The organism is Fructobacillus sp. EFB-N1 (assembly GCF_001038455.1).
In the GTDB taxonomy this organism is placed as follows: Bacteria; Bacillota; Bacilli; order Lactobacillales; family Lactobacillaceae; genus Fructobacillus; species Fructobacillus cardui.
Genome location: NZ_LDUY01000002.1, coordinates 1 through 57,671 on the forward strand (window position 1 = coordinate 1; position 57,671 = coordinate 57,671).

The 57,671-nt window shown below is 44.8% G+C and carries 50 protein-coding genes, 1 pseudogene and 1 other annotated feature (1 of these 52 running past the window's edge); of the genes and pseudogenes, 44 read left to right on the plus strand and 7 right to left on the minus strand.

Annotation, left to right across the window (positions count from 1 at the left end; translation table 11 throughout):
• Positions 1–211 precede the first annotated feature (211 nt).
• Positions 212–910 (plus strand): GntR family transcriptional regulator, encoded by a 699-nt coding sequence (locus tag FEFB_RS00315; protein WP_047974267.1) that lies wholly within the window; start codon positions 212–214, stop codon positions 908–910.
• Positions 911–977: 67 nt separating this feature from the next.
• Here the strand turns inward: FEFB_RS00315 and FEFB_RS00320 are convergent, their stop codons facing one another.
• The 5 genes from FEFB_RS00320 to FEFB_RS00340 all read right to left on the minus strand — a co-directional run bounded on the left by FEFB_RS00320 (position 978) and on the right by FEFB_RS00340 (position 5,910).
• On the minus strand, positions 978–1,673 hold the full coding sequence (locus tag FEFB_RS00320; RefSeq protein WP_047974268.1) for a methionine ABC transporter permease: 696 nt from the start codon (positions 1,671–1,673) through the stop codon (positions 978–980).
• Positions 1,670–2,752 (minus strand): methionine ABC transporter ATP-binding protein, encoded by a 1,083-nt coding sequence (locus FEFB_RS00325; protein WP_047974269.1) that lies wholly within the window; start codon positions 2,750–2,752, stop codon positions 1,670–1,672. Before FEFB_RS00325 ends, FEFB_RS00320 begins: the two co-directional genes overlap by 4 nt.
• Positions 2,753–2,794: 42 nt before the next feature.
• Entirely contained in the window at positions 2,795–4,132 is a 1,338-nt protein-coding gene (locus tag FEFB_RS00330) for a M20/M25/M40 family metallo-hydrolase (RefSeq protein WP_047974270.1), read from the minus strand.
• Positions 4,133–4,194: 62 nt separating this feature from the next.
• Entirely contained in the window at positions 4,195–5,034 is an 840-nt protein-coding gene (locus FEFB_RS00335) for a MetQ/NlpA family ABC transporter substrate-binding protein (protein ID WP_047974271.1), read from the minus strand.
• A gap of 36 nt (positions 5,035–5,070) precedes the next feature.
• On the minus strand, positions 5,071–5,910 hold the full coding sequence (locus FEFB_RS00340; RefSeq protein WP_047974272.1) for a MetQ/NlpA family ABC transporter substrate-binding protein: 840 nt from the start codon (positions 5,908–5,910) through the stop codon (positions 5,071–5,073).
• Positions 5,911–5,986: 76 nt separating this feature from the next.
• Positions 5,987–6,249: a binding site (T-box leader), on the minus strand.
• A gap of 236 nt (positions 6,250–6,485) precedes the next feature.
• Between FEFB_RS00340 and FEFB_RS00345 the strand changes: the two genes are divergently transcribed.
• From FEFB_RS00345 to FEFB_RS00355, 3 genes are all read left to right on the plus strand, one after another.
• Positions 6,486–6,911, plus strand: a complete 426-nt coding sequence (locus tag FEFB_RS00345; protein WP_082131866.1) for an adenylyl-sulfate kinase — start codon at positions 6,486–6,488, stop codon at positions 6,909–6,911.
• 152 nt (positions 6,912–7,063) lie between these two features.
• Positions 7,064–7,942 carry a LysR family transcriptional regulator gene (locus FEFB_RS00350; RefSeq protein ID WP_047974273.1) on the plus strand — a complete coding sequence of 293 codons (879 nt, stop codon included), beginning with the start codon at positions 7,064–7,066 and terminating at the stop codon, positions 7,940–7,942.
• 142 nt (positions 7,943–8,084) lie between these two features.
• Positions 8,085–9,272: an MFS transporter gene (locus FEFB_RS00355; RefSeq protein WP_047974274.1), complete on the plus strand. Its 1,188-nt coding sequence runs from the start codon at positions 8,085–8,087 to the stop codon at positions 9,270–9,272.
• Between the two features lie 70 nt (positions 9,273–9,342).
• Here FEFB_RS00355 and FEFB_RS00360 read toward each other — a convergent pair whose 3' ends face one another.
• Entirely contained in the window at positions 9,343–10,728 is a 1,386-nt protein-coding gene (locus tag FEFB_RS00360) for a deoxyribodipyrimidine photo-lyase (protein WP_235271943.1), read from the minus strand.
• A 555-nt stretch (positions 10,729–11,283) separates the two neighbouring features.
• Here FEFB_RS00360 and FEFB_RS00365 point away from each other — a divergent pair.
• From FEFB_RS00365 to FEFB_RS00380, 4 genes are all read left to right on the plus strand, one after another.
• Positions 11,284–13,962 carry a cation-translocating P-type ATPase gene (locus FEFB_RS00365; protein ID WP_047974275.1) on the plus strand — a complete coding sequence of 893 codons (2,679 nt, stop codon included), beginning with the start codon at positions 11,284–11,286 and terminating at the stop codon, positions 13,960–13,962.
• Between the two features lie 6 nt (positions 13,963–13,968).
• Positions 13,969–14,406, plus strand: a complete 438-nt coding sequence (locus FEFB_RS00370; protein WP_047974276.1) for a hypothetical protein — start codon at positions 13,969–13,971, stop codon at positions 14,404–14,406.
• 236 nt (positions 14,407–14,642) lie between these two features.
• Entirely contained in the window at positions 14,643–16,781 is a 2,139-nt protein-coding gene (locus FEFB_RS00375; protein WP_047974277.1) for a YhgE/Pip domain-containing protein, read from the plus strand.
• 35 nt (positions 16,782–16,816) lie between these two features.
• The gene (locus FEFB_RS00380; protein ID WP_047974278.1) at positions 16,817–17,254 is read left to right on the plus strand and encodes an Rrf2 family transcriptional regulator; all 438 of its coding nucleotides are present in this window, start codon (positions 16,817–16,819) and stop codon (positions 17,252–17,254) included.
• 111 nt (positions 17,255–17,365) lie between these two features.
• Here the strand turns inward: FEFB_RS00380 and FEFB_RS00385 are convergent, their stop codons facing one another.
• Positions 17,366–18,358 carry a sugar transferase gene (locus FEFB_RS00385; RefSeq protein WP_047974279.1) on the minus strand — a complete coding sequence of 331 codons (993 nt, stop codon included), beginning with the start codon at positions 18,356–18,358 and terminating at the stop codon, positions 17,366–17,368.
• Positions 18,359–18,485: 127 nt separating this feature from the next.
• Here FEFB_RS00385 and FEFB_RS00390 point away from each other — a divergent pair, with 127 nt between their 5' ends.
• From FEFB_RS00390 to yidC, 36 genes and pseudogenes are all read left to right on the plus strand, one after another.
• Complete coding sequence (locus tag FEFB_RS00390; protein ID WP_047974280.1) at positions 18,486–19,934, plus strand: ABC transporter substrate-binding protein/permease; 1,449 nt, start codon at positions 18,486–18,488, stop codon at positions 19,932–19,934.
• Positions 19,931–20,680, plus strand: coding sequence for an amino acid ABC transporter ATP-binding protein (locus tag FEFB_RS00395; protein WP_047974281.1), 750 nt, complete (start codon positions 19,931–19,933; stop codon positions 20,678–20,680). The genes FEFB_RS00390 and FEFB_RS00395 overlap by 4 nt, the downstream gene beginning before the upstream one ends.
• Positions 20,681–20,725: 45 nt before the next feature.
• Positions 20,726–22,171, plus strand: coding sequence for an ABC transporter substrate-binding protein/permease (locus tag FEFB_RS00400; RefSeq protein ID WP_047974282.1), 1,446 nt, complete (start codon positions 20,726–20,728; stop codon positions 22,169–22,171).
• Between the two features lie 53 nt (positions 22,172–22,224).
• Entirely contained in the window at positions 22,225–22,902 is a 678-nt protein-coding gene (locus FEFB_RS00405) for a competence protein CoiA (protein WP_053068889.1), read from the plus strand.
• Positions 22,903–23,294: 392 nt separating this feature from the next.
• The gene (gene pepF / locus FEFB_RS00410; RefSeq protein ID WP_047974328.1) at positions 23,295–25,088 is read left to right on the plus strand and encodes an oligoendopeptidase F; all 1,794 of its coding nucleotides are present in this window, start codon (positions 23,295–23,297) and stop codon (positions 25,086–25,088) included.
• Positions 25,089–25,107: 19 nt separating this feature from the next.
• A complete protein-coding gene (locus tag FEFB_RS00415) occupies positions 25,108–26,040 on the plus strand; it encodes a phosphoglycerate dehydrogenase (RefSeq protein WP_047974283.1) in 933 nt (310 codons plus the stop codon).
• A 323-nt stretch (positions 26,041–26,363) separates the two neighbouring features.
• On the plus strand, positions 26,364–27,413 hold the full coding sequence (gene pheS, locus FEFB_RS00420) for a phenylalanine--tRNA ligase subunit alpha (RefSeq protein ID WP_047974284.1): 1,050 nt from the start codon (positions 26,364–26,366) through the stop codon (positions 27,411–27,413).
• 2 nt (positions 27,414–27,415) lie between these two features.
• A complete protein-coding gene (pheT, locus tag FEFB_RS00425) occupies positions 27,416–29,872 on the plus strand; it encodes a phenylalanine--tRNA ligase subunit beta (protein WP_047974285.1) in 2,457 nt (818 codons plus the stop codon).
• A gap of 69 nt (positions 29,873–29,941) precedes the next feature.
• Positions 29,942–31,228 carry a UDP-N-acetylglucosamine 1-carboxyvinyltransferase gene (locus FEFB_RS00430; RefSeq protein ID WP_047974286.1) on the plus strand — a complete coding sequence of 429 codons (1,287 nt, stop codon included), beginning with the start codon at positions 29,942–29,944 and terminating at the stop codon, positions 31,226–31,228.
• An 87-nt stretch (positions 31,229–31,315) separates the two neighbouring features.
• Positions 31,316–31,576 carry a type B 50S ribosomal protein L31 gene (locus FEFB_RS00435; protein WP_047974287.1) on the plus strand — a complete coding sequence of 87 codons (261 nt, stop codon included), beginning with the start codon at positions 31,316–31,318 and terminating at the stop codon, positions 31,574–31,576.
• 103 nt (positions 31,577–31,679) lie between these two features.
• Positions 31,680–33,068: a 23S rRNA (uracil(1939)-C(5))-methyltransferase RlmD gene (gene rlmD / locus FEFB_RS00440; RefSeq protein WP_047974288.1), complete on the plus strand. Its 1,389-nt coding sequence runs from the start codon at positions 31,680–31,682 to the stop codon at positions 33,066–33,068.
• Between the two features lie 188 nt (positions 33,069–33,256).
• A complete protein-coding gene (gene murF, locus FEFB_RS00445; protein WP_047974289.1) occupies positions 33,257–34,621 on the plus strand; it encodes a UDP-N-acetylmuramoyl-tripeptide--D-alanyl-D-alanine ligase in 1,365 nt (454 codons plus the stop codon).
• On the plus strand, positions 34,614–35,792 hold the full coding sequence (locus FEFB_RS00450; RefSeq protein WP_053068890.1) for a serine hydrolase: 1,179 nt from the start codon (positions 34,614–34,616) through the stop codon (positions 35,790–35,792). Before murF ends, FEFB_RS00450 begins: the two co-directional genes overlap by 8 nt.
• A 128-nt stretch (positions 35,793–35,920) precedes the next feature.
• On the plus strand, positions 35,921–37,471 hold the full coding sequence (locus FEFB_RS00455) for a DEAD/DEAH box helicase (RefSeq protein ID WP_047974290.1): 1,551 nt from the start codon (positions 35,921–35,923) through the stop codon (positions 37,469–37,471).
• Between the two features lie 126 nt (positions 37,472–37,597).
• On the plus strand, positions 37,598–38,806 hold the full coding sequence (locus FEFB_RS00460; RefSeq protein WP_047974291.1) for a folylpolyglutamate synthase/dihydrofolate synthase family protein: 1,209 nt from the start codon (positions 37,598–37,600) through the stop codon (positions 38,804–38,806).
• Positions 38,788–40,188 (plus strand): MFS transporter, encoded by a 1,401-nt coding sequence (locus FEFB_RS00465; RefSeq protein WP_047974292.1) that lies wholly within the window; start codon positions 38,788–38,790, stop codon positions 40,186–40,188. The genes FEFB_RS00460 and FEFB_RS00465 overlap by 19 nt, the downstream gene beginning before the upstream one ends.
• A gap of 68 nt (positions 40,189–40,256) precedes the next feature.
• Positions 40,257–40,889 carry a JAB domain-containing protein gene (locus FEFB_RS00470; protein WP_047974293.1) on the plus strand — a complete coding sequence of 211 codons (633 nt, stop codon included), beginning with the start codon at positions 40,257–40,259 and terminating at the stop codon, positions 40,887–40,889.
• A gap of 81 nt (positions 40,890–40,970) precedes the next feature.
• Positions 40,971–41,936, plus strand: a complete 966-nt coding sequence (gene yvcK / locus FEFB_RS00475) for a gluconeogenesis factor YvcK family protein (RefSeq protein WP_047974294.1) — start codon at positions 40,971–40,973, stop codon at positions 41,934–41,936.
• A gap of 1 nt (position 41,937) precedes the next feature.
• Complete coding sequence (gene whiA / locus FEFB_RS00480) at positions 41,938–42,882, plus strand: DNA-binding protein WhiA (protein WP_047974295.1); 945 nt, start codon at positions 41,938–41,940, stop codon at positions 42,880–42,882.
• Positions 42,883–42,965: 83 nt separating this feature from the next.
• A complete protein-coding gene (locus FEFB_RS00485) occupies positions 42,966–43,574 on the plus strand; it encodes an ATP-dependent Clp protease proteolytic subunit (RefSeq protein ID WP_047974296.1) in 609 nt (202 codons plus the stop codon).
• A 70-nt stretch (positions 43,575–43,644) separates the two neighbouring features.
• Positions 43,645–44,640 (plus strand): D-2-hydroxyacid dehydrogenase, encoded by a 996-nt coding sequence (locus FEFB_RS00490; RefSeq protein ID WP_047974297.1) that lies wholly within the window; start codon positions 43,645–43,647, stop codon positions 44,638–44,640.
• Positions 44,641–44,867: 227 nt separating this feature from the next.
• Positions 44,868–45,863, plus strand: a pseudogene (locus FEFB_RS00495) (D-2-hydroxyacid dehydrogenase).
• Positions 45,864–46,135: 272 nt separating this feature from the next.
• Positions 46,136–47,290, plus strand: coding sequence for a PTS sugar transporter subunit IIC (locus FEFB_RS00500; RefSeq protein ID WP_082131867.1), 1,155 nt, complete (start codon positions 46,136–46,138; stop codon positions 47,288–47,290).
• Positions 47,291–47,532: 242 nt separating this feature from the next.
• Positions 47,533–48,852, plus strand: coding sequence for an APC family permease (locus tag FEFB_RS00505; RefSeq protein ID WP_047974298.1), 1,320 nt, complete (start codon positions 47,533–47,535; stop codon positions 48,850–48,852).
• Positions 48,853–48,992: 140 nt separating this feature from the next.
• A complete protein-coding gene (locus FEFB_RS00510; protein WP_053068891.1) occupies positions 48,993–49,652 on the plus strand; it encodes a hypothetical protein in 660 nt (219 codons plus the stop codon).
• Positions 49,653–49,761: 109 nt separating this feature from the next.
• Positions 49,762–50,325 carry a YqeG family HAD IIIA-type phosphatase gene (locus tag FEFB_RS00515; RefSeq protein WP_047974299.1) on the plus strand — a complete coding sequence of 188 codons (564 nt, stop codon included), beginning with the start codon at positions 49,762–49,764 and terminating at the stop codon, positions 50,323–50,325.
• A 29-nt stretch (positions 50,326–50,354) separates the two neighbouring features.
• Positions 50,355–51,509, plus strand: coding sequence for a ribosome biogenesis GTPase YqeH (gene yqeH / locus FEFB_RS00520; RefSeq protein ID WP_047974331.1), 1,155 nt, complete (start codon positions 50,355–50,357; stop codon positions 51,507–51,509).
• Complete coding sequence (gene yhbY, locus FEFB_RS00525; protein ID WP_047974300.1) at positions 51,509–51,826, plus strand: ribosome assembly RNA-binding protein YhbY; 318 nt, start codon at positions 51,509–51,511, stop codon at positions 51,824–51,826. The genes yqeH and yhbY overlap by 1 nt, the downstream gene beginning before the upstream one ends.
• A 42-nt stretch (positions 51,827–51,868) precedes the next feature.
• Positions 51,869–52,453: a bis(5'-nucleosyl)-tetraphosphatase (symmetrical) YqeK gene (yqeK, locus tag FEFB_RS00530; RefSeq protein WP_047974301.1), complete on the plus strand. Its 585-nt coding sequence runs from the start codon at positions 51,869–51,871 to the stop codon at positions 52,451–52,453.
• Between the two features lie 12 nt (positions 52,454–52,465).
• Positions 52,466–52,840: a ribosome silencing factor gene (rsfS, locus tag FEFB_RS00535; protein ID WP_047974302.1), complete on the plus strand. Its 375-nt coding sequence runs from the start codon at positions 52,466–52,468 to the stop codon at positions 52,838–52,840.
• A 78-nt stretch (positions 52,841–52,918) separates the two neighbouring features.
• Positions 52,919–53,683 (plus strand): bifunctional 2-polyprenyl-6-hydroxyphenol methylase/3-demethylubiquinol 3-O-methyltransferase UbiG, encoded by a 765-nt coding sequence (locus FEFB_RS00540; RefSeq protein ID WP_047974303.1) that lies wholly within the window; start codon positions 52,919–52,921, stop codon positions 53,681–53,683.
• Positions 53,680–54,861, plus strand: coding sequence for a nucleotidyltransferase (locus FEFB_RS00545; RefSeq protein ID WP_047974304.1), 1,182 nt, complete (start codon positions 53,680–53,682; stop codon positions 54,859–54,861). The genes FEFB_RS00540 and FEFB_RS00545 overlap by 4 nt, the downstream gene beginning before the upstream one ends.
• 4 nt (positions 54,862–54,865) lie before the next feature.
• Positions 54,866–55,429, plus strand: a complete 564-nt coding sequence (locus FEFB_RS00550; protein WP_047974305.1) for a DUF177 domain-containing protein — start codon at positions 54,866–54,868, stop codon at positions 55,427–55,429.
• 100 nt (positions 55,430–55,529) lie between these two features.
• Positions 55,530–56,219, plus strand: a complete 690-nt coding sequence (locus FEFB_RS00555) for a response regulator transcription factor (RefSeq protein WP_047974306.1) — start codon at positions 55,530–55,532, stop codon at positions 56,217–56,219.
• Between the two features lies 1 nt (position 56,220).
• Positions 56,221–57,324 (plus strand): cell wall metabolism sensor histidine kinase WalK, encoded by a 1,104-nt coding sequence (locus FEFB_RS00560; RefSeq protein WP_047974307.1) that lies wholly within the window; start codon positions 56,221–56,223, stop codon positions 57,322–57,324.
• 150 nt (positions 57,325–57,474) lie between these two features.
• Positions 57,475–57,671: the 5' end (the start) of a membrane protein insertase YidC gene (yidC, locus tag FEFB_RS00565; RefSeq protein WP_047974308.1), read on the plus strand. The gene runs 751 nt beyond the window's last position; 197 of the gene's 948 nt are visible here — the first part of the coding sequence; the start codon lies at positions 57,475–57,477; the stop codon falls past the right edge of the window.

Below are 57,671 nucleotides of genomic sequence, written 5' to 3' on the forward strand. Positions count from 1 at the left end.
CTTTGGGTTTTTATTTTAAATTTTCTCGTTCGAATTAATTATAGAATCTGCCAATTCTATAAAAAACAGATGGAGCGGAGTGAATCAAAAAATTGGTAAAAAGAGGGGACTGATTTGAAATATCTGCCTAGACCAATTATAATGAGAAAAGAGATGCTAGCAAGTTATCCTAGTTTTCAACCAATAATGACAGTCAGGAGCGGCAATAATTATGGCTATACCACGCTATATTGAGATTCATAATGAGATTCGTCAGCGCATTGCAGCTGGTGAATGGGGGACGAATAAACGCCTTCCGGCCGAACGTGACTTGGCCGAATCCTTTCACGTTTCCCGGATGACCCTCCGCCAGGCGATTCAGACCCTAGTTGATGAAGGCATCTTGGAACGCCGTGTTGGATCCGGGACCTATGTGGCTGAGAAAAAGGTTTCAGAACGGGCGCTCGGTGTGACTTCCTTTACGGAATTGATGAAAAAATCAGGTCGTGAAGCGCAGACCGTGACCGTTTCTTATAAGGTGACGACCCCATCCGTTTCGGAGTTGGAGCATTTGCAACTCAAACCAGAGGACGAAGTTTTGGTGATGGAGCGCTTGCGCTTGGGTGATGATGAGCCAATCTTGTTGGAACAGACGACCTTACCTGTAAAGCTGGTCAATAACTTTACCCGTTCAAGCCTGACAGAGTCGCTCTACGCCACTTTAATCCAGGCCGGCATTCAGCCAGGCCGAGCCGAACAAACGGTCACAGCGGCGCTGGCAACGGAGCGACAAGCTGATTTCTTGCAAATTAAGCGCGGCGATCCAATTTTGGCCGTCCGTCAGGTCTCTTACGACCAGGAAGACCACCCTTTTGAATACGTGCGCTCATACTACGTTGGTGATCGCTTTGAATTCCAATTGACTCGCTAATGAATCATTAATAGTTTGAAAAAAAGGAGCTCAACACATTGTGTTGAGCTCCTTTTGTACTGATTTTTTATTTGTGGTTATAGCGCTTTGCTAGGTAGTCACCAACGACTTGGACAATCAAGACGAGGACGAGGACCAAGAAAGTGGCCACCAAGGTTGTATCATTGGCAAAACGGTTGTAACCGTAGGCGATGGCCATGTTTCCCAGACCACCAGCACCAATGGCACCGGCCATGGCTGTTAACCCAATCAAGGAAATCAGTGTCACCGTTGACACACGAATCAATTCGGACCGACCTTCGCGGAGGTAGACACCAAAGACGATTTCAGTGAAGGAAGCCCCAACTGCTTGGGCAGCTTCGACAATCCCAGAATCAACTTCAGTCAAGGCAACTTGAACCTGACGGGCATAGAAGGGGAAGACTCCCAATGACAATGGCACCAAAGCGGCAGTAGAACCGATTTGCGTTCCAACAATGGTCTTAGTGACGGGAGCAATGAAAGCCAACAGGATAATGAACGGAATTGCTCGGAAAATCGAAACAATCTTATCAAAGATCCAGAAGAGGACTTTGTTTGGGGTAATACCACGAGGGCTTGTGACAACAAGGCCAAAGCCAAAGATTAAGCCCAAAAGACCACCGAAGATAGCGGACCAGAAGGTCATAAAAATTGTTTGGTTAATTGCAGTTAGCCAACCGGTATCACCGGACCAGCCTTGATAAACGACGTTTGGAAATGTTTGTGAAAACCAATTACTCATGCTTGCTTTCCTTTCAAGATATCAACAGAAACGCCTTGGTCTTTTAAGGACTGCAAACCGGCAGCCAAACCATCGGCTGAGCCTGAGAGGATGACTAACAGGGAACCAACTTCGGTTCCTTGTAGAATCTCAACGTTACCGTACAGGATGTTGGCGACAACTTCATACTTCTGATAGAGGGTGGTGATTAATGGTTCGTTCGTGCTGTTACCAGAGTAAGTCAGACGGGCAAAGACCTCGTTGTCGTTTAAGGTTGTAATGGCATCCGATTCAGCAATCGTTGCCAAAGCCTTATCCTGGTTTGTGGCCGTTTCAATAAATTCCTTAGTTAAGGCGGCTTGTGGCTTCGTGAAGATGTCCAAAGTTGAACCTTCTTCTAGGACCTGACCATCTTGCATCACGGCAACCTTGTTAGCCACTTCCTTGACCGCATCCATTTCGTGGGTAATCAAAAGAATGGTCAAGTTGTATTGCTGATTTAACTTCTTCAAAAGGGCCAAAATCTGGTTGGTCGTCTTTGGATCCAAGGCAGAGGTTGCTTCATCAGAAATCAAAATTTCAGGGTCGTTGGCCAAAGCGCGGGCGATGGCGACACGTTGCTTTTGACCACCGGAAAGTTGGGCAGGGAACTGGTCAGCTCGATCAGTCAATTCGACTAATTCAAGCAGCTCAGCAACCTTTGCCTGCTTTTCGTCGGCCTTTAATGGGCTATGCTGCAAGGCAAAGGCCACGTTTTCAGCCACCGTACGCTCGTTGAGCAAGTTAAAGTGTTGGAAAATCATTCCAATCTTGCGGCGGCGGTCGCGAAGCTCATTTGGCTTAATCTGGACACCGCTCTTACCAGCACCTTGACCGTCAAAGAAGGTTTCGCCATTCACGATGACTTGGCCGTTTGTTGGGACCTGGAGCAGGTTAATGACCCGGACCAAAGTTGACTTACCGGCGCCGGAGTAACCAACGATTCCGAAGACGTCGCCACGGTTCACGTCGATGGAAACGTTTTTAACCGCCTCAATGGTCCGCTTTTTTTGTTGGAAGGTCACATCAATATTTTTTAAAGAAATAATTGGATTCGTCATTGATAAATTCTGGTGCTTGCGCACTTTCCTTTCTGTTTGCTACTAGTGATTAGCATAGCTACCAATGATTAGTTTAACAAACTTTATGTTGTCTTCGTAATCAGTCAGGCGAATGTTTTCATTTGGAGCATGGTCTAAGGCGCCTTGGTAGCCGACACCCAAAGAAATAATGGGGGCCTTGATAGCATTGTTGACATAGGCCATTGGGCCGGTTCCTGGTGAAGTTGGGGAAACAACGGGTTCACCTGGATAAAAGTCCTTAGCCAGGTCGATGACCTTTTTGATTTCAGGATCCGACATATCTGACCGGTAGCCAGGTTGACCAAGGGTCTTTGTTACTGTCAAATCAGCAAAGCCCTGGTCGATCAAATAGTCTTGAATCTGCTTTAAGGTTTTGTCTGGATCCATACCGGGAACCAGACGGGCTTCCAGCTTAGCGGTTGCTTTCGCTGGTAGCACTGTCTTGACACCCTGATCTTCGTAGCCAGAGGAGATACCCTCGATATTAATACTTGGTTCGAAGTAGAGGGCTTCCTTCCAATCGTCACCACGCTTGTCGGTTAATAGTGGGGCAGTGATTTGATGGCCCTTGATAAATTCTTCCTTGGTGCCAGGCAAAGCGGCAACCAAGTCTTTTTCGCGCTGGTTAGGGGCGATGACGTCCTCATAGAAGTTAGGGACTTGAATGCGGCCCGTCTTTGGATCAAAAAGGGTTGCTAACCCTTGGCTTAAGCGCCAGGCAGCGGAATCAACAACGGTTGCTAATGAGGAATGGAGGTCGATGCCAGCCGTCTTGGCCGTCACATCGAAGGTCACGATTCCCTTATTACCACCACCAAGTTCGATTTGTCCCTGCTCGTCTTTATTACCGGACTCCCAGATGATTAAATCAGCTTTTAATTCTGGATACTTGGCTAAATAGTCATCCAAGTGCTGTGAGGCGGTTTCCTCAGAACCTTCAATTAAGAAGGTAATGTTGACGGGTAATTGGCCATCGTTTTCGTCTAAGTATTCGGCTAAGGCCGTGAAACGGGCCGTGATATTCCCTTTATCGTCATCGACACCGCGACCAATCAGATGGCCATCTTTTTCAGTCAAAGTCCAGGGGTCTTGGTCCCACAGGTTAAAGGGTTCCGCTGGCTGCACGTCGTAGTGGTTATAGATAATCAAGTTTTTTGCATCGGCTTGGTTACTATTAAAGTGCGCAATGACCAGTGGGGCAAAGTAACTGTCGTCGATTTCGACTTGGCCACCAAGCTTTTCCAATGCTTGACCGAGAAGGGCAGCCGTTTCAGGTAGCTTCTCGTGCTTTGCTGAAACACTGGGGAGGGCAATCAATTCTTTTAAGAAAGTGAGGTATTCTTCTTTACGATTTGACATGAGTAATTTTCCTTTCGTGGTGATGATTAAATATGTACGCGGGACAAGCCCGCCTTGTCGAATTACTTCTTGTAATCCCAAACAGTGATTTCGGCACCGTCGTAGTTCTTCTTAACTAATTCCTTGGTCTTAGCAGTTTGGATAGACTTCACAACATCCTTGTAAATCTTCTTATCCTTGTCAGACTTGTTAGCCGCAACGAAGTTGAAGAATTGAGTCGTGTTCTTGTTCAAACCTTCAACATAGATGGCAGAGTTAAAGTCGATTCCTGCTGACTTAGCAAAGTTTGTGTTGATAACAGCACCGGCAAACTTAGGATCCTTCAATGAAGTTGCAGTTTGTGAAGCATCAACTGGCACAATCTTCAAGTTCTTAGGGTTTGAAGTAATGTCGTTTGGTGTGGCCTTGTTCGTGTCCTTCACCTTAATCAAACCAGCTTCGGCCAAGAGGTGGATACCACGGTTTTCGTTAGTAACATCGTTGGCAACGGCGATTTGGCTACCATCAGGGATGTCCTTGATTGACTTGTACTTGTCTGAGTAGACACGCAATGGTGTAGTCCAAGTGTCACCGATTGAAACGATGTCTGTCTTGTTAGCCTTGTTCCAGTTTTCCAAGAATGGGTAGTTTTGGAAGGCGTTCAAGTCGATGTCGTGGTTGCTCAAGGCCTTGTTTGGCTGTGAGTAATCAGAGAACTTAACGGTCTTCAAAGTAATACCATACTTATCCTTAGCAGTCTTGGCTGCTTCTGCCCAGATCTGGTCTTCTGATTTGTCACCGTTCATGACACCAATCTTAACCACCTTGTCGTCTTGGCTACCGTGGTTGAAGAAGCTGAAGTAACCAATTCCAACAATGGCTGCGGCGGCTACAATTCCAATAATCGTCTTTTTTGCACTCATAATATCTTTCTCTCTTTCCTATGTTACTCAATTATTTTAATTAAATTGCTTGTCCCAAGCGGCGACTTCTGATTCACCATACTTTTCCTTGATCAATTGCTTGGTCTTGTTTGTTTGGTAAGCCTTAACGACGTCTTGGTAAATCTTCTTGTTCTTGTTCTTCTTTTGGGCAACGATGATGTTGACCCACTGGTGTGAATCCTTGTTCAAAGGTTCCACGAAGATGGCATCTTGGTACTTTAGGCCAGCTGACTGTGCATAATTACCATTGATGACGGCCCCCTGAACATCTGGAAGGTTACGAGCGGTTTGATCTGCTGAAACTTCCTTAATCTTCAAATTCTTTGGATTTGAGGTGATGTCCTTGGTTGTTGCCAGCGTCAATCCTGATTTCAACTCAATCAATCCAGCGTACTTCAAGAGATAAAGGGCCCGACTTTCGTTTGATGGGTCATTTGGAACGACGATGGTGTCGCCATCCTTAAAGTCGCTGACGCTCTTGTATGAGTTCGAGTATAGGCGGATTGGGCTAATGGCCGTTTCACCAATTGAGGTTAATTCGTTGCCGTTCTTTTTGTTGTAGGCATCCAGGAAAGCGTAGTGCTGGAAAGAGTTCAAATCAATGTCGCCGTTTTGCAAAGCCTTGTTTGGCTGTGAGTAATCGGAGAACTGCTTGAACTTAATCGTCACTCCGTACTTATCCTTGGCCGTTTGAGCAACGCTCTTCCAAATATCATCGTCATCTTTGTTCGCTGACATAATGCCGACTGTCACCGTTTTATTACTGCTTGTACCTTGATGACCAAAGCTGACGTAAGCTAGTGCAGCGACAGCAACGACTGCGATACCGGAAATCAACCAACCTTTTTTTGACATTTTCTTGTTATTATCTCCTTATATCTTTATTTTAATTTTAGCAACAAAAAAAGCCACTTCTATCTTTAAGATTTAAGACAGAAGCGACTTTCGCGTTACCATTCTGAGTTTTAGCCAAAAGTTGCCTTTAGGCTGCTCACTAACCATCGGGCCCCGGGGAATGATCCTAGCCGAATGGTGTGCCCAAGTAACGAGGGCCAGTCCGTCAACTACTAACGGTAAACCGATTCGTAGTTGCCAATCACAGGTCATTTTCAAAAGCTTCTTTACCTTACCTTGCACCAACCGGTAAGTCTCTAGGCTAAAGTTACTTTTTACTTTCCTGATCAACTTGTTTGATATGATGTGTTTATATTACAAGATGTTAGCTTCCTTGTCAACAAAAATGATAAAAATTTTAATAAAAGTGCTAAATTAGTCTTTGTTTAGAACTATTATATCAAAAATATTACTGATTTCATTGAAACAATTAGGTTGAAATTTCGGTGTTTTATTCGGGCCGGCGTAGCATTTGAATGTGGCTTTTGATTTATTGATATAGTAGTAGCGATGAGGTGATGGCGGGGGGCACATAAATGGGAAATCTAATCGTGATTCGAGGGAATTCGGGTAGTGGCAAAACGGTCACCGCGAACGCTTTACATGAACAACTCGGTGAAAATAATTTATTAATTCCGCAAGATTATGTCCGGCGGACAATGTTACGAGTGAAAGATACACCCAACAATCTAGCAATTAATCTGATCAAGGAGATGGCTTTGTTTGGGATTAAAAATTGTCGTTATACAATTGTTGAGGGGATTCTTCCGACTTCGAAGTATGGCCAAATGCTGTCCGAAATTATCAATCAAGCTGAGAAAAGCTTTATCTATTATTATGATTTGCCATTTGAAGAGACGGTCAAACGACATCAAGGAAAAACGAATCCAGGTTTTGATGAAGCTGATTTGGCAAAGTGGTTTCAACCCCATGATTTATTACAGGTTACAGGTTACAGGTGAAAGGGTCATTGCCCCGAGCCTTGGCCAAGAAGCAGTTGTTCGAAAAATCATGGCTGATTTAGCTCATTAAGGGTATGTTAGGTTACTTGAATTTAGTGCTGATTAAAGGAACCATCCTATATGACTATCGATGAATTCTGAAGGAGTGACGGATGGAAATTCGCTTATTACAATATTTTTTAAAGGTGGCGGAAACGCAAAATATCACGCAGGCTGCTGCTGATTTACATATTACGCAGCCAACATTAAGCCGGCAAATTCACGCCTTTGAGGAACGCTTGCAGACTAATTTGTTTATCCGTGATAATAAAAAGCTGACGCTTACTGATTCGGGCCGATTTTTGAAGGCCAAAGCAGAAGAACTAGTCGCTTTGGATCAGAAAACCGAGCAAGAATTTGCAACCTATCAGGACCGGGAACTAACTGGGAAGGTCACTATTGGTTGTATTGAGTCGGATAACTCAACTTTTTTGGCTAAAATTATGAAAACCATGCGAAAACAGCACGACCGGGTGACCTTTGAACTTTATAGTGGCAATGGAAACGATCTCTTAGATAAGCTTGAGAAGGGGCTGCTTGATTTGGCCTTTATGGTTGGTCCTTTGACCCTTGACCAGGCTGATTTTAATGTGGTCAAGTTACCCGGTACTGAAGCCTTGGGGATTGTGGTTGCTTCGCAAAGTTCACTAGCCGATAAAAAGTTTGTGACGGCCGCCGATCTTTTGCCTTTACCAATTATTGGCGCCAAGCGGGCTGCAGTTCAAGAAAGTTTTTATCAGTGGGGCCAGTTTGATCCCGAGAAGATGAATATTATTGGCATGTATAATTTGCTCTTTAATGTTCTACCACTGGTTCGAGAGGAGGTTGGCGTTGCTTTGGCCATCGAGGGGGCCAGCAATGAAAATACGGACGGGACAAAGTTTATTCCTCTAGAGCCACGATTGGAAAATGAGCGAATGCTGGTCTGGAAGAAGGACCGCATTTTAAACCCAACTGCTCAGGAATTTATTCAATTGGTTAAAAATGCCTAAAAGGCATGAAAATCAGCTTAATAAGTATTATACGTATGTCAATTTTGGGGTTAAGATAAAAATATACGAAAGAAGCAAAACTTGCTCTGGTCGCGTTAGCGACCTTTTTTGTGCGATTTTATAGAATGTGAGGAACTGATTTTTGAAAAAAAGAGTTTATTTGTTAGCCGGACTCGGCATCATTTTAATTGGTGCTGACTTGCGTTTGCCAATTACGATTTTGCCACCAATTTTGCCTCAATTACATACCATTTTAGGTTTGCCAACCAGCGTGAGTGGCTGGCTCACCACGATTCCAGTTTTGATGTTTGCCTTAGTATCACCAGCAATTGGAAAATGGGGCGTGCGTGCTGGGAATCCGCAAGTCTTATTCTATTCTCTGTTACTATTAACGTTTGGAGTAGCTATTCGGGTCATTACGAATCCGATTTTGCTCTTTGTGGGAATGGTTTTGATTGGTATTGGTCTGTCCGGTGGGAACGTCTTGTTACCAAGTATTATTCAAGAGTATTTTCCAAAGCAAAGTGCTTTACTGACGGGCATTTACCCAGCCATGATGACGCTCTTTTCTGGTATCGGGACAGCAACGGTGGTACCAATTTTAAAGGCCACAAATTTTTCCACAACTATGATGGTTTTTGCCGTCTTAACGGTCTTAACGTTGATCGTATGGGGAAGTGCTTTTAAGCAATTACCACAAACTAACCATCAGCTGGAAAGCGAAGAAGAAGCTGAAGGTGATTTTTCGGTCAAAAATTATCGCGTAACCTGGTTGATTACGTTGTTCTTTGGGATTCAGTCATTGTTGGCCTACTCATTAATGACTTGGATGCCAAAATATTGGATTGATCATGGCTTTGTGGCAACAACTTCCGGCGTCTTGGCTACTTTTTTCCAGATTTTTGGGATTCCAATGGCCATTGTGACCCCAATGATTGCCAAGCGGAAGCCAGGGATGATTGGGATGGCATTATTTAGTGCCATTGCTGTTTCAGTGGCAACTTTTGGGATGCTTTTCCCTACTCATAGTTTTTTCTTGAACGCCCTTTGGTCAGCTCTTTCTGGAATGGGGACAGCAGCTGCCTTTACCTTAAGTATTGTCTTTTTTCAACAGAAAACTGTTCGCTTTGAACAAACGGCCGAATTATCGGGAACCGCTCAGTCAGCCGGTTACTTGTTGGCTGCAATTGGGCCAATTGCCTCCGGTTATCTAATTAACCAATTCCATTCTTGGGATATGATTTTTGCCATTTATTTGATTTTGTCGATTTCTTTGGGCTTCTTAGGATTCGGAATTATCTTTAGTAAGAAGATTGGTGCAGAAAGCTAAACTGATTTTTCATAATAATTGATTGAACGAAAAAAGAAGAAGGAACTTGCATCTAAGTTCCTTCTTCTTTTTATGCGTTTAAATTCTTATAGGTAGCGATTGCTCGTTTGCGGGCAAGGGCATGGACTACGATTGGTTTTGGATAATCTTTTCCCAGGACTACCTGGTATTGTTGTTGGTCGGCTTCGCTCAAGCGGTCGATATGATGAATTTTATCGGCTGGCAAATCAGTGAGGGCGGGGATGTATTGTTTAATAAATTTGGCATCCGGATCAAATTTTTCGGCTTGGGTAAACGGATTGAAAATTCGAAAGTAAGGGACGCTGTCCGTGCCGGTTGAGGCAGCCCACTGCCAGCCGCCGATATTGCTAGCGGGGTCATAATCAACTAATTTTTCTTGAAAATATTGCTCGCCCCATGTCCAATTAATCAGTAAGTCCTTGGTTAAAAAGGAGGAAACGATCATGCGTAAGCGGTTATGGAGCCAACCAGTTTGGTTCAACTGCTGCATGGCCGCATCGATAATAGGAAAGCCGGTCGTACCGGTTTTCCAGGCGTTAAATTGGGATTCGTCGTTAATCCAGGGAATGCTTTGGAACTTCGTGTTAATAGCCTGGTCCTTTTGGTCAGGGTAAACGGTGTAAATCATATTATAAAAGTCGCGCCAGCAGAGTTCCTTGATAAAAGTCTCTTTGCCCAGACTATCAGGTTGGCGGTTGACCGCATCGTAAACCGTTCGGATGGAAATTTCACCAGTTCTTAAGTACCGTGATAAATGGCTGGTACCATCCAGCGCTGGAATATCTCGGTTTTGGTCGTAGTCGGCTAATTTATTAGAGACAAAGTCCTCTAAAGTGTTGATTGCTTGCTGCTCACCAAGACTGTCCTGGTAGGCATAGCTGTGGTTGGGATTGATTAATTTTTTTAGGTCATCAATGCGGTCCTCGAACGGTTCCGCCACCTGTTTATTACGAATTGCAGTGCTGGCTAGAACCGGCAATGGCTGGTCTTTTTTAGAAGGTAACCACTTTTTATAGTAAGGAGTAAAGATTTGGTAGGCGCTTCCGTCTGGTTTTTTGATTGAAGAGGCGCTGGTCAGGGTAAAGTCCAAAAAGGGGTGAGCGACGATACCGAGTTCTTGTGAGAGGTAGCGGATGGTTTGCTGGTTCCTTTTGCGACCGTAACCACGCTCATCGAAATTGAGGTAGATGTCGCTGATGGAGGGAACTGCTTCTTTGATTTCTGTAATAACATCGGTCACTGAACCATTTTGGATTGAGAGAGTGATATTGTCTTCGGCAAGGGTCTCTTTAAAATGTAAGACACTAGCAAAGAAGGCGCTCTGGTTAACGCTTGCATTATTTTGGACTTGTTGTGGGTCAATGATAAAAATGAAGATGACCTGGTCGCTATTTTGTATGGCGACATGCAGCGCCTGGTTATCGGTCAGTCGCAGGTCCCTGCGAAACTACATAATACTTGTTTTTGCCATTTATTTTCCTTATTAAAAACTTACTTTTGTCTATCCGTGTTTAAGAGTGAAAAATCAGTGGTGCTAATTGTGTTTTGATTGTTTCGCTTAATTGGACGAGAAAAATCTGCTTTTTGACCGTAGTTTCTCGTGCAAGCATATGCTTGGCTGATTTGTAATTATTTCCTATTTTATCCTACTTGTTGTTGTCGGCAAAATGCGATTAATTGCCGGTCGGAAGGACCTCGCTGTTCTAATTTCTTTAATTCATTTAGAAATAACAAAAAGCACTATACAGACGTAAAAATTCTGTTATACTAAAGACATAATAAAATTTCTGAGGGAGTAACTGACGAAATGTTCGTGGCTGATAACCGTCAAAGCAAAACAGTAGTGTTTTATATCGTGCAAGCTTTATTGCACCGGCTCAGCCTTAAACAGTGAGACTCATACCATAACGCTTTTTTTGCGTTTGGTATGGGTCTTTTTTCTTTTACCCAGACCAGATAAAAAAGAGAGTAGTCAGAAAAGGAGAGAATTGTGGCAAAACAACCGTATCAAATTGATGTCACTGATTTGACCAGCGAGCTCAAAACCAATGTGCAAACTGGTTTAACCGAAGAACAACTCCAAGAACGCTTGGCAAAGGATGGGCCAAACGCCCTGGTCGCTAAGAAAAAGCGTAGCCTTTTTCAAAAGTTTGTCGACCAATTTAAGGATTTGATGATTGGTATCCTGTTGGCCGCCGCCTTAGTGGCTGCCTTTACGGGCGAAACAACCGATGCTGCCTTTATTTTGGCCATCGTGATTATTAACGCGGTCTTCGGTGTCTTCCAAGAAAGCAAGGCCGAAGGCGCAATCGAAGCCTTGAAGGCTTTGGCAACACCGAAGGCCAGAGTAGTGCGTGCTGGTCGAGACCAAGAAGTACTCGCACCTGATTTGGTCGTGGGTGACCTCGTGTACCTGGAAGCAGGGGACGTTGTCCCAGCTGATTTGCGTTTGGTTTCTGTCGCTAACTTACAGGTGGAAGAATCAACGTTGACCGGTGAATCAGTACCGGTGGAAAAGACGGATGCCGTCTTGACTGGTGACAACTTGCCGCTGGGTGACCAAGCGAACTTGGCCTTTATGAACGCCAATGTGACCTATGGAAAGGCAACCGGTATCGTGATTGCGACCGGAATGCAGACTCAGGTTGGTCAGATTGCGGAATCACTGCAATCAACTGATGAAACCAAGTCACCATTGCAGGAAAACTTGGCACAGTTGGGTCGGATTTTGACTTATCTGATCTTGGCGATTGCGACCTTGACCTTCGTGGTTGGTTACTTTACCCAGGATGCTAAAGTGATTGATTTGATTTTGACTTCGATTTCCTTGGCCGTGGCTGCTATTCCTGAAGGGTTGCCAGCCATCGTCACGGTTACGCTGGCCTTGGGAACAGCCCGAATGGCCAAGAAGGCCGCCTTGGTTCGGAAGTTGCCTGCCGTTGAAACTTTGGGATCAACGGATATTATTGGTTCCGATAAAACTGGAACCTTGACCCAAAACAAGATGACCGTTGAAAAGTTAGTCTTGGATGGGGAAATCGTTGATTTGAAGGCTGAAAATCCTTTCGAAGCCGACCAGGTGAACCCTGATTTGCTGAAGTTGGCCGACTTGCTGGCTTTGAATAACGATACAAAGGAAATCGATGACGGCTTGGTGGGTGATCCAACCGAAACTGCCTTGATTGCCTTTAATAAGAAGTACCGTCCGGCTTACAAGGACACGCTTGCTCAAATGCCTCGTGTCAGTGAAATTCCGTTCGATTCCGAACGAAAGCTGATGACGACCATTCACCCAGTTGCTAATGGTTTTGAAGCAACGGTTAAGGGGGCACCAGATTCAATCTTGGCTCGCGTCAGCCAGGTCTTAGACCACGGTGAAATCAGGCCCGTGACCGATGCTGATTTGGCCCAGTACCAAGACATTAACGCTGAGTTAGCCGATCAGGCCCTCCGTGTCTTGGCCTTTGCCTACAAGGATTTGGCAGCAGTGCCAGATAATCCACAAGCCGATGATGTGGAAAAGAACTTAATCTTGGTTGGCTTAATCGCCATGATTGATCCGGAACGTCCCGAAGTCAAGGGTGCCGTTGCCGAAGCCAAGAAGGCCGGTATCCAACCAATTATGATTACGGGTGACCATCCTAAGACCGCCGCTGCTATTGCCGGTCGTTTGGGCATCTTAACGGATGAAGATGACCGCGCCAAGGCCGTGATGACGGGTGCGGAATTAGATGAAATGCCGGAAGAAGACTTCCAAGACCGGGTTAAGGATGTTCGTGTCTATGCTCGAGTGGCACCGGCCCACAAGGTTAAGATTGTTCAAGCTTGGCAGGGTAAGGGCAAGGTCGTCGCCATGACCGGAGACGGTGTCAACGATGCGCCAGCTTTGAAGACTGCCGATATCGGGGTTGCCATGGGGATTACCGGAACGGAAGTTTCCAAGGAAGCGGCCGACATGGTTTTGGCCGATGATAACTTCTCAACAATTGTTGCGGCCGTGAAGGAAGGCCGGAAGGTCTTTGCCAACATTCAAAAGGCCTTGCAGTACTTGCTGGCATCAAACTTAGCTGAAGTGATTGCCATCTTTATGATGACGTTGCTTGGCTGGGAAGTTCTCGCACCCGTGATGATCTTGTGGATTAACTTAGTAACAGATACCTTGCCAGCGATTGCCTTGGGACTGGAACCGGCTCAAAAGGGCGTGATGTCACAGAAGCCACGTGGTAAGACCGCTAACTTCTTGTCTGGTGGGGTTGGCCCAGCCATTATCTGGCAGGGAACGATGCAAGCCATCTTGGTTTTGGCAGTTTATGGCATTGCCTTGGCCTTCCCAGAACACCAAGGATCAGAGTTGATTCACGGGGATGCCTTGACGATGGCCTTTATGACCTTAGGATTGATGCAGATGTTTAATGCCATTAACGTTAAGAGCGTTTACCAATCGGAGTTGGGACCACAGGCCTTTGCCAACAAGTTCTTCAACTGGGCTTTGGTCTTCTCACTCTTTGCTATGATGGCCGTTGTCTTTATCAAGCCATTGAACCCAATCTTCCACGTGACTTACCTTGATAGTCACCAGTGGTTGACCGTTGTCCTAGCAGCTTTCTCTATCATTGTGATTGTCGAACTGGTAAAATGGGTGCAACGACAATTTTTCAATAAAGGATAAAGCATAGTGGCAAAATTTAACCCCAAGCAATTACAGTATTATCTCCAAGCACTCCAAGATGTCTTGACAAAGACACAGGAGACAGCTGACCACGTTTCACCATTCTTCGTCAAATTAGATTCAGCTAAGCAAGAATCAGCAGTCGCTGACATGCCCAAGGCTGATTTTGCCGAAGTAAAGGCGGAATTTGATGATGCTGTGGCTGTTTACCAAGAAAACGCTAAGACTTTAGCCGCCTTGACCGTACCTGTTCGTTTTATGGGTGCTCACAAGACGTTGGCAAAGGCTTACCAGGATTACGCTGACGCGACAGCCATGATGGCTGATGCATTGATCCTTGATGGCCAAAAGGTTGACGACGAGAAATTTGCTCAATCTGAAGCTGACCAGGAAACTTACTTGAACAAGGTTCAAGCGCAAGTTGCTAAAATTTTTGGTGTTTAACATCAAGTAAAAAGCATCACCGGACTGAAATGACGAAAAGTCAATCAGGAACGGTGGTGCTTTTTTATTTGGAAAAAAGGAAATTGTTGTTAGTTGGGCGGCCAAAAGCTGGGACTCCCCCCTTCAGTGCACGGGGAAAGGGTGATGTCACCAATTATCAAATTGAGAGTTGCGTTGTTGGTTATCCGGGTATATAATCTATCCATAGATACTATAAGGATACGGATTATAAAACGATGAAATTATTTAAATCAAACGAATGGCAACGGGTTAAGAAAAGCAAGGCCATGGTGATTGCCTTGGCTGTTATTGCTCTGATTCCCAGCCTTTATGCTGTTATCTTTTTATCATCCCTGTGGGATACTTACGGCCATGTCAGCAATTTACCGGTTGCAGTCGTAAATCAAGACCAAACCGCAACGGTTAATGGTAAGACAGAAAACTTGGGTCAAAACCTAACGACATCGTTGGTTAATGGTCAAGATTTGAAATTTACCCAGGTCAGTGAGAAGACCGCTAAGTCGGGATTGAAAAGTGGCAAGTACTATATGACGGTCACAATTCCATCTGACTTTACGAAGTCTTCTGGAACACTACTAGGGAAGACTCCCAAGACGCCGACGATTGATATTCAGCAAAACGGTGGTCGGAGTTTCTTTGCTGAAAAGATTACCGATGCGGCAGCCGAAAAATTAAAAAATAAGGTGAGCCAGTCACTGCAAAAGGTTTATTTGGAAAACTTATTGAAGGGCACCAAGACCTCTCAAGACGGCTTTACGAAGGCCGCTAAGGGTGTTAGTCAACTGGGAACAGCCCTTGGTAAAGTTCAAATCGGTGCCGGTCAGTTGCAGACTGGAACGACGACCCTGCAAACTGGGGCAACGATTTTAAGCAATGGTTTGTTGCAGTATACTGGGGCCATGGGCAAATTAACAAATGGTTCTGCGAACTTAGTTACAGGTAATACCCAATTAGCTACCAGCCTTCAAAAGATAGGGACTGGCATTAGCCAGGGACAAGCGGCTAATGCCGTTAATATTAGCAAGTTAAATGCAGGATTTGACAAAGTTAACCAAGGCTTACAACAGCTTTCTCAAATGCAAGTAACCATTGATCAAAGCCAGTTGAATAGTAGTGCTGCTAGTGTCAGCTCCGGCTTATCAAGCGTGGATCAAAATGTGACGGCGGTCTTAGCAGACCCAACGGTTCAGGGAAAAATGAAAACTGATCCTGCCTTTGCCCAACAAGTTAGCGACCTGAAGTCAAACTTAACGGCGACAGAGAAGTCTTCGCAGGATTTGAAGACTTCTTCGGCTGCCTTAAACACAGCAGTTACGCAACAAATTTCCGGACTGAAGACGCAATTAACCACGTTATCAACACAAGCGATAACGCTTAATAATAGTGCGAAGACAGCCATCCAACAGTTGAATGACAGTCTCAGCCAAGTCGCCAATGTTTTGGCTACCCAAGCAGCACCAGGAGCAACGAACTTAGCTCAGGGGGCAACAACCTTAACGAATGGCTTAGGTCAATTAAACGGCCAAAGTCAAACGCTAAATGGTGGGGCAACAGCCTTGAGTACTGGAACAAGTCAACTTGTTGCGGCTGAAAATCAGCTAACAACGGCCTTACAAGCGACTCAAAATGGTAGTGACCAATTGGCCCAAAGTTTGGCTAATGGCGCGGTTAAGTTATCCGTTGTTCATACTGGTACAAAGAATGTCCAGGCTTTGACGAACCCGGTCAAAAATAAGAGTACGTCACTTTCAACCATTGCTAACAATGGAACGGGGATGGCCCCTTACATGATGTCGGTTGGCCTCTTTGTTGGTATGATTTCATTTAGTACAGCTTTCGATTTCATCACTCTGGGTAAGAAACCTAAGAGTGGTATGCATTGGTGGGCGGAAAAGCAAACCGTGATGGCCACAGTTTGGGCTGCCCAGGCGGTTATCATGACGGGCTTGTTAGTCCTCGTTGACAGCATGGCACCGAAGCATATTTTGATGACCTTCGTAGTGGCCTTGGTGACGGCCTTTGCCTTCAACCAGTTCGTGACTATGGTGATTGTCGCCCTGGGAAAAATGGGATCTGCCCTATTGTTGGTCTTCATGGTCTTACAGTTAAGTGCCAGTGCTGGAACTTATCCAATTGAGCTATCCAATTCCTTCTTCCAGGCCATTCATCCCTTCATGCCAATGACTTATTCGGTTGATGCCTTCCGGCAGGTAATTTCAATTGGTGGTTTGGCTATTAATTACCTATTGGTCTTATTGGCCCTAGGATTGGTATCGATGGTGTTAACTTGGTTGATGTACCATCGCAAGTTGCAAGCTGATACGGTTTTATTTCCAAAAACTGCTGAAAAATAAGCTATAATAGTAGTTAAACTTTGGAGGATTGTACGATGAAAATGTCGATTGGTGTCGAACAGAGTCTGGTTATCTTAGTTTTACTAAGTATCAATGACAACCAACCAATTAAGAGTCGGGTTTTAAGTCAAAAATTAGATGTATCGGATTCATACTTAAAGAAAACCATGAGAAAGCTCGTCGTGGCCGAAATTGTAGAAGCAATTGCTAGTAAGGATGGTGGCTATATTTTAGCCCGTCCACCGAAAGACATTACGCTTTTGGACGTTTACGAAGCCATTGAGGGGTCTGAGAGTTTCAGCCAATCGACTAAATTAGCCGGCCGCGTCTTTGGTTCGAAAGAAATGATTGAAGCTAGAGCAAATGAGGTCTCAGCAAGTATTCGTTTGGCAGAAAAACGTTTTAAGGACGTTTTGAAACAATCAACAATCCAAGATTTATTATCATCAGATCAAGTTGGTGGTCATAGTTGACTAGCCAAATCATTTAAAACTAAAAAGGAGGACAACTAGCAAAATTTACGCTGGTTATCCTCCTTTTTATAGAAGAAATTGTGATGAGTGATCATCTTTGGTTAATTTTCTTTATTCAAAATATTTTTGGATTGCTGCCAGAGTCTCTTGGGTAAATCCGCCAGTGGCAACTTTATCGCGCCAGGGGATGAGGCTTTCCTGCCAGTCTTTGTACTGATCGGGCGTGACTTGGTCCAGTGCTGGACCAAGGTCGTCCAAGGAAGAAATGGTGAAACCAATTTGGTAGCGGTCAATCAACCGGCCAATATGGCTTTCTTGCCAAGCGATGAGGGGCAGACCGGCCTTGAGGTAGAGGCTTGCCTTATGTGGGGCATTGATTTTCGTGTAGCTTTGATAGTGAAGGGTACCAAAGTCGCTATCCCAAAGTAAGCCGAACCCAGCGTCCAAGTGATTTTGGATGTCGTCTGGTTCAAAGTTGCCAGCCCATTCGATGTCAGCCGGTACTTGCCAATCGCGCCACTTCTTAGGCCGGTTACCAAAGAGCTTCAGCGCCGGTCCTTGATAATCTTGTAGCCAGGGAGCTTTTTGCCAAGTCCCGGCATAATTTAGAATTTTTTGGTAACTAGCTAGGAGAGGATTTGGTCCCAAATAGTCAAAAAGGGGTTGGACAATCGTTTTTTGGTTAACGCCCATTTTTGCTAAGGCTTGGCTCATCGCCTCTGAATGGGTGATGATGAGGTCGGTCTTTTGGGCCAGAGTAAATTCTGTCGGGTTAGCTTTTGTTACTCGGAATGGTTCAAAGTCGTGAATTAATAAGACATAATTAGCTTTTTTGTCTTTAATAGCTGCCAACCATTCGGCTTCAAAATCAGCACTCATGTAAGTTGGGAATTGATGAACCACGGTATCACCTGGTACAATCAGCTTGAGTGCCTCCTCGATTCGCTCTTGACGTTCGGTTTTTGAGGAACGCTGATCGTTGTAGCGTTCAAGAGGGAGGCGAGAGAAACCGCTTGCTTGAGCGATTTTGGCATAGTCGTCCTTGGCCTTTAAGGCGCCTTTTGGCATCCATGGTTCGATTGTTTGGGTAATCCAATTGGTCATGAAGTCTATTATAGCAGACTCCATTCACTCTTTCGGACTAGACCACTAACGTAATAAAAACTAACATTGTCAGCAAATGTACCGTTAGTTTTTGATATACTATGGACATTATGAAAAAGAGGTTATTATGAAAAAAGTACTAATGACTTTGGTGACTGCAGTGGCAGCCTTCCTGGCCTTTGGTGTGGCTAGCCAAAAGCCAGCTTCGGCCAGCGAACCCCACTACATTATCGCCACGGATGCTACTTACGCACCCTTTGATTTCCAAGATAAGAACAACAAGTACGTTGGAATTGACCAAGACATCTTGGCCACCATCGCCAAGCGTGAAGGATTTACATATGAATTAAAGCCAATGTCCTTCAACGCCGCTACTCAGGCCGTTGCTTCTGACCAGGCTGATGGGGTGATTGCTGGAATGTCAATTACTGACGCACGCCGTCAGGTTTTTGATTTTTCAACCCCTTACTACCGTAGTGGAATTGGTTGGGCAACTGCCAAGGATTCAAAAATCAAGTCTTTGTCTGATTTGAAGGGCAAGACGGTTGCTTTGAAGACTGGAACTGCCGGTGCACAGTATGCTGAATCAATCCAATCAAAGTATGGTTTCAAGATTACTTACTTCTCTGATTCCGATACTTCATACCGTGATGTGATTAACGGTAACACAGCTGCTACTTTCGGCGACCTGCCAGTTTTGCAGTACGCCGTTAAGAACGGAACAGAATTGAAGGTTCAAAACCCTAAGGATCCATTTAACGCCGGTGACTATGGCTTTGCCGTTAAGAAGGGTGCTAACGCTGCTTTGTTGGCTGCCTTTGACAAGGGCTTTGCTGCCATCAAGAAGGATGGTACTTACGACAAGATCGTCAACAAGTACTTGGATGCGAAGGCATCAACCTTTACTGGTTCAGCTTCTGACAACAACTCTGTCTTTGGTATCTTGCGTTCAAACTCATCCGCTTTCTGGACAGGTTTGAAGGAAACACTTTATTTGACAATTGTTGGAATTATCCTGGCAACTATCTGGGGCTTGCTCTTGGGTGTCATGGGTGTGGCAAAGTCAAAGTTTTTGCGTGGCTTGTCAACAACGATTATCTATATCTTCCGTGGAATGCCAATGATGGTTTTGGCCTTCTTTATCTACATTGGTTTGCCTGGCGTGATTGGCGTGAAGATTCCTGCCTTTACAGCCGGTGTTTTGACACTGATTTTAAATGAAGGTGCTTATACAGGGGCCTTCGTTCGTGGTGGTTTCAACTCCGTTGACGGTGGTCAGATGGAAGCTGCCCGTTCATTGGGACTTTCTCATTCAAAGGCCATGCGTAAGGTTATTATTCCGCAAGGCTTGAAGTTAATGATTCCAAGTTTTATTAACCAATTTATTATTACCTTGAAGGACACGTCAATCTTGTCTGCTATTGGTATTTTGGAATTGACACAGACTGGTACATTGATTGTTACTCGGAATTCCCAGGGATTCCGTGTCTGGGCAATTATCGCTGTGATATACTTAATTGTAATTACGTTACTTACATGGTTGAGTAACTGGGTTGAAAAAAGGACACGAGCATGAGTGAAGAAAAGCAAGTGAAAGTACACGTAGACAAGGTTAACAAGTCATATGGCGATAACCACGTTTTGCGTGACATCTCTTTGGACGTGATGGCCAACGAAGTTGTTGTAATGATTGGGCCTTCTGGTTCAGGAAAGTCAACCTTCTTGCGGATGTTAAATCAGTTGGAAATGCCAAACTCTGGTTTGGTTGAAGTTGATGGTTACGACATCTCTGATCCAAAGACTGATATTAATAAGGTTCGCGAAAACATCGGAATGGTGTTCCAGAACTTTAACCTCTTTAACAACTACACTGTTTTGCAAAACATTACTTTGGCACCTGTTCAATTGGGTAAGATGACAAAGGAAGAAGCAGATAAGCGTGGTAAGGAATTGTTAGCAACTGTTGGTTTGTCAGATAAGGCTGACAAATCAGTGAACTCATTGTCAGGTGGACAAAAGCAACGTGTTGCCATTGCCCGTGCCTTGGCAATGGACCCAGACATCATGCTCTTTGATGAACCAACATCAGCCTTGGATCCAGAAATGGTTGGCGATGTTTTGGATGTGATGAAGGATTTGGCTAAGTCAGGAATGACGATGATTATCGTTACCCATGAAATGGGCTTTGCCAAGCAAGTGGCTGACCGGGTTGTCTTCTTCGAATCTGGTAAGATTCAAGAATCTGGTACGCCTGAAGAAGTGTTTAATGCACCAAAGAACGAGCGTTTGCAAACCTTCTTGTCAAAGGTGATGCAAGCCTAAGGTCAATCGGTCGCTTAACACGAAAAGATAGGAAGAATGAATACAATGGTCAACCAACGAGTAAAGCCGATTTTGGTGGCGTTCACGCTTTTCTTGGGGCTTTTTGCCTTTGGAACGAAGGCAAGTGCTGCTGAACCTAATTATGTCATCTCAACGGATGCAACTTATGCACCCTTTGATTTCCAAGACAAAAATAATGAGTACGTCGGTATTGACCAAGATATTTTGAAGGAAGTGGCGAAAAGAAACCACTTCACCTACACATTGAAGCCAATGTCCTTTAATGCCGCTGCTCAAATGGTTGCTAACGGCCAGGCAGATGGAATTATTGCGGGAATGGCCATCACGGATGAACGAAAGCAAGTCTATGATGTTTCGGATTCATACTATAAGACTGGTGTTGCTTGGATTACCAAGAAGGGCTCCAAGATTAAGTCATTATCCGAATTGAAAGGGAAGACAGTTGCCTTGAAGTCTGGGACGGCTGCCTCAAACTACGGCTTGTCCTTGCAAAAGAAGTACGGTTTTAAGGTTAAGTATTTCAACGATACGGACACAATGTACAACGATGTTGTCAACGGTAACAGTGCTGCTACCTTTGAAGATATGCCTGTTATCCAGTATGCCATTAAAAACGGCCTAGATTTGGAAGTTAAGAATCCAAATAACCCTGGTAACGCCGGTGGCTACGGCTTCTTCGTTAAGAAGGGGCAAAACCCACAGTTGATTGCTGATTTTAACAAGACCTTGAAGGAAATGAAGGCCGATGGTTCTTATCAAAAGATTGTTGATAAGTATTTGAAATCAGACCAGAAAAACTTTACGGGTTCATCTGCTGATAATAACTCTACTTGGGGTATCTTGCGTTCAAACAAGAAGGCATTCTTCGACGGCTTGGTTCAAACAATCGAGTTGACCGTCGCTGGTATTATCCTCGCTTCTCTTTGGGGCATGGTCCTTGGTTTGATGGGTGTGGCTAAGTCAAAGTTCTTGCGTGGGTTATCCACAACGATTATCTACGCCTTCCGTGGTTTGCCACTGATGGTCTTGGCCTTCTTCATTTATATTGGTTTGCCAGGTGTTATCGGAACGAAGATTCCTGCCTTTACGGCCGGCTTGTTGACGCTGATTTTGAATGAGGGTGCTTATACCGGGGCCTTTGTTCGCGGTGGTTTTGAAGCCGTTGACCGAGGACAGATGGAAGCTGCTCGTTCATTGGGATTGCCTTACGGTAAGGCAATGTCTAAGGTCGTGGTGCCACAAGGTTTGAAGATTATGGTGCCATCGTTTGTTAACCAGTTCATCATTACTTTGAAGGACACGTCAATCTTGTCTGCCATCGGAATTTTGGAACTGACACAAACGGGAACATTGATTGTTGCTCGTAACTCACAAGGATTCCGTGTTTGGGCCATTATCGGTTTGATTTACATGATTGTGATTACGCTGTTGACTTGGTTCTCGAACTGGTTAAAGAAGCGTTTAGATTAATTAAAAATGATTTTAAAGGGCTCTCTCGTCTAACTGACTGAGAGGCCCTTTTTATGTTACTTGCGATTAATTCATCCAATCAATACTGCTGTGCCAATTTGGCTAATCGAAGCGAAAATTACCGGTGTCCGGCCTGCAAAAAGCCTGTGGTGCTTCGTCACGGTCAACAAAATGTGGCCCACTTTGCTCACCAGGTGCAGGCGGGCTGCCACTCTTTTACGGAGGGCGAAACAATCGATCATCTCTTGGGTAAGATGGCACTCTATCGGTATTTTGCAAAAGACTATCAGGTAGTGGTCGAACCAGTTTTAAGTCAAATTAGTCAGCGCCCGGATCTATTGGTTAAACGCCCGCGAGGGACAGATTTGGCAATTGAATACCAGTGTTCATCAATTGGTCGAAAACGGTTGCAGGAGCGCAATCAAGGCCTGGAAAGTCTGGGATTAGAGGTGCTATGGGTTTTGGGGCCTGCCTATTATCACCGGCGCTTATCGGGCGAATTAACTTGTCGGTTTCTTTATTGCGGCCGACTATTTTTTTATGTGCCCAAGCAGAAACGCTTTGATACCCGGTTTAATTTTTCTAAAACGGACTTTCATAAACTACAGTATGAAAGCCAGACTGGTTTTGGGGCCGTCTTGTCCAGCGTGGCTAATGGTACTGATAATGACGAGCGAGTAGGGAGGCAGTTAACCGGCCAACCAATCGTTAATCAGACAAGGTTGACCTGATTAACTATCTTTATGAACGGGGACATCGGCTCGATCAACTGCCAGATTGGTGTTTACTGGGACAAGCTTTTGGCCTAGCAGTCCCCAATTGGCACTTTCGGTTGGTTCTTGTCTTGTTGTTGGAAAGAGTTGGACTTAATCATTGGATCTTTGAGGAAAGGCTTAGTGCCCGGTTAAGGCAGTATTTTTACCCCAGTTTTCAAGACCACGAGAAAATTTTGAAAGCGACGTATGCTGATTTGGCAGCGAGCGGCGTCATCTGCTTACAGGACAACAAAATTTTAGTGATAAAGCTCCTGCAATTTGTCGCAGATTAAGATTGCTATGTTAAAATGAGTAAAATATCAGAAAAGGGGGGCCTGAAGCAAGCCAATGCCTTGGGCAACAACTATATGGGACAAATCACACGACAAGAAGTGCCAACGGAACTGACTTGGGATTTAACCACGGTCTTTGCAGATGACCAGGCCTTTGAAGAAGCGGTTGCCGCTTTGAAGGCTAGCCTGGCCGACTTGGACCAGTATGTCGGTCACCTTGGTGATTCTGCCCAGACCCTGTTGGCCGGTTTGGAAACGGACCTCCAAATCGAACGGTCATTTGAAAAGATTTACGTTTACGCCAATCAAAAATATGATGAAGACACGGCGAATAACCACTATGCTGGTGTTTATGCTCAAGCTCAGGACCTTTTGGCCGCTGTGAGCCAAGCAACTGCTTTCTTCCAACCGGAAGTTTTGGCGATTGATGAAAAGACTCTAGCCACTTATCTCGAAGATCAAGCACTGGTGCCTTACCGTCATTTCTTTGATGTTTTGCTTTCAGAAAAGGCCCACACACTGCCTGCCGACCAAGAGGCCTTGCTAGCGGGTGCTTCAACTGTTTTGTCATCGGCTGAACAAACCTTCTCGGCCCTCGACAATGCTGATATGGATTTTGGTGATGTAGTGACGGAAAACGGTGAAGTTGAAGAATTGACGAACGGACTCTATGGCGTGATGTTGCGGTCTAAGAACCAGCCAACGCGTCAACAGGCTTTCACGACCCTTTATGATGCTTATATGGTGTTAAAGAATACCTTTGCTTCTACCTTGTCTTCAACAGTTAAGAAGCACAACTTCTTGGCGAAGACACGCCACTATCAGTCTGCTAAGGAAGCAGCCGTGCTGTCAAATCAGATTCCAACGGCCGTTTATGATACCTTGACGGACCGTGTTGAAAAGAACCTACCACTCTTGCACCGCTACGTTTCATTACGCAAGGAAGTCTTGGGCTTGGAAGAAGTTCATTCATACGATTTGTATGTGTCTTTGACAGATGATGTGGACTTGCCTGTTACCTATGAAGATGCCAAGGCAATTGCCTTAAAGGCATTAGCACCATTGGGCGAGGATTATCTGGAAGTGGTCAAGAAGGCCTTTGCCGAGCGCTGGATTGACGTTGTTGAAAACAAGGGAAAGCGGTCAGGGGCCTACTCTGGTGGGGCATACGATACCAACCCTTATATCTTGCTGAATTGGCAGGATACATTGGATAACGTCTATACTTTGGTCCACGAAATGGGTCATACCGTTCATTCTTATTTGACTCGTCACAACCAGCCATACCACTACGGCGATTATCCAATCTTTTTGGCTGAAATAGCTTCAACAACTAACGAAGCCCTCTTGACGGATTACCTTTTGAAGACCTATGATGACCCTAAGGTCCAAGCTTACGTTTTGAACCAATACTTAGACGGCTTTAAGGGGACGGTCTTCCGTCAAACGGAATTTGCTGACTTTGAAGCTTGGATTCATGACCAGGACGCTGCGGGTCAACCGTTGACAGCCGAAGCCATGGCTGCTTACTATGGCGATTTGGATTCAAAGTTCTATGGTCCTGATTTGACCAAGGACCCAGAAATCGCTTACGAATGGTCACGAATTCCACACTTCTACTACAATTTCTACGTTTACCAGTACGCGACTGGTGAAGCGGCTGCCACAACGCTGGCCCAAAACATTTTGGAAAAGGGTGAGGCAGAACGCTATAAGGACTATTTGAAGGCCGGTAACTCAGCGAGTCCATTAGAAGTCATCGCCAAAGCTGGCGTTGATATGACAGAAGGTGCATACTTAGACCAAGCCTTTGCCGTCTTTGAAGACCGGTTAAATCAGCTAGAAGCATTACTTGGTCAGGCAAAGTAAGAAGGGAGTTTCGATAATCATGGCGAAAGTTTTAGTATTTGATGGGATTGATGAAAACGCTCTTGCTCCATTGAAGCGAGCAGGATTGGAGATCGTCTCAAACCCACAGGCAACATCAGAGGATTTTGCAAGTGATGATGAGGTTATTGGTATCATCTTGATGATGTATCCAGTTGACGGAGCAGTCATGGACCGCTTCCCAAACCTAAAGATCATTGCTCGTCATGGTGTTGGCTATGACAACGTTGACCTGCAAGCTGCTAGTGAACGTGGCATTGCTGTGACCAACACGCCTGGTGCGAATGCCGGTGCGGTAGCTGAAACAGCGATTACGTTGATGTTGATGGCTGGCCGTTTGTTTGAAACCAGCCACGACGCCATTACGGACAAGAAGGCAGCCGACTACATGGTTGGCAAGAGTGGCCAGCAAGTTTCAGGCAAGATTGTTGGGATTATCGGCTTTGGCCATATCGGACAAGAAATTGCCAAATTATTGACCGGCTTTGGTGTACACGTCTTGGCCTATGCGCGTCGTGACCGTGATGTTCCCAATGGCCGAATGGCTGACCTTGATGAAATCTTCCAACAGGCTGATTTCGTTGTTTCAGCATTGCCAGCAACGCCAAGCACGACTGGCTTGATTGATCAAAAGGCTTTTGACAAGATGAAGCCAAGTACAGTGGTGGTCAATGTTGGCCGCGGCCCAGTGATTGATGAAGCAGCCATGATTGCTAGCTTGAAGTCTGGTAAGATTGCTGCTGCAGGTCTGGATGTGGTTGACCAAGAGCCAATTAGTCCGGATAACGAACTGTTGTCCTTGCCAAATGCCTTTGTTTTGCCACACGTGGCAGCGCACTCAAAGGAAGCAGACTTTGAAGTGGCCAAGACGGCCGCTAAGAATGTCTTAGCAGTTTTCGAGGGTAAGCCTGCCGAAGACCAAGTTAACGATTAGATCAATAGGAATTTTTTAAAACCGTCGAGCTAAAAACAGGCTAGGCGGTTTTCCTGATTTTTGTTATACTAGAGTTACGATGAAGGACCTAGTAGGGGTCAGCCAGTAGTAAAGCGAACGGTGTCTAGTGCAAGACCGTCTGCTGGTGCCTCGAATTTCAGTCTGGAGACTTTGGCCTAACAGTCAACGGTAAGCCGCCGATACCGGCCAAGAGTGCTGGCCTTTTGGTCAGAAACTGGGTGGTACCGCGGAAGTTCTCTTACGTCCCTTATGTTGTGTGAACAACATAGGGGACTTTTTTATTGGGAAAAAGAGGAAGATGAATGACATTAATTGATGAATTACAGGCAATCGCCAAGCAAGCTGAGGCTGATTTGGCAGCAAAAGGAGCCGACTTGGAACAAGTCCGGGTGGCTTACCTTGGTAAAAAGGGAAAAATCACGACGGTTTTGAAGTCGATGAAGGACCTTTCAATCGATGAAAAGAAAGCTGTCGGCCAGGTGGGAAATCAGGTCCGCCAACAAATCCAAGATAGCTTAGCAGCCATGAAGGCCGTTCAAGAAAAGGCGGCAATGGACGCCAAGTTACAGGCGGAAACACTTGATGTGACCCTGCCGGGAACAAAGCCCAAGTTGGGTAACCGTCATGTGTTGCAACAAATCATGGATGAAATCGAAAGCCATTTCTTGGGACTGGGCTATCAAGTGATTGATGACCCGATTGACTCACCTGAAGTGGAAACAGATGAATACAACTTTGAGCGGGAAAACCTGCCAAAGGATCACCCAGCCCGTGATATGCAGGATACTTTTTATGTGACGCCGGAAATTTTGCTACGGACGCAGACGTCACCCGTTCAATCACGCGCTTTGGAGAAGCATGACTTTTCTAAGGGACCATTGAAGATGATTGCACCGGGTAAGGTTTACCGCCGTGACACCGATGATGCGACACACTCACACCAATTCCACCAAGTGGAAGGTTTGGTTGTTGGTAAGAACATTACCATGGCTGATTTGAAGGGAACATTATTGTCAATCATGCAGGAGCTTTTCGGTAAAAAGCACCAAATTCGCCTGCGCCCATCTTACTTCCCATTTACGGAACCTTCCGTCGAAGTTGACGTTTCTTGGAACGAAGTGACGGAAGACACCAAGCCGGAAGATATCCGTTGGATTGAAGTTTTGGGAGCGGGGATGACCCATCCAAACGTTTTGAAGATGGATGGCGTTGATCCAGAAGAATACTCAGCCTTTGCCTTTGGTTTGGGTCCTGATCGTTTTGCCATGCTGAAGTATGGCGTGGAAGACATTCGTCAATTCTACTTAAACGATGTCCGGTTCTTGGATCAATTTAATAAGCGGGGGAACTAATCATGAAGACCAACTTAAAATGGTTAAACGAATACTTACAGCCGGGGCTTGATTTAAGCGAGCAGGCTGTCTTGGATTTGGCACAGCAAATTGAATTGACCAGTGTGGAATTGGAATCTGTTGGAACGGCTGCTGCCAAGCAGTCTGGTTTGGTGGTTGTCCGAGTTGACTCGGTTGTGCCCCATCCAGATTCTGATCACATGGTGATCACACAGGTTTTTGATGGTAAAGAGACCATCCAGGTTGTGACTGGTGCACCAAATGTGGCCGAAGGCCAGTTAGTTGTCTTGGCTCGTGTTGGCGCTCAGATTGTCGACCGTGAAAGTGGTGACTTGGTGACCATCAAGGAGGCCCAACTTCGTGGGGAAATCTCTTATGGGATGTTGGTTGCCTTGCAAGAAATTGGCTTGGCTGATTCTGTGGCACCACAGGACTTTGAGGAAGGTATTCATGTCTTCACAGAAGAAGATGATGTTAAGCCCGGGGATGATGCACTCGCAGTCTTGGGCCTGAAAGATCCGATGATTGATACTGATTTGACCCCTAACCGGGCTGATCTTTTGTCAATGCGGGGGATGGCCTATGAATTGGCTGCCATGACTGACCAAAAGGTGATGCTGCCACAGACAACTGTTTTGAGCGATCAATCAGAGTCAAATGCGGTGGTGACGGTTGCCGGAAACGAAGATTTGGCAACTGGATATGCAGTTCGTGTCTTGGGCCAAGTTAAAAACGATTCATCACCGCTCTGGTTGCAAAGCCGTCTATGGAATGCAGGCTTCAAGCCAGAAAACAAAATTGTTGATTTAGCCAACTATTGGCTCCTACTGACGGGACAACCTTTGCACGTCTATGACTTGGATAAATTAGCCACGATGCAGCTGGAAGTTCGTTTGGCAAAAGAGGGTGAAAAGTTGCCCCAGGGTGAAGAAGAGGCAATGGCCCTCCGTGCTGACCAGGATATTGTGGTTGCAGCTGGTGATCAAATTTTGTCTTTGGCAGGAATTGCCACGAACCCAGCAGTTGCTGTGACGGCTGATACGACGAAGGTCATTGTTGAAGCTGGACAGTTTAACCCAAGCTTCTTGCGGCAAAGTGCTCGCCGCCATACGTTGCGGTCAGAGTCGTCATTCCGTTTTGAACGCGGAATTGACTTGGATCAAACTCTCGAAGTTCTTGATCAAGTGGCTGCCGAAATGGCCATGTTGACGAAGGGCAAGATTGTTGTTGGTTTGAGCAAGTTTGGCTTTGCTTACCGAGCACCGGAAACGATTGCTATCAGTCGCGATCGTATTAATCAGATTCTGGGGACTGATTTGTCAGTGGCCACAATTTCTGCTATTTTCACTCGTTTGGCTTTGCCAATCGATGAAAAAGATGGTCAGTACTTAGTGACTATTCCTGGTCGTCGGACGGATTTGACCATCCCAGCCGATTTGATTGAAGAGGTGGGCCGTCTTTACGGTTATGACAACTTGCCAACTGCCCTAGTTGAAGGACAGAGCACGCCGGGTGATTTGACACCACGGCAAAAGAAAATTCGTGCTAGTCGAGAAATTATGGAAAGCCTTGGATTTGACCAGGCCATTTCCTATGCCCTGACAACTCCTGAAAAGGCAACTGCCTTCAATTTGGACCAGAACCGTAACGTGGTGGCCTTGGATTATCCAATGTCATCAGATCGGACCACTATTCGACAGAACCTTTTGTCCGGTCTGTTGGATGATGTTTCCTATAACGTTGCCCGGTCTGTTAAGGACCTTGCCTTATATGAGCAGGGACGAATTTTCTTGGCCCAAGGCGAGAATGTTCAACCGGAAGAACGTGAACATCTAGCCGGCGTTTTGGTTGGTAATGTTGCTGAATCAAGCTGGCAAACGGGTGAAAAAGATGAAGTTGCTGATTTCTACGATATCAAGGGACGCTTAGAGGCATATTTGCAGACGATTGGTCTTGATTCAAGTGCAGTGCGCTTTGAGCAAAGTGCACAACACGAAGCCATGCACCCGGGACAGACAGCGGATGTTTATCTTGGCTCGACTTACCTTGGCTTTGTTGGTCAAATTCATCCGGCCGTTTTGGCGAATACTAAGTTGCCTGCAGCCTTTGCCTTTGAGATTGATCTAGAAGTGGTCATCGATCATTCACAGGCACCAGTTGCTTATCAACCTGTTTCAAAGTACCCACAAATCAGTCGTGATTTGGCCGTCTTAGTTGATGACAGTTTGGACCAACAACAGGTGTTTGATATGATTAAAGCCAATGGGGGGGATTACCTTCAAAATGTGACTTTCTTTGACCTTTACACGGGCCGGGGATTACCAGCTGGTAAGAAGTCATTGGCTTATCAGTTGACTTATCAAGATAAGACTGATACTTTAGTTGAATCAGTTGTCACGGATGCCTTTGAAAAGATGACGACAACTTTAACGGCAGAATTAGGTGCGGAAATCCGCTGATTTGGATTGTCTTGTTGTAACAAAAACGATATAATTAGGGTAAAACCACAAGCAAGTAGGACAGCCCTTATGGCAAAAATTATTATTAACGGTGGCCACAAGATTTCAGGTACGGTGACCATTGGCGGAGCCAAGAACTCGACGGTTGCATTAATTCCAGCCGCAATTCTGGCTGACACGCCAGTCAACTTTGACAATGTTCCACAAATTTTAGATGTTAAAAACTTACAGTATATTCTCGCTGCGATGAACGTTCGTTCTAATTTCGCAAACGGTGACCTTTCGATTGATCCAACCACGATTACGGAATCCGAATTGCCTTCAACAGCCATTAAATCATTGCGCGCCTCTTATTACTTCATGGGGGCGTTGCTTGGTCGCTTTGGTCGAGCAACGGTAACTTTCCCTGGTGGTGATAACCTCGGATCACGACCAATTGACCAGCATATCAAGGGCTTTGAAGCTTTGGGTGCAACGGTGACTGAAGTCGGTGATATTATTACCCTTGACGCAACTGCCCATGGTTTAACTGGTGCACGTGTGACTCTTGATACGGTTTCTGTTGGGGCCACCATCAATATTATCTTGGCTGCCGTAAGGGCCAAGGGGCAGACGATTATCGAAAACGTCGCCAAGGAACCAGAAATCATTGATATTGCGACCTTCTTGAACAACATGGGGGCCAATATTCGCGGTGCTGGAACCGACACAATTCGTATTACTGGTGTTGACCGTTTGGAAGCACGCAATACCCACACAGTGATTCCTGACCGAATTGAGGCGGGAACGTACATGGCGATGGCCGCTGCCTTTGGTGATGGCGTAACCATCAAAAACGTCATTCCAGAACACTTGGAGTCATACACTTCAAAGTTGTTGGAAATGGGCGTTGATATGCAAATCGGTGAGGACTCCGTCTTTATCGGGCCAAGCCATGATTTGAAGCCGGTTGCCATTAAGACGATGCCGTATCCAGGTTTTGCCACCGATTTACAACAACCAATCACACCACTCTTGTTTTTAGCCGAAGGTGAAAGCACGATTACTGAAACCATTTATCCAATGCGCAATAAGCATATTGCTGAATTGCGACGGATGGGTGCAGAATTATCATCATTGAACCCAGGTGAAATTAGGGTTAACCATTCCGAGCGTTTGGTTGGCGCAACTGTGGAAGCGGCAGAGATTCGTGCAGGAGCCGCTTTGGTGATTGCCGGTATTATGGCCGACGGCCAAACCGTGATTGAAAACGCCACACATATTTTGCGCGGTTACGACCGCTTAGCTGATAAATTAGCTTCGCTGGGCGTCGATTTAAAAATCGAAGGTGTTGATTTAATCAACTTGATGCCTTAACCTTGCATGGATAATATCCCTGTGATAGAATAGTTAAGTTAATAACTGACTCTGATTTAATAAAATCAGGGCGCTAAGGAGATACTCATGAAAAAAGAAATCCATCCAGATTACCGTCCAGTTGTCTTTATTGATGCCGCAACTGGTAAGAAGTTCTTGTCAGCATCTGTTGTTGCAACTGACACAACTACTGATTTTGAAGGTCAAGAATATCCATCAGTACGTATGGAAATCACTTCAGATTCACACCCATTCTACACTGGTAAGCAGAAGTTTACTCAAGCTGATGGTGCGGTTGACAAGTTTAACAAGAAGTTTGCTAACTTCGGCTTCAAGAACAACGACTAAGTTGTTTTATAAAAACGCTCACCTCGGTGGGCGTTTTTTCTTGGCTTGTGGAAAAAGAATTTGTTTGCAGTGAGTTATCACCAAGCAAAGTGCTGGAGGCATGATGGCAAAGACAATCGTACCTGTTAAATTACATGAAAAATTGGCGGTCACTATCAAGGAGATTCGCCAAAATGGGATGGGCATGGCCTTTTTAGAGGGTCGGCCAGATTATCCGATTTATTTAGCTGATGCCATGCTTGGTGAAGAAGTTGAAATTGACATTATCCAAGTGGATAAGTATTCCGCCTACGGAAAAATTTTGACCTGGGTCAAAGAGAGTACTGGGCGTAAAAATCAAAACCGCCAATATTTGATTGAGGCCGGTACGGCGCCCTTGGTTAACTGGGCTTATGCAAATCAGAAAGAATTTAAGCAACAAATTGTGGAAAAAAACTTTTACGATGCTGGTCTAGAGGTAACCGTTGTTAATCCGATTACGATGGACACAACGCCAACTTATTACCGGAACAAAACGGTTGTTCCCCTTAAGTGGCAGGATGGCCAGCTTTTGTCCGGCTTTTATCAACGAGGTAGTCATCATTTGGTACCGATGGAAGACTACTATGTTAATGATGCCCGGGTAGACGAAGTGATTGTCATTGTTCGTGAGATTCTTGCTAAACGGGGTGTATCTGCCTATGATCCGGACCAAGAAGAAGGAGCAATTCGCTATGTGATGGTGCGCCGGGGTTATTATAGCCAGCAGTTAATGGTGGTTTTGGTGACCAACGAGAAAAATTTGCCAGATGAGGCAGGCCTCGTGGCTGACATCGTGGAAGCTTTGCCTGATTTGACATCCTTAATTTTGAATTTTGCACCAAAAAAAGATTATGTCCAATTAAGTGCCAATAACCGCGTGCTCTTTGGTCAAGCGACCATTGAGGACACATTGCTCGGCAAAAAGTTCTTGATCGGCCCAAATTCCTTCTACCAGGTTAATCCGGTCATGACGGAAAAGCTGTATCAAAAGGCAGCCGACTTGGCTGATTTAAAGCCGACGGATGTTGTCGTTGATGCCTATGCAGGAATTGGGACAATCGGGATTTCAGTTGCTGACCGCGTCAAGGAAGTGATTGGTGTTGAGGTTGTTCCCGGGGCAGTCATGGATGCCAAGAAGAATTTAGCATTAAATCAGATTGACAATGCCAGCTATATTGAGCGCGATGCGCCTGATCAGTTTGAGGATTGGCAAAAACAAGGGATTCAACCAGATGTTGTCTTTGTCGACCCACCACGCCGGGGCTTGACGCCGAAGTTAATTGAAAAGACAGCTGAAATGGGCCCTGACCGCGTGGTTTACGTTTCGTGTAATCCCGTGACGGCTGCTCGTGATGTTGCCCTGTTTAAGGATCTGAGTTATGAGGTAAAAGGACCGGTTGTTCCGGTGGATCAATTCCCTCAGACTGCTCATATCGAGACGATTACCGTCTTACAAAAGCGCGAAGACTAAGTGCTATAAGTGTTATTGAAATCGGGTGCTGGTCATTTAAAGGCGTTAAAATTAAGTGCTATTGAAATCAGCTGCTGGTCATTTAAAGGCGTTAAAATTAAGTGCTATTGAAATCAGCTGCTAGTCGTTTAAAAAGCAACAAGATTAAGTGCCACCTAAATTTTTACTAAGTAAGGAAATCAATTGCTATGAATCTTTCGTTACAAACAATTGCACAAGCAACTAAAGGAAGTCTGCATGGACCAGCCGAACAGACTGTGACGGGTGTCGCCTTCGATTCTCGCCAGGTGAAAGCCGGTGACCTGTTTGTCGCCTTAGTTGGTGACAAAGATGGTCATGATTATATTGATCAGGCACTCAAAAACGGTGCCACCGGGGTTCTAGCACAGACACAACATGTTATCGATGGGGCCGTACCAGCGGTGGTTGTTGATGATACTTTAGCGGGCCTGCAGGAATTAGCGAAATTTTACCTGCAAACAATTCAGCCAAAGGTCGTTGCCATTACCGGTTCGAACGGCAAAACGACAACCAAGGATATGGTTGCCGCGATTTTGGCCACGAAGTATCAGACATTTAAGACCCCAGCCAATTTTAATAATGAAATTGGCCTGCCGGTCACCATTCTGACGATGCCAGCGACAACTGAGGTCTTGGTCTTGGAGATGGGCATGGACCGTCCGGGTCAGCTGACGGCTTTGTCAACGCTGGCGCAACCTGACTTGGTCGTTATTACCATGATTGGTGAGGCCCATCTTGAATTCTTTAAGACACGAACCAACATTGCCAAGGCCAAGTTGGAAATTATTGCTGGTCTGAAGCCAGGTGGGGAGTTGTTAATTCCAAAAGATGAACCACTCTTGCAGGATGCCGAGGGTTTGCCAGCCAATACGGTTAGTTTTGGACCGGAACCAAAGGACTGTGTTGAAACGCTGCAGGAAACAAAATTTAGCGATCAGGGTCAAGAATTTGCAATTCCGCTCCTGGGCCGTTATAATGTTAGGAATGCCTTGGCGGCAATTCGTGTTGGCCAAGCTTTCGATTTGGACCTCCAAACGATTGCTTCAGCCTTTAAAAATTTTGCGTTAACGAAAAACCGCACCCAGTTGCTGACGGCAGCTAATGGGGCAATGGTCATTTCGGATGTTTATAACGCCAACCCAACGGCGACCAAGGAAGTTTTGGCGGCGTTGGCAAAGGATCATACTGAAAATTTGGTCTTAGTTCTCGGCGATATGCTTGAACTTGGTGAAGCGGCACCGGCTCTTCACGCTAGCTTAAAGGAAGCTGTTTTGCAGGCACAACCAAAGGCGGTTTACCTAGTCGGTCCTTTGATGGTGGAAAACCTAGGAACAGTTTTGAAAGAAACGTTGCCATCTGATCAGGTTCACTTATATCAAACTGACCAGTTAGAAGCACTCGTGACTGATTTGACAAAAGACCTTGATTCAAATGATTGTGTCTTCTTGAAGGCCAGTCACGGCATCCACTTGGAGAAAGTTGTAGACCATTTGGTCACTGATCAAGGCAAGCAGGGAGGTGTCCATGCTTAAACGGGTCGATCTTTTCCCAGAAAAAGTAAAATCCCTATGGTTTAGGGACCATTGGCTGGCTTTGTCAACTATTACCTTGATTATTCTTTTTATTGGGGGAGCAATTGGCTTAGCAAAGTTAACCAAAGCTAGTCCACAAGCAATTTTGCCTGAACAAAAAATATTTTCGGCTGATAATGTCAAGAATTTAAAAAAGGACCTTAGTCCGCAGAATCAGACTGCTGAAGCAATTGATCAAAAATTAAAGAGTGAAAATTTCACCGGAACAGCCCTAGTCATCAAGGATGGCAAAATCATTTTGAACCAGGGTTATGGCTTTGCTAATTATAGTAAGCAGGTGCACAATAATGCCCAAACGGTTTATCATATTGCGTCTTCTGCTAAATTTTTGACAGCTGTTTTAGTCGGTCAGGCAATTTCTGAAAAGAAGCTTTCCCATGATGACCATCTCAGCCAGTTTTATCCAAACATTGCTAATGCTGATCAAATCTCGATCCGAGATTTGTTGACGATGACCTCTTCTTTGCAGCAAAAGTTGCAACCAACGACTTTTACGTCTGATCAAGATAACGCTCAATTCTCGGCTGATAATACGGAGAATACCGGAGCGGCCATTGGTTCTGGGGCTGGTTGGTCTTATCAGCCAGTTAATTACCGGTTATTGGCTGGTATTTTAATGAAGATTTCGGGTCAGTCCTTTGACAAAATGGTTAAAGACTACTATAACAAGCAGTACAAGCTCGGCATTGACGATTATGTACAGTTTGCAGAGGATAATCAGGCTGCCTTGGGTTATCAAAAAGATACTACTAGCCCAACTGGTGTCACCAAGGTTGAAAATGAGCGAGAAACTGGAACAGGAAACCTCGCGATGTCCGCTGGTATGCTTTATCGAGCCTATTGGCTCTTCTTCCATGGTGATTTCTTTCATAACCCAATGGAGCTCTTGGTTCAGCATTTGCCGGCCCACTATGTCTCTGGTCTTTATCGTTATGGCAACGTTTATACCTCTCATGGGATTTTTAACGGTTTTGAGCCATCCGTTGTTTTGGGCAAGAATAGCCAAGATGCTGTGATTCTATTGGCAAATCAGTACTACCATGGCCACAGTTTTGAGGGTCTCTCACGTGACCTATATGAGAAGCTAACAGGAACGAAGGTTCCTTCCTAAACACTAGTCAGCCCAGCTAGACTATAAACTGCTTGGCGTATTTTTGACGTGCTGGTGGCACGTTATGATGGAAACGACTCAGCGATGAGTCAGGGCGCGCTGAACTAGTGCGCAAAAAGGAGATAATTTTGAAGTTTAATGAACTCGGCTTGTCACAAGCCATTTTGCAGTCAATCGAAGCCCATGGCTACGTTGAAGCAACCCCCATCCAAGAAAAGACAATTCCTTTGACCTTAGCAGGTAAGGATGTTATCGGCCAGGCCCAAACAGGAACTGGTAAGACAGCCGCTTTTGGTTTGCCAATCTTGGAAAACATCGACTTGAATGACCAAAACATCCAAGCTGTTATCATCTCACCTACACGAGAATTAGCAATCCAAACTGCCGAAGAATTGAAGAAGCTTGGTTCTGACAAATCAGTTAACGTCCAAGTTGTCTTCGGTGGTGCCGATATCCGCCCACAAATTAAGGGCTTGAAGTCACACCCACAAATTTTAGTTGGAACTCCTGGTCGTTTGTTAGACCATATTAACCGTAAAACTGCCAAGCTTGGCGGTGTTAAGACATTGGTTTTAGATGAAGCCGATGAAATGTTAAACATGGGCTTCTTGGATGACATTGAAGCCATCATCGCTCAGGTGCCTGACCACCGTCAGACACTGTTGTTCTCTGCAACAATGCCTGAAGCTATCAAGCGAATTGGGATGAAGTTTATGACGAATCCTGAATACATCCAAATCAAGGCCAAGCAATTGACGACTGATTTGGTTGACCAATACTTCATTCGCGTTCGTCACGAAGAAAAGTTTGATGCCTTGACTCGAACAATCGATATCCAAGAACCATTCTTGGGCATTGTCTTTGGCCGGACAAAGCGTCGAGTTGAAGAATTGGCTCGTGGTTTGGAAGCTCGTGGTTACCGTGCCGCTGGTTTGCACGGTGATTTGACGCAACAAATGCGTTCACGTGTCTTGGACCAATTTAAGGCCCATGAAATCAATCTTTTGGTTGCGACCGATGTTGCGGCCCGTGGTTTGGATGTTAAGGACGTGAGTCACGTTTATAACTTCGATATTCCACAAGATCCAGAATCATATGTTCACCGTATCGGTCGTACTGGTCGTGCCGGTGCTGAAGGTGTTTCAGTAACCTTAGTTGCACCAAACGAAATGGATTACTTGCGTGCCGTTGAAGAATTGACGAAGAAGCGCATGACGCCATTGCAACCAGCAACTTTGAAGGAAGCTCGGATTGGTCGGATTAATGGTGCCATTGATACCGCAGCCGTAACCATTAAGGGCTTGAACCCAGCTGAATTGCAAGATCAAGTTAACCAAATGACGTCACAATTCACAGCCGAACAATTGGCCGCCGGTTTGTTGGCTGCCGTGGCTGGCTTGGATAAGCAAAACGCACCAGTTGTTTTGTCACGCGAACGTCCTTTGCCTCGTCGCAAGGGTGGTTCATCATCACGTCGTGGTGGTTACCGTGGTGGCAACCGTCGTTCAAATGGTAACGGTGGTGGCAACCGAGGTAATGGCGGCGGTCGTCGTAATGGTAATGGTGGCGGCTACCGTGGTGGTAACCGTTCACATTCCGAAAATCGCGATAACCGTGGTGGACACCAAGGTGGTGGCAACCGTCGTCGCCGTGACTTTACCGTCCGCGAAAAAGGCTAAATTAGATACACTACAAATTGAGCGGATTGGTCGCTTAAAAAAGTGTAAAACCGTCTGTAATCAGGCGGTTTTTTTGTCCCTATCTCGTTATAATGAGTGTTAGAACTATAGTTGGGAGAACCGTTAGTGAAGAGAATTGAAGAGGCCTTAGCCTATATTCACGGTCGGCCAAGGGCTGGCAAAAAAGATAGCTTCGCCCGTTTAGACGCCTTGATGACGGTTTTGGGTCATCCCGAAGACCGTCTGGAAGAAACCATCCATATTACTGGAACCAATGGGAAGGGGTCAGTAGCGACCATGGTGACGGCGGTCGCTAAAGAAGCCGGCTTTCGTGTCGGAACTTTTACTTCGCCATTTATGACCGATTTTCGGGAACGTTTTCAAATCAATGGGGAATTAATCACACCGGCTGACCTGATTTTGTATACCAATAAGGTGAAGGAAGCAACCGACCGGGTGGAGCAGGCATCTTCTGGCCTGTTGACGCCAACCGAATTTGAAGTGGTGACGGCCATTATGTTTCTGTACTTTGCAGACCAAGACCTTGATTTGGCTGTAATTGAGGTAGGGATTGGTGGTCGCTTTGATTCTACCAATATTTTAAAGATGACCAAAGTTGCCGTGTTGACGACCGTGGCCTTGGACCACCAGGCAATGCTTGGCGACACCGTTGCTGCAATTGCTGGTCAAAAAGCCGGAATCATCAAGCCGGGATCAAAAACGGTGATTGGGCCTGGTGTCACAAATGAGGCCAAAAAAGTGATTGAAGCGCAGGCCAAAGCGGTTGGCAGTCCTGTTTTGATGGCACAGGTTGGGTCGTTTCATTCGGCTTTGTCTGGCAGCTTTCAAGCTGATAATACGGCGACCGCGGTGCTAGCGCTGAAGACTTGGCGTCCCAATTTGCAAGATGAGGTGATTCAAGCTGGTTTGAACCAGGCCTTTTTGGCCGGGCGCTTTGAACAAATTAAGCCAAAGATTTACTTAGATGGTGCCCATAACCAGGCTGGTATTCAGGCCTTACACCAGTCAATTAAGGAAAATTTGGCTGGCCCCGTGACAGTCATCATTGGCTCTTTGGCCGATAAAAATGTTGATTTAGCTTTCTTGGAACTTGAAAAAGACCCGCAGATTACGTTGGCCTTGGTGCCCTTTGAGGGTGTTGCCGGTCGCCCTGGCTTACAAAAAGACCAGGTGGACTTAGCAAATCAGGACCTGATTTGGTACGATTCATTGGACCAGGCCCTCAGTGAAAATCAGAATCAAACCGTTGTGATTACAGGGTCCTTGTACTTTATTAGTGATGTTAGGAGAGAATTATGCCAGAAAAAGTCTTAAGCCCTCGGCTCATTTTGAGTATTTTGGCAATTGCCTTACTTGGTTTTACGGATATTATGTTGGAGACGGCTTTGAACGTTTCCTTCCCAGCTTTGATGAAGCAATTGCATGTTGATTCAGCGACGGTTCAGTGGTTGACCTCCGGGGTCATCTTATTGACGTCGATGATTGTCATTATGTCGCCTTGGTTGAAGGCCCGCTTTAGTAACCGGTCTCAGTTTATGGTGGCCGGGGTAGTGTCATTGATTGGAATTTTCATTGATGCGACCTCCAACCAATTTGGTCTTATCCTTTTTGGTCGCCTCCTGCAAGGTGTTGGAGCCGGCGTTGGCTTGCCCCTCATGAACAACGTCGTTTTTGAACAGGTTCCCGACAATCGCCGTGGAACGATGATTGGTTTAGCCTCCTTAATTGTTTCTTTTTCGCCTGCCTTGGGCCCAGCCTTTGGTGGGTTCTTAACGGCCTACTATGGTTGGCACATGATTTTCTGGGTGGTTTTGCCAATCCAGCTCTTTGCCCTAATCGTTGGTTGGTTCACCATTCAGCAAATTGATCCGCTTAAGAAAGCCCGCTTTGATTTGATTGGCTGGTTATTGTTGTCTTGTTTCTTTGTTGGCGGCTTAATCACGGTTGATCGTTTGTCTGGTCACGGTCTGTTCAACATCTTGAGCTTAACTGCTTTAGCAGTGATGTTGGTTGGAATCTTCGGGTACTATTTCTATGCTCAAAAAGAAGAGGAACCACTGCTTTCACCAAAGATGTTTGCCCTGCCAATGTTTCGCCAGGCGGTCCTAGCGGCGGTCTTAATTCAGGTCGTTAACTTGACCTTTAACTATGCAATCCCAATGGGACTGCAGCTGGTTTTGAAGCAGAGTTCAAGCGTTGCTGGTTTGTCACTTTTCCCTGGTGCAATTGGTTTTGCGATCATGTCCATCATCTCTGGAAACTTGTATGACCGCTTTGGCCCTAAGTTGCCTAATGCGATTGGTCTAGGATTCATTGTTCTTGGCATGGTATGGATTGTCTTGGTACCATTTACCGTCTGGTCGATGACGATTGCGTTTGTGATTACCCAGTTGGGTGGTGGCTTCTGGTTTGGAAACAATATGACTAATGCCATTTCACACCTAGACCGAGTCTTTCATAGTGCTGGTAACTCGATTTTTTCAGCAGTTAATAATTATTCAGCCGCTGTTGGAATCGCCTTGGCTGCATCGATTATTTCCATTTTCCAAAAGGGTGCAACGAATTTGTCTGCTGCAACTTTGAATGGTATTCAGTGGACTTATCGCTTTGATGTGATTCTGATTGCTTTGGCCGTTTATCTGTCGTTGAAGGTCATGAAGGATGCTGGTGATGGTCCAATGGTCATTAAGGACTAAAGACTCTTTTCTTTTTTGATGATTTGAACCTGATTTTTTCGTCTGATTGCATGAAGGAGAATTGCAATATGATGAAAAATCAGGTTTTTAATTTTTACGAGGCGATTGGCGAGGATGGCCAAAAGAATAGTGAAATTTTTCAGCTGTATTTTCCCGAAAAATATCTTTTTTGGGAACTCGATTATGAGACAAAGGCTGATTTTATCGCTGAAAATCCGGGCCCGAACCGGGCCTTGTTGATTGCGATGCACTTAGGAGTAACCTTTGCATCGGAACGTCGACCAATCTTACTTTCTGCCCGGCATTCCAACATGGTTGGCGCTTTTGCAAAGGAAAAATTAGGACCGTTAAAGCAGGAACAACTATTTTTGGCCCTATTAAATACGCAATTAGACGTGATTGGTTGGGAAGTCGTTTTCGTTGGTACCTTAACCGAAGTGGCCGCCTCACCACGTGAGATTTTCCAACGAGCCTTGTTGGCCAATGCCTATGCTATCATCATTGCTCATAACCATCCGTCAGGAAACTTACGACCTTCGGTTCAAGACAAACAGTTTACCAAACGACTATACTGTTTGGGGCAGGACTTAAACTTGCCACTCCTTGATGCCTTTATCGTGACCAAGGATGGCTATTGGTCGATGCAAGAAAATGGCCAATTACTGGGTGGTGAAATTGATGAAGCCACTGATTTTGTTTAGAAATTTCTTTCTTTCGCTCTCATGATAAACCGGTAAAAATGGTAAAATATTGTTAGTAATAGCACGAGAGAGGATCGAAAGATGACTGCAAAAATTGTGATGATTGGTGGGGGATCGGGATTACCCGTCATCATTCGCCCATTAATCCAACACGATGTCGATTTGACGGCAATCGTAACGGTTGCTGATGATGGTGGCTCTTCTGGTTTGTTGCGTGACTACGTGAACATTATTCCACCTGGGGATATTCGCAATATCTTAGTAGCCATGTCTGAAGGGGACCAGGAACTATTAGACCTTTTCCAGTACCGCTTTAAAACGAATGATGCTTTTTTGGCTAAACATGCAGTTGGTAATTTGCTGATTGCGGCTTTAACGGAAATGACCGGTGATATTTCGGAAGCGATTGCCCGTTTAGCCCATTATTTGAAAATTAAGGGCCATGTCTTTCCTGTAGCGAAGCAGCCGCTGATTTTACATGCCAAAACGAAAAGTGGTCAATTTTTGGAAGGCGAGGCGGCCATTACGGCTGCTCACCAGTCTTTGGACCATGTTTGGGTAGAGCCAAATGAAAAAGGTGAAGAAATTGTCGCCAGTCCGGAGGCCATTGCGGCTATTTTGGATGCTGATTTAATTGTCTTTGGACCGGGATCACTCTTTACATCGATTTTACCGAATGTTGTGGTGCCAGGTATCAAAGAGGCATTGCAAGAAACAAAGGCTAAGCAGGTTTACATTGCCAACATCATGACCCAAAAAGGGGAAACGGATTCCTATACTGATGCCGAACACTTAGCGGTCCTAAATCACCATTTAGGGCAAAACTTGATTGATTATGTTTTAACGAATGATCAAGAGGTGCCAGCAGATTTCGTTGACTACCAAAAGTGGGGCGAAATTTCCAAACAAGTTGTTCAAGACCCAGCAAAAATCAGACAAGCTGGAGCTAAGAGTATTTCTAAAGACTTCTTGGCCCTGCGTGATGCCGGAGCCTTTCACGATGGAGACAAGGTTGCCGACGTGTTAGTTTCACTGACAGAGGAGTAAGATGTCGTACGCAGCAGAAGTAAAAAAAGAACTAACCGGGCGAACGGTTTCAGACGATGCTGCCAGATCAGAATTGGCTGCGCTTTTACAAATGAATGGCGCTTCGAGTTGGGGGATTGAGCAGGAAGTCCGGGTTCAAACTGAAAATCCGGCTATTGCTCGTCGTATCTATACTTTGATTAAGCAAATTTACCCAACAGCGGTAGTGGAAGTTCAGGTTAATCAGCGGGCCGCCTTATCTGACCGTAAAAAGCTTTTAGTTGTTTTACAAAGTCAAGTTGAGCAAATTTTAAAAGAGCTGGGCGTTGATCCATTGGGAATTGACCAGGAAGTACCGGCTTGGTTATTGAACAGCAAAAAAAAGCAGCAAGCCTTCTTGCGAGGGGCTTTTTTGGCCGCTGGTTCGGTAAACTCACCGGAGAAGGCCAATTACCATTTGGAAATCTACACTGGCCATGAGGAGCTAGCTGAGCAATTGGTTGCTTTGATGACAAACTTTGACCTTCAGGTCAAGGTGACGCCCCGACATTCTGGTTACATTGTTTATATGAAACGAGCTGAAAAAATTGTTGATTTTCTAAAACTAATTGGTGCTGTACAAACCATGCTTCATTTTGCCGATATTCGGATTGCTCGCGATACCCGGAATTCGGTCAATCGGATGAATAACGCCGATGTCGCCAACATGCAGCGCACGGCTGTTGCAGCCAATAGCCAAGTCCAAGCAATTTTGACCATCCAAAAAGCAATTGGTGACCTTGATGAGTTACCAGCTAAGTTAGCTGATTTTGCCAGAGCCCGACTCGACCACCCTGATGGTTCCTTGGCTGAAATTGGCGATATTTTAGAAATTTCTAAATCGGGAGCAAACCATCGTATGCGTAAATTAGCGAAATTAGCTGATTTAATTCAATCTGGTGGTGACTTTGATTTGGACAATATTTAATTTGAAATCATTCGCCTTTATTTTAGTTTCTTGATAAAGTGCGTTACAATTATATTCTAAGAACACTACAAAGGAGTATTGCTATGTGGCCAGGAGTAATTGAACAAACCGCCAATGGGCGTGAATCCTATGACTTGCCTTCCCGTTTACTGAAGGACCGAATTATTTTGGTTCAAGGTGAGGTTGAGGATAGCATGGCAACATCGATTGTTGCCCAGCTACTCTTCTTGGAAGCCCAAGATCCTGAAAAAGAAATTGCAATGTATATTAACTCACCAGGTGGTTCTGTGACCGCTGGTTTGTCGATTACAGACACGATGAACTTCATTAAGGCCCCTGTGACAACGATTGTTATGGGATTGGCAGCTTCAATGGGAACCATCATTGCCGCCTCTGGTGAAAAGGGGCACCGCTTTATGTTGCCAAACGCCGAATACCTAATTCACCAACCAATGGGTGGGGCAGCCGGTGGTACACAGCAAACCGATATGGCCATTATTGCCGACCAATTGACTAAGACGCGTAACAAGTTGAACAAGATTTTAGCCGATGGTTCTGGTAAGAGCTTGGATGAAATTGCACACGATACAGAACGTGACTTCTGGATGTCTGCCGAAGAAACCTTAGAATACGGTTTGATTGACGGCATCATGGAAAAGGCTGGCGAAAAGCCAATTACTTTGAAAAAATAAGTAATTTAACCATATTTTTTGATTAATTTTAGTGTATAATATTGTTAGAAAGTTAATTTGGAGGACGAAAATGAAAATTTTTGCTTACGGAATTCGTGATGATGAAAAGCCAGCTTTGGAAGATTGGGAAAAGAAGAACCCAGATGTAACGGTTGGTTACACGCAAGAATTGTTGACGCCCGAAACTGCTCAATTGGCTAAGGGGTCAGATTCAGCTGTTGTTTACCAACAATTGGACTATACAAAGGAAACTTTGACGGCCTTGGCTGAAGTTGGGGTTAAGAACTTGTCTTTGCGTAACGTTGGAACTGACAACATTGATTTCGATGCTGCCAAGGAGTTGGGCTTCAACGTTTCAAATGTCCCAGTTTATTCACCAAACGCCATTGCAGAACATTCAATGATTCAATTGTCTCGTTTGCTTCGTCGTACGAAGCCAATGGACGCTAAGGTTGCTAAGCATGACTTGCGTTGGGCGCCAACTATCGGTCGTGAAATGCGGATGCAAACTGTTGGTGTTATCGGTACTGGTAACATCGGTCGTAAGGCAATCAATATCTTGAAGGGCTTCGGCGCTAAGGTTATTGCTTACGACAAGTTCCCAAACAAGGAATTGCAAGAAGAAGGATTGTACGTTGATTCATTGGATGACTTGTATGCACAAGCCGATGCCATTTCATTGTACGTTCCTGGTGTTCCTGAAAACCATCATTTGATTAACAAGGACAGCATCGCTAAGATGAAGGACGGCGTTGTCTTGGTTAACGTTTCTCGTGGAAACTTGATGGACATCGATGCTATTATCGATGGTTTGAACTCAGGTAAGGTTTCTGATTTTGCCATGGATGTTTATGAAGAAGAAGTTGGCTTGTTCAACGAAGACTGGTCAGGTAAGGAATTCCCTGATCCAAAGATTGCGGACTTGATTGCTCGCGACAATGTCTTGGTTACGCCACACATCGCCTTCTATACTACTAAGGCCGTTGACGAAATGGTTCACCAATCATTTGATGCCGCTGTTGCTTTTGCTAAGGGCGAAACACCAGCCATCGCAGTTAAGTTTTAATTGATTTTAAAGAGCTAGGAATAATTGTTCCTAGCTTTTTTATTTGTTTGCCATTTGAGTCGATTAAAAAATTAGCGGTGAGATTCCTTTTTTAGTCTGAGGGGCGATTATCAAGCGATTTATAAGCGCTAAATTAGATTTTTACAATTAGACAATTTAATTGACCTTTTACTCAAAAGAGCGTATTATACTTCTAGCGATAAATAACTGGATTGATGGAGGTCGAAATGAAAGTTTTTGCTTATGGAATTCGTGATGACGAAGTACCAGCTTTGAAAAGCTGGCAAGAAGAAAACCCCACTGTTGAGGTTGATTACACGAACGAAGTGTTGACAGCTGATACAGTTGCCCTGGCTAAGGGGGCTAATTCTGTTGTCACTTTGCAGCTCGACCCTTATGGGGCAGATGTCTTAGAAGGTTTGGCTGATTTAGGAATCAAGAACCTATCCCTACGTAATGTCGGAACGGAAACAATTGATTTTGAAGCTGCTAAGCGTTTAGACTTTAACCTTTCAAATGTTCCTGTTTATTCACCAAATGCCATCGCCGAACATGCGATGATTCAATTGTCTCGCTTGCTTCGCCGCACGAAGCCAATGGATGCAAAGGTTGCTAAGCATGATTTGCGCTGGGCGCCAACAATTGGTCGTGAAGTCCGGATGCAAACTGTTGGTGTTATCGGTACTGGTAACATTGGTCGTAAATCCATTAACATCTTGAAGGGCTTCGGCGCTAAAGTCATTGCCTATGATAAATTCCCAAACAAGGAGTTGTAAGAAGAAGGTTTGTACGTTGACACCTTGGATGAACTCTTTGCACAAGCCGATGCTATTTCATTGCATGTGCCAGGTGTTCCTGAAAACGTTCACTTAGTTAATGGTGAAAGTCTTGCTAAGATGAAGGATGGCGTTGTGATTGTCAATACATCACGGGGTAACCTAATCGATACGGATGCTGCGATTGCTGCTTTGGATTCTGGTAAGATTTCTGATTTAGCTTTGGATGTTTACGAGGGTGAAGTTGGTATCTTTGAACATGATTGGTCGCATGAAGAGTTGCCTGATGAAAAATTGGCCGACTTGATTGCTCGTGATAACGTCTTAATCACACCACACGTTGCCTTTTACACAACAAAGGCAATCCACGAAATGGTTTACCAATCAATGAGTGCTGCACTAGCCTTTGCGAATGGTCAACCATCAGATAACGCTTTAGAATATTAAGAATTTTAGCTCAAATCAGGAATAGTTTGAGCTTTTTTGTGCACAAAATTTTGTAAAATCCGAATTTCGATGATATAATTATGAATTTCACGATGCATTTTTGCGATTTATAAGTGAAATGATAATGATTATAAACAAGTGAAAGTCTATTAAATTGGGGCAATGGGCACAAAAATTTCTGTAATGGACTTCACAATTTCAAAAAGACCTGTTATACTATTTTATGCAATATAAAAACTTCACAATTATAAGATGTGAAGCGGAGGAAAAATATGACAACAGCAGAACAATTTTCCGGTAAAACGCCATTGGGCGTGAAGGACTTCTTCTTTAAGGTTCTTTCCGGGTCCGCCCAAGGAATCTTAATCGGTGTGCTACCATCAGCCGTGATGAAGTACATCATTCAATTTTCAGGTCTGGGTAAGACACCCCTTGGGGCTGATTACTCAGCAATTTTGACACTTTTTACATCAATGATTCCATTCCTAATCGGAATGGCCGTGGCGATGAACTTCAAGATGAAGCCTCTTGACACGGGCGTTGTAGCACTGGCAACAGTTGCTGCTTCAAACTCAATTCAATGGGCAATGGTTAAGGCTGGTACGGTACAACCCGTTTCTGGTAAGACATTGGCTGTTCCAACGCGTCTCTTTGTTGCTAACGGCGCTGGTGATGTGATCAATGCGATGTTGGTAGCTGGTCTAGCTGTTTTGGCTATCTGGCTGGTTGACCGTTATCTGGCCGGTTTTGGATCGGTAGCGATTATCTTGTCGCCAATTATTGTTGCTGGTGGCGTTGGTTTGTTTGGTAAGATAATTGCACCTTATGTCGCTCGGATTACGACTTGGATTGGGGATATGGTGGACGTTTTCACTAAATTAGCCCCATTACCAATGTCTATCTTGATTGGAATGGCTTTTGCCGTCATTATTATCACACCAATTTCAACAGTTGGAATTGCCTTGGCGATTAACTTACATGGGATGGCTTCTGGTGCAGCAGCCATGGGTGTTGTTGCAACAACAATTATCTTGCTTTTGAACTCATGGAAGGTCAATAAGAAGGGAACAACGGTTGCCATCTTCTTAGGAGCGATGAAGGGAATGATGCCTTCAATCTTTAAGAAGCCTGTGATGATTTTGTCCTTCATGTTTTCGGGTGCATTATCAAGTGTCGCAGTGGCACTCTTTGACATCCAAGGAACGCCAACAACGGCCGGTTTCGGTTATATTGGTTTGGTTTCACCATTGCAATCAATGATTAAGGATGTTGCCGTACCAAGTTCAGTCATGAATAACTTTATCTCACCAGTTGTTGCGCTATTGGCCTGGGTAGTTATTCCTGTTGTGGTAGGTTTGTTGACTCAATTTATTTTCGTCAAAGTTTTGCACCTTTTCGAACCAGAAGATTTGAAGCAAGAACTATAAAATAAACATGAAATTGGACCGCAAGGTCCTTTTTTTCTTGCCTTTTGAGAAGAGCTTAGTTAGAATATTATGGTATCTTTTTTCAATCTTTCGGCAAATATAAAGAAATAAAATCATATAAAAAGCTGACAATGTTCGTATTTTTTATTATATTAAATTAATTATGAGAAAATATATTCAGAATGTCCGAATATATGCTAGAATAGGAATGTTAAATTTTCATCTAAATTGGAGGGCCACTCATGGCAGAAGAAGAAAAGTTGAACAGAGGATTTGGTCTCTGGTCATCGTTAGCATTAGTGATCGGAACCATCATCGGTTCTGGGATTTTCTTTAAGCAGGGATCTGTCCTGCAAACCGCAGGTGATACGAATACTGCCCTTTGGGCTTGGTTGGCGGGAGGAATCCTGACCTTGACCGCCGGAATGACGGTAGCCGAAGTTGGCTCACAAATGGCGGAAACGGGTGGCATCTATTCTTACTTAACTCATCTATACGGTAAAACAACCGGTTATTTGGCTGGTTGGATGCAGGTGATTTTTTACGGTCCAGCGATGATGGGGGCAATCTCTGCTTACTTTGGTGTTTTATTTGTTTCTCTGTTTGGTTTAAAGAGTGTGTGGTCGTTGCCTACCGGCATGGTGGCCCTCGCTCTGGTTGGTTTGTTAAACTCGATTCCAAACCATTTTTCCGCCGGGTTCCAGGTCTTAACAACTGTGATTAAGATGTTGCCGATTATCGCCTTGATTATTTTCGGCCTTTTCTTTGGAAAGCATGATGCCTTAGGTCAGATGGTGACGACGATGTCGCACTCAAATGCTGGTGGTTTTGGAGTCGCTGTTTTGGCTACGCTTTTCGCCTATGATGGCTGGGTGACATTAGCAAACATTTCTGGTGAAATCAGAAACCCACAAAAAGTCTTGCCAAAGGCAATCATTACCGGAATCTTGATTGTGATTGTGGCCTATATGGGTATTTCTTACGGGGCCTATCGTTCATTAACTGCTAATGAAATTGTTGCTTTGGGGGAAAACACCACATTGAAGATGGCCACAAATGCTTTTGGTTACTGGGGTGGCCGTGTCCTTTCGGTTGCTGTTTTGGTTTCATTAATCGGTACGTTAAACGGTAAGGTTGTCTCGTTTCCACGGATTTTGTATGTGATGGCTAAAAAAGGAGACTTCCCTTTTGCTAAAACTTTTGCTAAAATCAACCACAAGTCCAAGACGCCGAATGCCGCAATTTGGTTAATGGTTGCCATTGCCTACCTGATGATGGCTTTGACGGACCCTGATCAATTATCGGATTACGCGATCTTCGTGACTTTCTTGTTCTATATCCTGGTCTTTATCGGTGCCTTTAAATTGCGCCGACAAGATCCAAAGGGGCTGAAAAGAACTTTCTCAATGCCGTTTTACCCTGTTATTCCCATTGTGGCTATCTTGGGTTCACTCTACGTTGAGATTTCTGAAATTATTAACGATTTGCATGGAATCGGAATTTCGGTTATCATAGTTCTAGCTGGTTTGCCACTGTACGGGTGGTTGAATCGAAAGAAATAACACTTAGATAAGCGCGAATTTCTCGAAATCGAGTTGTTCTTATACAAGAAATCCTATGTTTGTATATTTTCCTGACGAACGTTACGGAAGCGTTATCTGTTTTAATATTCTCGTAATATTGATTAGGGAAAATAATAACCATGATGTTTAATAAAGTTTTACTTACAAGTATGGCCGTAGCCGGTTTAGCACTGACTGCCGCCAACACACAATTTAATAAAGGAAAATCAACCTCTGACCAAGCGGTTAAGGTTACTGATTCAGTGAACACTAAGAAGGTTTCTACTGCCGTTTCATCTGTTGATAATCTCAAGAGCTTGGAAAATACTGCAGCTAGCCAGACTGTTGCTTCATCTGATGATGACACTGCCAGTTCATCTGACGATACATCCAACAGTCAAAGCCAAGTGACTTCGTTGTCTGCAACGACAACTCAGGCAGCGCAAGCTACGCCTGTGGCCACTTCAACTGCTGCCCAAGCTTCATCGACAAGCACGGCAGCTGCATCAACTTCTTCCGCATCAACAGCAACGACATCAGTAGCTGCAACAACTTCAACAGCCTCTGGTGACATTAACTGGTTGATTTCTCGTGAATCAGGCGGAAACGTGAATGCACAAAACGGACAATTCTATGGTATCGGGCAATTGTCTCCTGCGGCCTATGCAACTTATGTACCTGGCCAAAACTACCAAGGTAATTATGCCGTTCAATTACAAGCTATGCAGGCTTATATTGCTGCCCGCTATGGTTCTGTAGCAAATGCTATTAGCCACTTCCAAAGTAATGGTTGGTACTAAGCTATAAAAAATCGGAAAACAAAGGGCCCCGTTAAGGGGTCCTTTTTTGCTCGAAGAAAGGCCTAATCGTGTATAATAGGGACTAAGGAAATAAAAAAGGAAGACAGATATGCCCCTTAATTTTTTAAAGCCCACCTATACGGTTGAGTCCGTCTATAACTTATCGGTGGCGGAGTTAAAAGACCAAGGTGTAAAAGCCGTATTAACAGACTTAGATAATACGTTGCTGGCTTGGAATAACCCCGATGGGACACCAGAATTGCATGCTTGGTTAAAAGAAATTAAAGCAGCCGGGATTGAGGTTGTTGTGGTTTCAAATAACACCTGGGACCGAGTCGAGAAGGCTGTTTCTGGTTTGGATGTTGACTATGTTGCCTGGTCCTTGAAGCCGATGCCGCGTGGTATTTTGAAGGTACTCAAAAAGCAGGGCTTGCAAAAAGAAGACGTGTTGATGGTTGGCGATCAGATGTTAACTGATGTTTGGGCGGCTCACTTGGCTGGCGTTAAATCAGTTTTGGTCAAGCAATTGGTCGAATCAGACATGTGGCAAACATGGTTTAACCGGACACTTGAAAAGCTAGCTAAAAAACTGATTTATAGCCAAAAGCACCCGCTAATCTGGCACGCAACTTTCAAGGAAGCTGTTTCTGCTAGGGAAAATGATAAAAATTAATGACAGAAAAAGAATTTGAGCAAGAACAAGTGCAAACGATTGCAACCGATGAAGAGGTCCAGGAAGCTTTAGCTGAGGGATTATACTGCATTGGTTGTGGCGCTAAAATGCAAATTGATAATAAGGAAGAAGCGGGTTTTTTGCCGCTTTCTGCCTTAAAGAAACAACTGATGGCCGAAGAATTACTATGCCGACGTTGCTTCCGTTTGCGCCATTATAACGAAATTCAACCCGTTGAACTAACGGATGATGATTTTGCGAACTTGCTTCATCAGGTTTCTAAGACGAAGTCTTTGATTGTCTACGTTTTGGATTTGTTTGATTTTTCAGGCTCAACCATCCCTGGCTTACCACGCTTTGTTGGCCAAGAGAATCCGATTTTGGTCCTTGCCAACAAGGTTGATCTTTTGCCTAAGTCCTTAAAGGAACATAAGTTAAAGAATTGGGTCCAAGGACAGTTAAAGGAACAGGGCATTAACCCTGTTGGAATTGAACTTGTTTCTGCTGCCCATCCAAAAAATTTGGATCAAATTTTAGATAAAATTGATACACTGCGCGATGGTCGTGACGTTTACGTCGTTGGAACAACCAATGTTGGTAAATCAACCTTAATTAACCAAATTATTAAGTCAAAAACAGGCGTTCAAGAGTTAATCACGACTTCACGCTTCCCAGGAACGACCTTGGATCAAATTGCGATTCCATTGGACGATAGCCAATCTTTGATTGACACACCTGGGATTATTAAAAAGGACCAGTACGCCCATTGGATGACTGATAAAGACCTTAAGTACGTTTTGCCAAAGGCTGAGATTAAAGCCCGGACTTATCAATTAAATCCGGATCAAACACTTTTCTTTGGGGCTCTAGCACGCTTTGATTTGGTAATTTGTCCTGCAGATGGAGCAAAAGCGGCTGTCACGGCCTACTTTGAAAATAATCTGATGATTCATCGCACGAAGCGTCAGGGTGCAGATGATTTCTATGCGAAGCACAAAGGCCAATTATTGACACCAGCACCAGCTGATGAAAATGTTGACTTCGCTAAATTCGAATTTAAAATTAACGAAAAGATGGACTTGGTCTATGCTGGTTTGGGCTTTATTACCTTGCCAGCTGGAATTCACGTCCAGGCCTATGCTCCTAAGGGAGTCGGGGTCTTCTTACGAAAGGCAATGATTTAATGCAAAATTTAACTGGAAAACAAAAACGCTACCTGCGGTCACAAGCGAACGGGTTAACACCGATCTTCTCTGTTGGGAAAGCCGGAGCTAACCAGGAATGGTTGGCGGAGGTCAAAAAGGCGTTGGCTAAGCGTGAGTTGATTAAGGTCAACTTGCAACAAGGAAGTGACTGGTCAGCCAAGGACTTGGCTGCCTTTATTGAAGAAGAATCAACGGTGACGGTTGCTCAGGTAATTGGAAAAACCTTGGTCTTGTATGAACCAGCAACGGATGCAAAATATGTGAAGTATTCAGTTGAAGTGGAAAAGATTCGTTAGACAGAGAGCTTTTCCACTAAATTTTGTGAAGAGGGGGAACAGATGACAGCTTTTGAAGAAGAGTTGTATGCAGTTGAAAAAAAGGTTTCGGCCCAGCTTTCAGATGGCCGGTTCCAACATTGCTTACGCGTTTCAGATTATGCCCGTAAGTTGGCTCAAAAAAATGGTGTTGATGAAAACCAAGCGGCATTGGCCGGTTTGGTCCACGACTATGCCAAGGAACGGCCAGCTGAGGACTTTTTAGTAGCAATTGACCGTTTTCACTTGGATCCTAATTTGAAAAACTGGAGCCGAGCTATTTGGCATGGTGTTGTTGGGGCAGAAATGATTCAAGATGAGTTGGGGATTGATGACCCAGCCATCCTAGATGCTGTTCGGTTGCACACAACTGGAGACGGTGTGGAGATGCCGACTTTAGCGAAGATTGTTTTCATGGCCGATTACTTGGAAACTGGTCGTGATTTTCCAGGCGTCAAAGAGGCCCGAGAAATCACGAATAAGTCCTTGGACCGGGGTGTTTTCTATCAGTTACAGCACATCCTCTCGTTTTTGGCCGAGAATGGTAACGTGATCTATCCCAAGACCTTCACCAGTTATAATGACTGGGCTCGTCATTTTGCAGAATAAGAAGGAGTTTACATGACAACCATCAATTCAAAGGATTTGTTGCAAACAGTTGTTTCCGCCATTGATAGTAAGCACGGTGATCGCATCACCGCCTTAGATATGCAAAAGGTATCCTTACTGGCCGACTATTTTGTGATTGCATCGGCGGGTTCTAGCCGCCAGGTGCAAGCGATTGTCCGTGAAGTCAAGGAAGAAGTTCAAAAGGCCGGGGGACAGGTACTCAATATTGAGGGCTACGACCGTGCCGAATGGGTTTCATTAGACCTCGGTGATATTATCGTCCATGTTTTTGATGAAGAGTCTCGTGATTTCTACCATCTGGACCGCCTTTGGTTCGATGCTGAAAATGTCGACTTAACGAATTACCTCGCAGAAGAAGTATATTAATCAATCAGTAAGATATCTGGCTGGGGGTTGGTCTTTGATGGACTGGCCACCAGCCAATGTTGTTTAAGTGAGAAAAAGATGACTGACGAAAATAATGCACCATACCAAACCTTTGCTAGCCTCTATGACAATCTCTTCGATGGTGATTTGTATGTGGACTGGCAGCACTATGTAGAAGACCATCTACCCGCTAGTAAAATTCTTGATTTGGGTGGTGGCGCTGGTCGACTAGCTGTTTTATTGGCGAAAAAAGGATTTACGGTTGATCTCTTAGATATGGCACCCGCCATGCTCTCCTTGGCGCAAAAGCATGCCGAAGAGGCGAATGTTGACCTACGTTTATTGGAGGCCGATATTCGCGACTTTTCAGATTGGGAAGAAAAGTATCCAGCCATTGTTTCCTTTGCGGATACCTTTAACTACCTACCTGGGAAAGCGGATTTTCAAGCGGGCCTTAAGCAGGTTTACGATCACTTGGAGCCCGGTGGGACTTTCTTATTTGATGTGATTACGCCCTACCAAGTCAACGTTTTGTATGACAATTACTGCTATAATAATGATGATGATCCGGACCAAATCTTTATGTGGACTAGTTTTCCCGGTGAAGAAAAGAATTCCGTTGATCATGATTTAAAGTTCTTTTTGTACAATGAGGATATTGATGCCTTTAACCTAGTGCGCGAAGTTCATCACGAACAGACCTATGACATGGCTTACTACCAAAAGGCCTTGCGCAAGGCTGGCTTTGACCAAGTGGAAATCAGCGCTGATTTTGGTCGCAAAACAGCTGATAACCAGGATGATCGTTGGTTCTTTGTGGCTCATAAAGGAGGAGTATCATGAAAGCGGTCGGTATTATTGCAGAATATAACCCCTTCCATAATGGCCACGCTTACCATATTCAAAAGGCCAAAGAGCTAACGAATGCTGATTTAGCAGTAGTGGTGATGTCTGGCAACTTTGTCCAGCGTGGTGAACCGGCCATTTTGGATAAGTGGGAGCGGACCAAACTGGCTTTGGCTGCTGGTGCTGATTTGGTGGTTGAATTACCGATCTTTTATGCGGTGCAACCTGGCCACTTGTTTGCAGCTGGCGCCATTCAAATTTTGCAAGCGCTGGGTGTTAAAGACCTGGTTTTTGGTTCGGAACACCCGGAAGTTGACTTTCTGGATTTGGCCAAGCAAGCCTTGGCTATTGAAAGCGAAGGGCAGTTTACTGACCGGACTCAGACCTATGCTTCGGCCTACGCTCAACAGCTAGAAGAGCAGACCGGCTTTAAAATGGAAGACCCAAACGATATTTTGGCATTTTCCTATGCCAAAGCCGTGGTTGCGAGTGGTCAGGAAATGAAATTGTACCCAATTGGCCGTTTGGAAGCGGGTTACCATGATCAGACCTTTGAGGAGGGGCAGACGATTGCTTCGGCCTCTTCAATTCGACTTGCTCTTCACAAGGCAAAGTTTGAAAAAATCAGGCCAGTCGTTTCGGACCAAGCCTTCGAGGCCCTGTCAACAAAGCCAACCGCTTTAGCGTTTGAAAAGCCCTTCTTTGAGTTGCTTCGCTACCGCCTGTTGACTGATACGGTCGGGCAGTTAGGACAGGTGTACCAAATGGCCGAAGGTTTGGAACACCGACTGGCGGGTGTTGCCTCAGCTGTTGAAGGACCACAGTCTTACCAGTCCTTTATTAAATCAGTGAAGACTAAGCGCTATACCTTTGCTCGAATTCAACGAACGTTGTTGTACACACTTTTGAACATTAAAGTCGATCAAATGCAGGCTGCCATGGCGGATTCTTATATTCGTCTGCTCGGCTTTAATGACTTGGGCCAGGCCTATTTGAGTGAAGTCAAGCGGACAGCAACGCTGCCAATTATTTCGCGAGTGGATATGTCACTGGCGAAAGCTAATTTACGACTCGATTATAAAGCCGGTCAAATCTGGCAAGTATTAGCTGGTCAAACTCATGCTAAGCAGGGGCAAGACGTCGGTCGTAAGCCAATTTATCAGAGTCAGGAGTAAAATCATGAAGTACGCCAAGCAACAATTAGCAAAGTTTCAACAAAGCCCATTAGTAATTGATGAAAAATTAGACCTACAATATTTGATTGATGAGCGTTTTTCTGATTTAATTATTAAGGCGCCATTCGTGCAGGTTAAGGGGACTATTAAAACATTGGCAAACGAAGACATCGTTTTGTCTGCCAGTGTTCATGCTGATTTAATCCTGCCATCATCAAGGTCACTTGCACCGGTTGATTGGTCAACTGCTGTTGATATCCATGAAACCTATGTGGCTGATGAAGAACGCTTACAACGTTTTGATGAGGATGAGGCAGTTTTTGTTTTAGAAGAAAGCAGCCTAGACTTGGATTCGGTTATCTTAGATAATTTGGTAGCCGCTTTGCCAAGTCAAATTTTGACCACAGAAGAGGCCGCAGGGGCAGATCTGCCAACTGGTCAGGACTGGCAAGTTATCTCAGAAGAGGACTTTGCCAGACAAGAACAAGAAAAGAAAGAAGAAGCAACAGATGAGAAACAGGCTCTCGATCCCCGCCTGTCGAAACTGGATGATTTCTTTAAAAAATGAGAAAATTTTGACGTTTATGGTAGAATAAGATTAGAACTTATTCATTTTTGTTCGATGGCACTTGAGCTATTGAGCATCCAGGGACGTCGTGAGGGAAAATATGAGTCGGATTTTAATTGTAGAAGATGAAGAAAACTTGGCGAAGTTCGTCAGTTTAGAGTTAAAGCATGAAGGTTATGACGTGGAAACGGTCTTAAACGGCCGCGAGGGCTTGGACAAGGCCTTAAACGAGGACTTCGACCTAATTTTGCTTGATTTGATGTTGCCAGAATTAAATGGTTTTGAAGTCGCTCGTCGCTTGCGTGAAGTGAAGAAGACGCCGATTATCATGATGACGGCCCGTGACTCTGTGATTGACCGAGTTTCAGGTTTGGATTATGGTGCTGATGACTATGTTGTCAAGCCGTTTGCCATTGAAGAATTGTTAGCCCGCGTGCGGTCACTTTTGCGTCGAATCGATATTGAACAAAACCCAGCAGATAAGTCACCTTCGATTATTCGCTTTAAGAACTTGCAACTGGAAAAAGAAAACCGGATTGCACGCCGTGATGATCAAGTGATTAACTTGACGAAGCGTGAATACGATTTGTTGTTGCTATTGGTTGAAAATATTAATGTCGTGCAGTCACGCGAAAAGTTACTTAAAGAAGTTTGGGGCTTTGACACACAAATCGAAACCAACGTTGTTGATGTTTATATCCGTTACTTGCGTAATAAGTTGGATGATCCAGAATCAAAGACTTCTTATATCCAAACTGTTCGTGGAACGGGTTATGTAATGCGGAGCTAAGATGAAAGCAAGCAAGCAGAAAACAAAAGATGTCTCACCGACCCTTTCAATCCAGACGTTATTGACGCTGGCCTTGTCGGTGGGCTTTTTACTATTGTTAGCCGTGATTTTATTTTGTTTGGACCTGATTTTAGGCCCAAATATTCATGGTGAAACGATTGAGAAGCTGAGCCATTGGTGGGCTTTTCTAGTCATTGTCGCTGTGATTTGGACGATTTGCTTGTCTTGGATTTTGGCTCAATTTTTGGTGCGCCCAGTTAAAAAGTTACAAGAAACGATGCTGGCCTTTGAAGAGGACCCTGTGACAGATGACCGAGTCAAGCCGGTTGCCTACAATAAGGAACTCAATGACTTGGGGCAGGTGCAAAACGAGACGATGGATAAGGTCCAGGGTCTTATCCACGCTCAGCAGGATTTTGTCTCAGATGTTTCGCATGAATTGCGGACGCCAGTGGCTATCGTTAAGGGACATTTGGAGCTTTTGGAACGCTGGGGGAAGGATGATCCAGAGGTCTTAGAAGATTCCATTCACTCTTCGTTGTCTGAAATATCTCGGATGGAAACCTTGGTCAACGAAATGCTGATGTTGACTCGAGCAGAAAACTTAACGGTCAGCAGTCAACCTGAAAAGACTGAGGTGGCGCCCGTTTTGGAACGGGTTTACCACGACTTGCAGATGGTCCATCCTGATTTTTCGTGGACATTGGACAATGCTTTGGGGGCTCCGGCTGAAGTGGCAGTGCGTTCAGATCATTTGGAGCAACTCCTCATTATTTTGATCGATAATGCTCTGAAGTACTCAACCGACCGGAAGGAAATTCACCTGGCTTTGGCGGAATCCGGTTCTTGGGTTGATATTGGCGTTCAAGACTTCGGTCAAGGAATTGCCGCTGAGGACTTGGATCGCGTTTTTGATCGTTTTTACCGTGTCGATAAGGCGCGGGTGCACCAAACTGGTGGGAATGGTTTAGGCTTGAGTATCGTGAAAAAGATGGTCGCCGCCTATGGTGGCCAGGTTCAGGTTGAATCAGCGCTTGGTTCCGGTTCGGTTTTCCGGTTGCGCTTCCCGCTGGTTAAAGAAACAGATAACCATCAAAAAGACTGATTGGCTGATTTGCTATTAACTTCCAATTTTGGGAGTTCTGGCGTATCGACGAACTAGTCTTTTTATTTGCTTTCAGAAAAGACAGTTTTTCGCGAACATTCTTGTTATAATGTTTAAGACTAATTAAATTATTAAAAGAGGAATTTTTTCATGAAATCAGCAAAGCGGACATTCACGATTTTGTTTGTCCTGTTAGATATCTACTTAATGACCGGTGGTTACGGCGTTCATGGCCGAATGTATCGGTTTGTTTCGACACCAATTGCCCATATTTTGACGGAGATTGCCAAATGGGTTGGCGGTGTCAACGCCATTGGTTGGGCCATTATTATCTTAACGGCGATTAT

Excerpts from the sequence above, each read along its gene's own strand:
- FEFB_RS00315 (WP_047974267.1), top strand. The coding sequence starts at position 212 with ATGGCTATACCACGCTATATTGAGATTCATAATGAGATTCGTCAGCGC.
- FEFB_RS00320 (WP_047974268.1), bottom strand. The coding sequence starts at position 1,673 with ATGAGTAATTGGTTTTCACAAACATTTCCAAACGTCGTTTATCAAGGC.
- FEFB_RS00325 (WP_047974269.1), bottom strand. The coding sequence starts at position 2,752 with ATGACGAATCCAATTATTTCTTTAAAAAATATTGATGTGACCTTCCAA.
- FEFB_RS00330 (WP_047974270.1), bottom strand. The coding sequence starts at position 4,132 with ATGTCAAATCGTAAAGAAGAATACCTCACTTTCTTAAAAGAATTGATT.
- FEFB_RS00335 (WP_047974271.1), bottom strand. The coding sequence starts at position 5,034 with ATGAGTGCAAAAAAGACGATTATTGGAATTGTAGCCGCCGCAGCCATT.
- FEFB_RS00340 (WP_047974272.1), bottom strand. The coding sequence starts at position 5,910 with ATGTCAAAAAAAGGTTGGTTGATTTCCGGTATCGCAGTCGTTGCTGTC.
- FEFB_RS00345 (WP_082131866.1), top strand. The coding sequence starts at position 6,486 with ATGGGAAATCTAATCGTGATTCGAGGGAATTCGGGTAGTGGCAAAACG.
- FEFB_RS00350 (WP_047974273.1), top strand. The coding sequence starts at position 7,064 with ATGGAAATTCGCTTATTACAATATTTTTTAAAGGTGGCGGAAACGCAA.
- FEFB_RS00375 (WP_047974277.1), top strand. The coding sequence starts at position 14,643 with ATGAAATTATTTAAATCAAACGAATGGCAACGGGTTAAGAAAAGCAAG.
- FEFB_RS00380 (WP_047974278.1), top strand. The coding sequence starts at position 16,817 with ATGAAAATGTCGATTGGTGTCGAACAGAGTCTGGTTATCTTAGTTTTA.
- FEFB_RS00385 (WP_047974279.1), bottom strand. The coding sequence starts at position 18,358 with ATGACCAATTGGATTACCCAAACAATCGAACCATGGATGCCAAAAGGC.
- FEFB_RS00390 (WP_047974280.1), top strand. The coding sequence starts at position 18,486 with ATGAAAAAAGTACTAATGACTTTGGTGACTGCAGTGGCAGCCTTCCTG.
- FEFB_RS00395 (WP_047974281.1), top strand. The coding sequence starts at position 19,931 with ATGAGTGAAGAAAAGCAAGTGAAAGTACACGTAGACAAGGTTAACAAG.
- FEFB_RS00400 (WP_047974282.1), top strand. The coding sequence starts at position 20,726 with ATGGTCAACCAACGAGTAAAGCCGATTTTGGTGGCGTTCACGCTTTTC.
- FEFB_RS00405 (WP_053068889.1), top strand. The coding sequence starts at position 22,225 with ATGTTACTTGCGATTAATTCATCCAATCAATACTGCTGTGCCAATTTG.
- pepF (WP_047974328.1), top strand. The coding sequence starts at position 23,295 with ATGGGACAAATCACACGACAAGAAGTGCCAACGGAACTGACTTGGGAT.
- FEFB_RS00415 (WP_047974283.1), top strand. The coding sequence starts at position 25,108 with ATGGCGAAAGTTTTAGTATTTGATGGGATTGATGAAAACGCTCTTGCT.
- pheS (WP_047974284.1), top strand. The coding sequence starts at position 26,364 with ATGACATTAATTGATGAATTACAGGCAATCGCCAAGCAAGCTGAGGCT.
- pheT (WP_047974285.1), top strand. The coding sequence starts at position 27,416 with ATGAAGACCAACTTAAAATGGTTAAACGAATACTTACAGCCGGGGCTT.
- FEFB_RS00430 (WP_047974286.1), top strand. The coding sequence starts at position 29,942 with ATGGCAAAAATTATTATTAACGGTGGCCACAAGATTTCAGGTACGGTG.
- FEFB_RS00435 (WP_047974287.1), top strand. The coding sequence starts at position 31,316 with ATGAAAAAAGAAATCCATCCAGATTACCGTCCAGTTGTCTTTATTGAT.
- rlmD (WP_047974288.1), top strand. The coding sequence starts at position 31,680 with ATGGCAAAGACAATCGTACCTGTTAAATTACATGAAAAATTGGCGGTC.
- murF (WP_047974289.1), top strand. The coding sequence starts at position 33,257 with ATGAATCTTTCGTTACAAACAATTGCACAAGCAACTAAAGGAAGTCTG.
- FEFB_RS00450 (WP_053068890.1), top strand. The coding sequence starts at position 34,614 with ATGCTTAAACGGGTCGATCTTTTCCCAGAAAAAGTAAAATCCCTATGG.
- FEFB_RS00465 (WP_047974292.1), top strand. The coding sequence starts at position 38,788 with ATGCCAGAAAAAGTCTTAAGCCCTCGGCTCATTTTGAGTATTTTGGCA.
- FEFB_RS00470 (WP_047974293.1), top strand. The coding sequence starts at position 40,257 with ATGATGAAAAATCAGGTTTTTAATTTTTACGAGGCGATTGGCGAGGAT.
- yvcK (WP_047974294.1), top strand. The coding sequence starts at position 40,971 with ATGACTGCAAAAATTGTGATGATTGGTGGGGGATCGGGATTACCCGTC.
- whiA (WP_047974295.1), top strand. The coding sequence starts at position 41,938 with ATGTCGTACGCAGCAGAAGTAAAAAAAGAACTAACCGGGCGAACGGTT.
- FEFB_RS00485 (WP_047974296.1), top strand. The coding sequence starts at position 42,966 with ATGTGGCCAGGAGTAATTGAACAAACCGCCAATGGGCGTGAATCCTAT.
- FEFB_RS00490 (WP_047974297.1), top strand. The coding sequence starts at position 43,645 with ATGAAAATTTTTGCTTACGGAATTCGTGATGATGAAAAGCCAGCTTTG.
- FEFB_RS00500 (WP_082131867.1), top strand. The coding sequence starts at position 46,136 with ATGACAACAGCAGAACAATTTTCCGGTAAAACGCCATTGGGCGTGAAG.
- FEFB_RS00505 (WP_047974298.1), top strand. The coding sequence starts at position 47,533 with ATGGCAGAAGAAGAAAAGTTGAACAGAGGATTTGGTCTCTGGTCATCG.
- FEFB_RS00510 (WP_053068891.1), top strand. The coding sequence starts at position 48,993 with ATGATGTTTAATAAAGTTTTACTTACAAGTATGGCCGTAGCCGGTTTA.
- FEFB_RS00515 (WP_047974299.1), top strand. The coding sequence starts at position 49,762 with ATGCCCCTTAATTTTTTAAAGCCCACCTATACGGTTGAGTCCGTCTAT.
- yhbY (WP_047974300.1), top strand. The coding sequence starts at position 51,509 with ATGCAAAATTTAACTGGAAAACAAAAACGCTACCTGCGGTCACAAGCG.
- yqeK (WP_047974301.1), top strand. The coding sequence starts at position 51,869 with ATGACAGCTTTTGAAGAAGAGTTGTATGCAGTTGAAAAAAAGGTTTCG.
- rsfS (WP_047974302.1), top strand. The coding sequence starts at position 52,466 with ATGACAACCATCAATTCAAAGGATTTGTTGCAAACAGTTGTTTCCGCC.
- FEFB_RS00540 (WP_047974303.1), top strand. The coding sequence starts at position 52,919 with ATGACTGACGAAAATAATGCACCATACCAAACCTTTGCTAGCCTCTAT.
- FEFB_RS00545 (WP_047974304.1), top strand. The coding sequence starts at position 53,680 with ATGAAAGCGGTCGGTATTATTGCAGAATATAACCCCTTCCATAATGGC.
- FEFB_RS00550 (WP_047974305.1), top strand. The coding sequence starts at position 54,866 with ATGAAGTACGCCAAGCAACAATTAGCAAAGTTTCAACAAAGCCCATTA.
- FEFB_RS00555 (WP_047974306.1), top strand. The coding sequence starts at position 55,530 with ATGAGTCGGATTTTAATTGTAGAAGATGAAGAAAACTTGGCGAAGTTC.
- FEFB_RS00560 (WP_047974307.1), top strand. The coding sequence starts at position 56,221 with ATGAAAGCAAGCAAGCAGAAAACAAAAGATGTCTCACCGACCCTTTCA.